This is a genomic window from Pseudomonas vancouverensis, assembly GCF_004348895.1.
GTDB classification, from domain to species: domain Bacteria; phylum Pseudomonadota; class Gammaproteobacteria; order Pseudomonadales; family Pseudomonadaceae; genus Aquipseudomonas; species Aquipseudomonas vancouverensis.
In genome coordinates this window covers 626,015-680,509 of record NZ_RRZK01000007.1, presented here as the reverse complement: position 1 = coordinate 680,509, position 54,495 = coordinate 626,015, and the positions used below count along the sequence as shown (strand labels likewise).

60 protein-coding genes (2 of these 60 only partly in view) are annotated in these 54,495 nt (G+C 59.3%); 25 read left to right on the top strand and 35 right to left on the bottom strand.

The annotated features are described in order from the left end of the window. Positions 1-674 carry the 3' portion of a DUF7844 domain-containing protein gene (locus EIY72_RS07625; protein ID WP_093228032.1) on the top strand. Its footprint begins 1,288 nt before the window's first position, so only the last 674 of its 1,962 coding nucleotides appear in the window; its start codon lies off the left edge, out of view; its stop codon occupies positions 672-674. Between the two features lie 47 nt (positions 675-721). On the opposite strand, the gene EIY72_RS07620 is transcribed toward EIY72_RS07625, so the two are convergent. The 3 genes from EIY72_RS07620 to trpB form a co-directional block, all read right to left on the bottom strand. After that, on the bottom strand, positions 722-1,177 hold the full coding sequence (locus EIY72_RS07620) for an anti-virulence regulator CigR family protein (RefSeq protein ID WP_093228035.1): 456 nt from the start codon (positions 1,175-1,177) through the stop codon (positions 722-724). 122 nt (positions 1,178-1,299) lie between these two features. After that, a complete protein-coding gene (gene trpA, locus EIY72_RS07615) occupies positions 1,300-2,112 on the bottom strand; it encodes a tryptophan synthase subunit alpha (RefSeq protein ID WP_093228038.1) in 813 nt (270 codons plus the stop codon). Further along, positions 2,112-3,332 carry a tryptophan synthase subunit beta gene (gene trpB, locus EIY72_RS07610; RefSeq protein ID WP_093228041.1) on the bottom strand — a complete coding sequence of 407 codons (1,221 nt, stop codon included), beginning with the start codon at positions 3,330-3,332 and terminating at the stop codon, positions 2,112-2,114. The genes trpA and trpB overlap by 1 nt, the downstream gene beginning before the upstream one ends. A 123-nt stretch (positions 3,333-3,455) precedes the next feature. Here trpB and EIY72_RS07605 point away from each other — a divergent pair, with 123 nt between their 5' ends. Continuing rightward, positions 3,456-4,349 (top strand): LysR family transcriptional regulator, encoded by an 894-nt coding sequence (locus tag EIY72_RS07605; protein ID WP_093228044.1) that lies wholly within the window; start codon positions 3,456-3,458, stop codon positions 4,347-4,349. Here the strand turns inward: EIY72_RS07605 and EIY72_RS07600 are convergent. Beyond that, a complete protein-coding gene (locus EIY72_RS07600; protein WP_093228047.1) occupies positions 4,346-4,669 on the bottom strand; it encodes an ElaB/YgaM/YqjD family protein in 324 nt (107 codons plus the stop codon). The genes EIY72_RS07605 and EIY72_RS07600 overlap by 4 nt on opposite strands. Positions 4,670-4,826: 157 nt before the next feature. On the opposite strand from EIY72_RS07600, the gene EIY72_RS07595 reads away from it, so the two are divergent. Next, positions 4,827-5,042: a dodecin gene (locus tag EIY72_RS07595; protein WP_093228050.1), complete on the top strand. Its 216-nt coding sequence runs from the start codon at positions 4,827-4,829 to the stop codon at positions 5,040-5,042. 122 nt (positions 5,043-5,164) lie between these two features. Next, positions 5,165-5,386, top strand: a complete 222-nt coding sequence (locus EIY72_RS07590; protein WP_093228053.1) for a DUF1161 domain-containing protein — start codon at positions 5,165-5,167, stop codon at positions 5,384-5,386. Positions 5,387-5,455: 69 nt separating this feature from the next. Here EIY72_RS07590 and EIY72_RS07585 read toward each other — a convergent pair whose 3' ends face one another. Further along, positions 5,456-6,457 (bottom strand): LLM class flavin-dependent oxidoreductase, encoded by a 1,002-nt coding sequence (locus tag EIY72_RS07585; protein WP_093228056.1) that lies wholly within the window; start codon positions 6,455-6,457, stop codon positions 5,456-5,458. 239 nt (positions 6,458-6,696) lie between these two features. Between EIY72_RS07585 and EIY72_RS07580 the strand changes: the two genes are divergently transcribed. Both EIY72_RS07580 and EIY72_RS07575 read left to right on the top strand, forming a co-directional pair. Next, positions 6,697-7,128: an OsmC family protein gene (locus EIY72_RS07580; RefSeq protein ID WP_093228059.1), complete on the top strand. Its 432-nt coding sequence runs from the start codon at positions 6,697-6,699 to the stop codon at positions 7,126-7,128. 134 nt (positions 7,129-7,262) lie between these two features. Then, a complete protein-coding gene (locus EIY72_RS07575) occupies positions 7,263-7,496 on the top strand; it encodes a DUF1161 domain-containing protein (RefSeq protein WP_093228062.1) in 234 nt (77 codons plus the stop codon). A gap of 4 nt (positions 7,497-7,500) precedes the next feature. Here EIY72_RS07575 and EIY72_RS07570 read toward each other — a convergent pair whose 3' ends face one another. Both EIY72_RS07570 and EIY72_RS07565 read right to left on the bottom strand, forming a co-directional pair. Then, entirely contained in the window at positions 7,501-7,926 is a 426-nt protein-coding gene (locus tag EIY72_RS07570; protein WP_093228065.1) for a PA0061/PA0062 family lipoprotein, read from the bottom strand. A 41-nt stretch (positions 7,927-7,967) separates the two neighbouring features. Beyond that, on the bottom strand, positions 7,968-8,387 hold the full coding sequence (locus EIY72_RS07565) for a PA0061/PA0062 family lipoprotein (protein WP_093228068.1): 420 nt from the start codon (positions 8,385-8,387) through the stop codon (positions 7,968-7,970). Positions 8,388-8,445: 58 nt separating this feature from the next. Here EIY72_RS07565 and EIY72_RS07560 point away from each other — a divergent pair, with 58 nt between their 5' ends. Next, on the top strand, positions 8,446-9,555 hold the full coding sequence (locus tag EIY72_RS07560) for an aminopeptidase (protein ID WP_093228071.1): 1,110 nt from the start codon (positions 8,446-8,448) through the stop codon (positions 9,553-9,555). On the opposite strand, the gene EIY72_RS07555 is transcribed toward EIY72_RS07560, so the two are convergent. From EIY72_RS07555 to EIY72_RS07530, 5 genes are all read right to left on the bottom strand, one after another. Beyond that, positions 9,537-10,766 carry a nucleoside recognition domain-containing protein gene (locus tag EIY72_RS07555; RefSeq protein ID WP_093228073.1) on the bottom strand — a complete coding sequence of 410 codons (1,230 nt, stop codon included), beginning with the start codon at positions 10,764-10,766 and terminating at the stop codon, positions 9,537-9,539. The two genes, EIY72_RS07560 and EIY72_RS07555, sit on opposite strands and share 19 nt — an antisense overlap. A gap of 124 nt (positions 10,767-10,890) precedes the next feature. Next, positions 10,891-12,222: a glutamate/aspartate:proton symporter GltP gene (gltP, locus tag EIY72_RS07550; protein WP_093228076.1), complete on the bottom strand. Its 1,332-nt coding sequence runs from the start codon at positions 12,220-12,222 to the stop codon at positions 10,891-10,893. Between the two features lie 713 nt (positions 12,223-12,935). Next, positions 12,936-13,400 carry an inhibitor of vertebrate lysozyme family protein gene (locus EIY72_RS07540; RefSeq protein ID WP_093228082.1) on the bottom strand — a complete coding sequence of 155 codons (465 nt, stop codon included), beginning with the start codon at positions 13,398-13,400 and terminating at the stop codon, positions 12,936-12,938. A 1-nt stretch (position 13,401) separates the two neighbouring features. Further along, the gene (locus EIY72_RS07535; RefSeq protein ID WP_093228085.1) at positions 13,402-13,566 is read right to left on the bottom strand and encodes a DUF1328 domain-containing protein; all 165 of its coding nucleotides are present in this window, start codon (positions 13,564-13,566) and stop codon (positions 13,402-13,404) included. 73 nt (positions 13,567-13,639) lie between these two features. Next, positions 13,640-13,927: a hypothetical protein gene (locus EIY72_RS07530; RefSeq protein ID WP_093228091.1), complete on the bottom strand. Its 288-nt coding sequence runs from the start codon at positions 13,925-13,927 to the stop codon at positions 13,640-13,642. A gap of 439 nt (positions 13,928-14,366) precedes the next feature. On the opposite strand from EIY72_RS07530, the gene algB reads away from it, so the two are divergent. Then, entirely contained in the window at positions 14,367-15,713 is a 1,347-nt protein-coding gene (gene algB, locus EIY72_RS07525; RefSeq protein ID WP_093228095.1) for a sigma-54-dependent response regulator transcription factor AlgB, read from the top strand. Positions 15,714-15,723: 10 nt separating this feature from the next. Then, the gene (locus EIY72_RS07520) at positions 15,724-17,514 is read left to right on the top strand and encodes an ATP-binding protein (protein WP_093228098.1); all 1,791 of its coding nucleotides are present in this window, start codon (positions 15,724-15,726) and stop codon (positions 17,512-17,514) included. Positions 17,515-17,520: 6 nt separating this feature from the next. Here EIY72_RS07520 and EIY72_RS07515 read toward each other — a convergent pair whose 3' ends face one another. The 7 genes from EIY72_RS07515 to EIY72_RS07485 all read right to left on the bottom strand — a co-directional run bounded on the left by EIY72_RS07515 (position 17,521) and on the right by EIY72_RS07485 (position 24,859). Continuing rightward, positions 17,521-19,134, bottom strand: coding sequence for an EAL domain-containing protein (locus tag EIY72_RS07515; protein WP_093228101.1), 1,614 nt, complete (start codon positions 19,132-19,134; stop codon positions 17,521-17,523). 75 nt (positions 19,135-19,209) lie between these two features. Next, positions 19,210-19,989 (bottom strand): N-acetylmuramoyl-L-alanine amidase, encoded by a 780-nt coding sequence (locus EIY72_RS07510; RefSeq protein WP_093228104.1) that lies wholly within the window; start codon positions 19,987-19,989, stop codon positions 19,210-19,212. 103 nt (positions 19,990-20,092) lie between these two features. Then, the gene (locus EIY72_RS07505) at positions 20,093-22,162 is read right to left on the bottom strand and encodes a GGDEF domain-containing protein (protein ID WP_093228107.1); all 2,070 of its coding nucleotides are present in this window, start codon (positions 22,160-22,162) and stop codon (positions 20,093-20,095) included. Then, positions 22,159-23,037 carry an endonuclease/exonuclease/phosphatase family protein gene (locus tag EIY72_RS07500; RefSeq protein ID WP_093228110.1) on the bottom strand — a complete coding sequence of 293 codons (879 nt, stop codon included), beginning with the start codon at positions 23,035-23,037 and terminating at the stop codon, positions 22,159-22,161. The genes EIY72_RS07505 and EIY72_RS07500 overlap by 4 nt, the downstream gene beginning before the upstream one ends. A gap of 14 nt (positions 23,038-23,051) precedes the next feature. Then, on the bottom strand, positions 23,052-23,693 hold the full coding sequence (locus tag EIY72_RS07495; RefSeq protein WP_093228113.1) for a thiol:disulfide interchange protein DsbA/DsbL: 642 nt from the start codon (positions 23,691-23,693) through the stop codon (positions 23,052-23,054). A gap of 200 nt (positions 23,694-23,893) precedes the next feature. Continuing rightward, complete coding sequence (locus tag EIY72_RS07490; RefSeq protein ID WP_093228116.1) at positions 23,894-24,523, bottom strand: c-type cytochrome; 630 nt, start codon at positions 24,521-24,523, stop codon at positions 23,894-23,896. Between the two features lie 45 nt (positions 24,524-24,568). Continuing rightward, complete coding sequence (locus tag EIY72_RS07485; protein ID WP_093228119.1) at positions 24,569-24,859, bottom strand: c-type cytochrome; 291 nt, start codon at positions 24,857-24,859, stop codon at positions 24,569-24,571. Between the two features lie 191 nt (positions 24,860-25,050). Here EIY72_RS07485 and yihA point away from each other — a divergent pair, with 191 nt between their 5' ends. Next, entirely contained in the window at positions 25,051-25,695 is a 645-nt protein-coding gene (gene yihA / locus EIY72_RS07480) for a ribosome biogenesis GTP-binding protein YihA/YsxC (RefSeq protein WP_093228122.1), read from the top strand. A gap of 405 nt (positions 25,696-26,100) precedes the next feature. Here the strand turns inward: yihA and polA are convergent, their stop codons facing one another. Continuing rightward, a complete protein-coding gene (gene polA / locus EIY72_RS07475) occupies positions 26,101-28,905 on the bottom strand; it encodes a DNA polymerase I (protein ID WP_093228125.1) in 2,805 nt (934 codons plus the stop codon). 74 nt (positions 28,906-28,979) lie between these two features. Here polA and EIY72_RS07470 point away from each other — a divergent pair, with 74 nt between their 5' ends. Together EIY72_RS07470 and EIY72_RS07465 are read left to right on the top strand one after the other, a co-directional pair. Further along, positions 28,980-29,270 carry a DUF2782 domain-containing protein gene (locus EIY72_RS07470; protein WP_093228128.1) on the top strand — a complete coding sequence of 97 codons (291 nt, stop codon included), beginning with the start codon at positions 28,980-28,982 and terminating at the stop codon, positions 29,268-29,270. A gap of 56 nt (positions 29,271-29,326) precedes the next feature. Next, positions 29,327-30,277 (top strand): homoserine kinase, encoded by a 951-nt coding sequence (locus tag EIY72_RS07465; RefSeq protein ID WP_093228131.1) that lies wholly within the window; start codon positions 29,327-29,329, stop codon positions 30,275-30,277. 112 nt (positions 30,278-30,389) lie between these two features. Here EIY72_RS07465 and znuA read toward each other — a convergent pair whose 3' ends face one another. Then, on the bottom strand, positions 30,390-31,310 hold the full coding sequence (znuA, locus tag EIY72_RS07460) for a zinc ABC transporter substrate-binding protein ZnuA (RefSeq protein ID WP_197678807.1): 921 nt from the start codon (positions 31,308-31,310) through the stop codon (positions 30,390-30,392). Between the two features lie 66 nt (positions 31,311-31,376). Here znuA and zur point away from each other — a divergent pair, with 66 nt between their 5' ends. From zur to EIY72_RS07440, 4 genes are read left to right on the top strand one after another with little or no spacing between them, the layout of a single operon-like run. Continuing rightward, the gene (zur, locus tag EIY72_RS07455) at positions 31,377-31,859 is read left to right on the top strand and encodes a zinc uptake transcriptional repressor Zur (RefSeq protein WP_093228137.1); all 483 of its coding nucleotides are present in this window, start codon (positions 31,377-31,379) and stop codon (positions 31,857-31,859) included. Next, positions 31,859-32,644 (top strand): zinc ABC transporter ATP-binding protein ZnuC, encoded by a 786-nt coding sequence (gene znuC, locus EIY72_RS07450; RefSeq protein WP_093228140.1) that lies wholly within the window; start codon positions 31,859-31,861, stop codon positions 32,642-32,644. Before zur ends, znuC begins: the two co-directional genes overlap by 1 nt. After that, a complete protein-coding gene (gene znuB / locus EIY72_RS07445) occupies positions 32,637-33,425 on the top strand; it encodes a zinc ABC transporter permease subunit ZnuB (RefSeq protein WP_093228144.1) in 789 nt (262 codons plus the stop codon). The genes znuC and znuB overlap by 8 nt, the downstream gene beginning before the upstream one ends. A gap of 37 nt (positions 33,426-33,462) precedes the next feature. After that, complete coding sequence (locus EIY72_RS07440; protein WP_093228147.1) at positions 33,463-34,179, top strand: PA5502 family lipoprotein; 717 nt, start codon at positions 33,463-33,465, stop codon at positions 34,177-34,179. A gap of 70 nt (positions 34,180-34,249) precedes the next feature. On the opposite strand, the gene katE is transcribed toward EIY72_RS07440, so the two are convergent. Continuing rightward, positions 34,250-36,388 carry a catalase HPII gene (gene katE, locus EIY72_RS07435; RefSeq protein WP_093228150.1) on the bottom strand — a complete coding sequence of 713 codons (2,139 nt, stop codon included), beginning with the start codon at positions 36,386-36,388 and terminating at the stop codon, positions 34,250-34,252. Between the two features lie 210 nt (positions 36,389-36,598). Between katE and EIY72_RS07430 the strand changes: the two genes are divergently transcribed. From EIY72_RS07430 to EIY72_RS07415, 4 genes are all read left to right on the top strand, one after another. Next, positions 36,599-37,606: a methionine ABC transporter ATP-binding protein gene (locus tag EIY72_RS07430; protein ID WP_093228153.1), complete on the top strand. Its 1,008-nt coding sequence runs from the start codon at positions 36,599-36,601 to the stop codon at positions 37,604-37,606. Beyond that, a complete protein-coding gene (locus EIY72_RS07425) occupies positions 37,606-38,280 on the top strand; it encodes a methionine ABC transporter permease (protein WP_093228156.1) in 675 nt (224 codons plus the stop codon). The genes EIY72_RS07430 and EIY72_RS07425 overlap by 1 nt, the downstream gene beginning before the upstream one ends. 72 nt (positions 38,281-38,352) lie before the next feature. Further along, entirely contained in the window at positions 38,353-39,123 is a 771-nt protein-coding gene (locus EIY72_RS07420; RefSeq protein WP_093228160.1) for a MetQ/NlpA family ABC transporter substrate-binding protein, read from the top strand. 170 nt (positions 39,124-39,293) lie between these two features. Beyond that, positions 39,294-40,064: an RHS repeat-associated core domain-containing protein gene (locus EIY72_RS07415; RefSeq protein ID WP_093228163.1), complete on the top strand. Its 771-nt coding sequence runs from the start codon at positions 39,294-39,296 to the stop codon at positions 40,062-40,064. 339 nt (positions 40,065-40,403) lie between these two features. On the opposite strand, the gene EIY72_RS07410 is transcribed toward EIY72_RS07415, so the two are convergent. From EIY72_RS07410 to EIY72_RS07390, 5 genes are read right to left on the bottom strand one after another with little or no spacing between them, the layout of a single operon-like run. Further along, positions 40,404-41,039, bottom strand: a complete 636-nt coding sequence (locus EIY72_RS07410) for an SCO family protein (RefSeq protein ID WP_093228165.1) — start codon at positions 41,037-41,039, stop codon at positions 40,404-40,406. After that, positions 41,036-41,935: a heme o synthase gene (cyoE, locus tag EIY72_RS07405; RefSeq protein WP_093228168.1), complete on the bottom strand. Its 900-nt coding sequence runs from the start codon at positions 41,933-41,935 to the stop codon at positions 41,036-41,038. Before cyoE ends, EIY72_RS07410 begins: the two co-directional genes overlap by 4 nt. Next, entirely contained in the window at positions 41,923-42,996 is a 1,074-nt protein-coding gene (locus EIY72_RS07400; RefSeq protein ID WP_093228171.1) for a COX15/CtaA family protein, read from the bottom strand. Before EIY72_RS07400 ends, cyoE begins: the two co-directional genes overlap by 13 nt. A 10-nt stretch (positions 42,997-43,006) precedes the next feature. Beyond that, a complete protein-coding gene (locus tag EIY72_RS07395; RefSeq protein WP_093228173.1) occupies positions 43,007-43,600 on the bottom strand; it encodes a hypothetical protein in 594 nt (197 codons plus the stop codon). Then, positions 43,566-44,306: an SURF1 family protein gene (locus EIY72_RS07390; protein WP_093228176.1), complete on the bottom strand. Its 741-nt coding sequence runs from the start codon at positions 44,304-44,306 to the stop codon at positions 43,566-43,568. The genes EIY72_RS07395 and EIY72_RS07390 overlap by 35 nt, the downstream gene beginning before the upstream one ends. A gap of 70 nt (positions 44,307-44,376) precedes the next feature. Here EIY72_RS07390 and EIY72_RS07385 point away from each other — a divergent pair, with 70 nt between their 5' ends. Next, positions 44,377-44,580 carry a twin transmembrane helix small protein gene (locus tag EIY72_RS07385; protein WP_093228179.1) on the top strand — a complete coding sequence of 68 codons (204 nt, stop codon included), beginning with the start codon at positions 44,377-44,379 and terminating at the stop codon, positions 44,578-44,580. Between the two features lie 50 nt (positions 44,581-44,630). Here EIY72_RS07385 and EIY72_RS07380 read toward each other — a convergent pair whose 3' ends face one another. The 4 genes from EIY72_RS07380 to coxB form a co-directional block, all read right to left on the bottom strand. Beyond that, the gene (locus EIY72_RS07380) at positions 44,631-45,518 is read right to left on the bottom strand and encodes a cytochrome c oxidase subunit 3 (protein ID WP_093228182.1); all 888 of its coding nucleotides are present in this window, start codon (positions 45,516-45,518) and stop codon (positions 44,631-44,633) included. Positions 45,519-45,543: 25 nt separating this feature from the next. Next, entirely contained in the window at positions 45,544-46,095 is a 552-nt protein-coding gene (locus tag EIY72_RS07375) for a cytochrome c oxidase assembly protein (RefSeq protein ID WP_093228185.1), read from the bottom strand. A 165-nt stretch (positions 46,096-46,260) separates the two neighbouring features. Beyond that, the gene (gene ctaD, locus EIY72_RS07370) at positions 46,261-47,847 is read right to left on the bottom strand and encodes a cytochrome c oxidase subunit I (protein WP_093228188.1); all 1,587 of its coding nucleotides are present in this window, start codon (positions 47,845-47,847) and stop codon (positions 46,261-46,263) included. Between the two features lie 82 nt (positions 47,848-47,929). Next, positions 47,930-49,057 carry a cytochrome c oxidase subunit II gene (gene coxB, locus EIY72_RS07365; RefSeq protein WP_093228191.1) on the bottom strand — a complete coding sequence of 376 codons (1,128 nt, stop codon included), beginning with the start codon at positions 49,055-49,057 and terminating at the stop codon, positions 47,930-47,932. 371 nt (positions 49,058-49,428) lie between these two features. Here coxB and EIY72_RS07360 point away from each other — a divergent pair, with 371 nt between their 5' ends. Continuing rightward, on the top strand, positions 49,429-50,079 hold the full coding sequence (locus tag EIY72_RS07360; protein ID WP_093228194.1) for a hypothetical protein: 651 nt from the start codon (positions 49,429-49,431) through the stop codon (positions 50,077-50,079). 55 nt (positions 50,080-50,134) lie between these two features. On the opposite strand, the gene EIY72_RS07355 is transcribed toward EIY72_RS07360, so the two are convergent. Together EIY72_RS07355 and EIY72_RS07350 are read right to left on the bottom strand one after the other, a co-directional pair. Further along, entirely contained in the window at positions 50,135-50,866 is a 732-nt protein-coding gene (locus EIY72_RS07355) for a carbonic anhydrase (RefSeq protein WP_093228196.1), read from the bottom strand. A gap of 87 nt (positions 50,867-50,953) precedes the next feature. Further along, positions 50,954-52,012 carry a PA0069 family radical SAM protein gene (locus tag EIY72_RS07350; RefSeq protein WP_093228200.1) on the bottom strand — a complete coding sequence of 353 codons (1,059 nt, stop codon included), beginning with the start codon at positions 52,010-52,012 and terminating at the stop codon, positions 50,954-50,956. A gap of 229 nt (positions 52,013-52,241) precedes the next feature. Here EIY72_RS07350 and EIY72_RS07345 point away from each other — a divergent pair, with 229 nt between their 5' ends. The 3 genes from EIY72_RS07345 to EIY72_RS07335 all read left to right on the top strand — a co-directional run bounded on the left by EIY72_RS07345 (position 52,242) and on the right by EIY72_RS07335 (position 53,932). Continuing rightward, the gene (locus EIY72_RS07345; RefSeq protein ID WP_231985511.1) at positions 52,242-52,547 is read left to right on the top strand and encodes a hypothetical protein; all 306 of its coding nucleotides are present in this window, start codon (positions 52,242-52,244) and stop codon (positions 52,545-52,547) included. A gap of 228 nt (positions 52,548-52,775) precedes the next feature. Continuing rightward, positions 52,776-53,081, top strand: coding sequence for a hypothetical protein (locus EIY72_RS07340; RefSeq protein ID WP_093228203.1), 306 nt, complete (start codon positions 52,776-52,778; stop codon positions 53,079-53,081). Positions 53,082-53,287: 206 nt separating this feature from the next. After that, positions 53,288-53,932, top strand: a complete 645-nt coding sequence (locus EIY72_RS07335; protein ID WP_093228206.1) for a phosphatase domain-containing protein — start codon at positions 53,288-53,290, stop codon at positions 53,930-53,932. A gap of 45 nt (positions 53,933-53,977) precedes the next feature. On the opposite strand, the gene EIY72_RS07330 is transcribed toward EIY72_RS07335, so the two are convergent. Both EIY72_RS07330 and prlC read right to left on the bottom strand, forming a co-directional pair. Further along, complete coding sequence (locus EIY72_RS07330) at positions 53,978-54,256, bottom strand: YheV family putative zinc ribbon protein (protein ID WP_093228208.1); 279 nt, start codon at positions 54,254-54,256, stop codon at positions 53,978-53,980. Beyond that, positions 54,253-54,495, bottom strand: partial view of an oligopeptidase A gene (gene prlC / locus EIY72_RS07325; RefSeq protein WP_197678808.1) — the 3' portion only. Its footprint extends 1,842 nt past the window's final position; only the last 243 of its 2,085 coding nucleotides appear in the window; its start codon lies beyond the right edge, outside the window; it ends in the stop codon at positions 54,253-54,255. The genes EIY72_RS07330 and prlC overlap by 4 nt, the downstream gene beginning before the upstream one ends.

The window sequence follows — 54,495 nt, the reverse complement described above, 5'->3', positions numbered from 1 at the left end:
CCCTCGACAACATCATGCCCAACGGCTTGCTGGAAGTGCTCAAAGGCCGAGGGATGGCCGACACCAGCGTGCTGGACAATCCCAAGGAAGCGTTGCGCCTGGGCTACCGTTTCGACTCCTTCCGCGACCGTTATCAGGCCATGTTCGAGGTGCTTAAAAAGCACTTGCCGATCAAACAGGAAACGGTCGAGGACTGGCTGGATCTGAAGGCCGAAGAGCGTCGCCCGTGGTTCCAGCAGGCTGACTTGCGCACCAGCGCAGCTTTGCTCCTGCTGGAGCAGGCGAGCTTCCGTCGGCAGTTGCTTCTGGCCCAGGATGAAGTGAAGCAGCGCTATCTGGGCGCTCGCGAACTGAAGAATGGCGGCATGGACCAGGCCAACGCGACACTCAAGGAAATTCTCGCCAACAGCGGCTTCCTCAGTCGCCCGGCAGAACTGCTGGGTACCAACGGTTACGGGCTGCCACAACCGAGCGAATCAGAACATCTTGAGGCGGAAAGCGCCCAACGGCAGAAACAGCTACTGGCGCTGTCCGGTGACCTGGACAAGGAAGTACGCGCGTTGCTTGAACCAAGCCGGGCCGCCGAGATGGCGGCCAACGAGGAGAACGTGAAACAGATCGGCGAGCACCTGCGCAAACTGCACAAGGCCGCGGGCGGGTTGGAGTTGCCTTGAATCTGAGCCTGTAGGAGCGAACAGGTTCGCTCCTACAGGCAGAATCGTCAGTACAGAACGCCCTGCAACACCTCATACACAATCCCGGTACCTGCCGCGATCAGCACGATGTCGGGACCCGCACGACGCCATTCATATCCCGGGTAGTACGGCAGATGGCTGAGTGCACGGTTATCCAGGCGCTCGCCGTAGTAACCGTGGGGCAGCGGACGGCCACGCACGACGATCACGCCCGGAGGCGGTGGCGCGCCGCGCACGAAGTAGACGTGATTGTCGTGGATGATCTGGCGCACGGGTGCAAAGTCCCGCGGAGGTGGCCCGCCGCGATGATTGTCCTGCGGGCCTCGATGATCGTTGCCGTGGTAGTCACCATGATTGTCATAGTGGTTATCACCGTGGTTGTCATAATGGCCGTGATCGTCATGTTGATCAGCATTGGCATGCAGCGTTGCGCCAAGCATCAGCACACCCAGGCCGGCAATCAGACGTTTCGACATTTTCATCAGGTCTTTCCTCACAACACTTACAGCAAAAAGGGCCTCAGAACGCAGTCCTGAAGCCCTCGGTCTTGCTTGATTAGTCTGTGTCGCGAGGCGCTAATTCCTCTGTATCAGGAACTTTACCTTCAGCTGACGCGGGCCTTACGCACGCCATCAGCCAGGGCCGAGCAAAGACTCAGCACGCCATCAACAGCCTGCTCTGGCGTTGCCGCATTGGCGATCTGGTCGATCAATGCCGAACCCACCACCACACCATCAGCCAGACGTGCGATGCCCGCTGCCTGCTCCGGCGTACGGATGCCGAAACCGATGCTGATCGGCAGGTCGGTGTGACGACGCAGGCGCGCAACGGCTTCTTCGACGTGTTCGACCGTGGCGGCAGCGGCACCGGTCACGCCGGCAACCGACACGTAGTAGACGAAGCCCGAGCTGCCGTTGAGCACGGTCGGCAAACGCACATCGTCTGTGGTCGGCGTGGTCAGGCGGATGAAGTCCAGGCCGGCGGCCTGTGCCGGGTCGCACAGCTCACTGTTGTGCTCTGGCGGCAGGTCGACAACGATCAAGCCATCAACCCCGGCTTCCTTGGCTTCAGCGATGAAGCGCGGCACGCCGTACATGTGGATCGGGTTGAAGTAACCCATCAGCACCAGCGGCGTCTCGGCATTGCCGGCACGGAACTCGCGAACCATTTGCAGGGTTTTCGCCAGGTTCTGTTTAGCCGCCAGGGCGCGGATGTTGGCCAGTTGAATTGCCGGGCCATCGGCCATCGGATCGGTGAAGGGCATGCCCAGTTCGATCACGTCAGCGCCAGCGGCTGGCAAGCCCTTGAGGATCGCCAGGGACGTGTCGTAGCTCGGGTCGCCGGCCGTGACGAAGGTCACCAGGGCGGCGCGGTTCTGTTGCTTGAGTTCGGCAAAACGCGTTTGCAGGCGGCTCATCAGTGTTTCTCCTGCTTGGACTGTTCCATATGGTGCATCACGGTCTGCATGTCTTTGTCGCCACGGCCGGACAGGTTGACCACCATCAGGTGATCCTTCGGCAGGTTCGGTGCGCGCTTGAACACTTCAGCCAGGGCATGAGCGCTTTCCAGCGCCGGAATGATGCCTTCCAGGCGGCAGCACTGGTGGAAGGCGGCGAGGGCTTCGTCGTCGGTCACCGAGGTGTACTGAACGCGGCCAATGTCGTGCAACCAGGCGTGTTCAGGGCCGATGCCCGGATAGTCGAGACCGGCGGAAATCGAGTGGGCGTCGATGATCTGGCCATCGTCGTCCTGCAGCAGGAAGGTGCGGTTGCCGTGCAGCACACCTGGCACACCGCCGTTCAGGCTCGCCGCATGCTTGCCGGTCTCGATGCCATAACCGGCCGCTTCAACGCCGATGATCTCGACACTCTTGTCGTCGAGGAACGGGTGGAACAGGCCCATGGCGTTGGAACCACCGCCGATGCACGCCACCAGGCTGTCCGGCAGACGGCCTTCCTGGGCTTGCAGCTGCTCGCGGGTTTCCTTGCCGATGACGGCCTGGAAATCGCGAACCATCGCAGGGTAGGGGTGCGGACCGGCGACGGTGCCGATCAGGTAGAAGGTGCTGTCGACGTTGGTCACCCAGTCGCGCAGCGCTTCGTTCATCGCATCTTTCAGCGTACCGGTACCGGCGACGACCGGAATTACCTCGGCGCCCAGCAACTTCATGCGGAACACGTTGGCCTGCTGGCGCTCAATGTCGGTGGTGCCCATGTAGATCACGCAATCCAGACCGAAACGTGCGGCCACAGTGGCGGTTGCCACGCCGTGCATGCCGGCGCCGGTCTCGGCGATGATGCGTTTTTTACCCATGCGCCGCGCCAGCAGGATCTGGCCGATGCAGTTGTTGATCTTGTGCGCGCCGGTGTGGTTCAGCTCTTCGCGCTTGAGGTAGATCTTGGCGCCACCGCAGAATTCGGTCAGACGCTCGGCGAAGTACAGCGGGCTTGGACGACCGACATAATCGCGCTGGAAATAGGCCAGCTCTTCTTTGAAAGCCGGATCTTCCTTGGCCAGTTCGTATTCGCGGGCCAGATCGAGGATCAACGGCATCAGGGTTTCGGCGACGTAGCGGCCGCCGAACGCGCCGAACAGGCCGTTGGCATCAGGGCCGTTGCGCAGATTGGTCTGGGTCATGGGGCGCTCCAGTTGAAGGCAGGATGTGATGCATAAGAAGACAATGGCCTAACTCTACCCCTGACGCCGCAGGCTGAAAACCGATAAGATCGCCGTAACCTGTCAGGAAAACTCACAGATATCATGAGCCACGACCTTCCTCCGCTGAACGCCTTGCGCGCCTTCGAAGCGACCGCCCGCTTGAACAGTGTCAGCCAGGCCGCTGAACAACTGCACGTCACCCACGGCGCCGTCAGCCGGCAGTTGAAGGTGCTGGAGGAGCACCTCGGCGTCAGTCTGTTCGTCAAGGATGGTCGCGGCCTGAAACTCACAGATGCCGGCCTGCGCTTACGTGATGCCAGCGCAGAGGCCTTCGAGCGCTTGCGCACGGTCTGCGCCGAACTTACCCAAAGCACCGCCGATGCTCCCTTTGTCCTTGGCTGCTCGGGAAGTCTGCTGGCGCGTTGGTTCATCCCGCGCCTGGGGCGGCTGAATGCCGATCTGCCGGACTTGCGGCTGCACCTGTCCGCCGGGGAGGGCGATCTCGATCCACGCCGGCCAGGGCTGGATGCCTTGCTGGTGTTTGCCGAGCCGCCCTGGCCAACAGACATGCAGGTCTTCGAGCTGGCCAGCGAGCGCATCGGCCCGGTCCTGAGCCCGCGTTTTGCCGGTTATGACCGGCTCAAGGCCGCCCCGGCTACGGCATTGCTGAACGAGCCCTTGCTGCACACCACCTCACGCCCACAAGCCTGGCCGAGTTGGGCGCAACAGCGAGGGCTGGAAGCCAAGGCCTTGAAGTACGGTCAGGGCTTCGAACATTTGTATTATCTGTTGGAGGCCGCTGTCGCCGGATTGGGCGTGGCGATTGCCCCCGAGCCTTTGGTGGCTGAGGACTTGAAGGCGGGGCGCCTGGTTGCGCCGTGGGGTTTTAGTGAAACCCCGGCGCAACTGGCCTTGTGGCTACCCAAGCGCGCCGCAGACGGGCGCGCCCGGCAATTGGCGCAGTGGCTCAAAAATGAACTGAGCCGCCAGGTCTAGTCACGTTTGCACAGCAGATAAGCCGCCAGCAGACCCAGCGCGCCCACGGCAACACCAGCCGTCGTCCATGGGTGATCCTGGGCGTAGTCACGGGTAGCGATCCCGGTTTCGCGGGTCTTCACCTTGACCTCTTCATAGGCGTCGGCCAACAGGTGACGCGAGTGTTTCAGTGCATTCTCGGCATTGCTTTTCAGGGTTTTGAGCGTTCTACGCGACTCGTCCGAGGCGTCGTCCTTCAGGCTTTCCAACGACTTGAGCAGACTCTCGATCTCGGCTTCCATGCTTTGCAACGAGGCTTTGCGTAACGAGGTGTTGGCCATGGTGGCTCTCCTGCATTGTTGATGAGTAGCGTGTGTTGGTTGGGACTTCAGGGGTTCGAGAAAGTGCAGTAAATCTGAACTTCAACGTCGGATTGGCCGACAGAAGTAATAGGAAAAATCACTGCTAGGCTGTAATTCACACGCCGAGGAGAACGCCATGTCTGACCATCACACCTACAAGAAAGTCGAGCTGGTCGGCTCGTCCACCAGCAGCATCGAAGATGCCATCAACAACGCTTTGGCCGAGGCCAGCAAAAGCCTCAAGCATATGGAGTGGTTTGAGGTGACCGAGACCCGAGGGCACATCAAGGACGGCAAGGCCGCGCACTTTCAGGTCACCCTCAAGGTTGGCTTCCGGATTGCCAGCAGCTGACTTTGAGCTAGTCTTCTGAACTTGCGCGCTGGCCGAATGCCATAGGGAATGGCAAAGCGCTACATGAGTGAGTCCGGCTGAAGGCTGGATACCCCTTTTGATCCGACCAGGGAATGCAACCGATGAAGAAGTTTATGTTGGCGGTAGGTTTGTTGAGCCTTGCGGGGACCGCATTCGCAGGTGGCAAGCCATGTGAAGAACTGAAGGCCGAGATCGCAGCGAAACTCGATGCCAAAGGCGTTTCCGGTTATTCGCTGGACATCGTCGATAAAGGCGCTGCTGCCGGTGGGAAAATAGTCGGCAAATGCGAAGCGGGCGCCAAAGTGATCGTCTACAAGAAGTAAGCTGATTTCGGGCTCCAACGAAAAAGCCGACGCGCTGGCGTCGGCTTTTTTTCGCCCGGTGATTGCGCCTCAGCCCTTCATGACCTGCGACAGCAATTCGTAGGAATGCACGCGGTGTGCATGCTCATACAGGTCGCAGGTGAAAATCAGCTCGTCAGCCTGGGTTTGCTCGATCAGCACCTCAAGCTTGGCACGGATTTTCTGTGGGCTGCCGACCATGGCCAGGCCGAGGAAATCACGCACCGCATCCCGCTCATGGGGCAGCCACAAGCCGTCCATGGTATCCACCGGCGGGCGTTGCACCAGGCTCTGGCCACGCATCAGGGCGAGAATGCGCTGGTAGACCGAGGTCGCCAGATAGTCCGCCTGCTCGTCGGTATCGGCCGCCACCAGCGGAACGCCGAGCATGACGTAAGGCTTGTCCAGCACCGCCGACGGCTTGAAGTGATTGCGATAGACGCGAATCGCCTCGTGCATGTAGCGCGGCGCGAAATGCGAGGCGAAGGCGTAAGGCAAACCGCGTTCACCCGCCAATTGCGCACTGAACAGACTCGAGCCCAAGAGCCAGACCGGCACATTGGTCCCGGTACCCGGCATGGCGATAATGCGCTGATCAGGTGTACGTGGGCCCAGGTAGCGAACCAGCTCGGCCACATCCTCCGGGAAGTCGTCCGCGCTGCCGGAACGCTCACGGCGCAGGGCCCGTGCGGTCATCTGGTCGGAACCGGGGGCACGGCCAAGACCCAGATCGATCCGGCCTGGGTAAAGGCTTTCAAGGGTGCCGAACTGCTCGGCGATCACCAACGGGGCATGGTTGGGCAACATGACACCACCGGAGCCGACACGAATAGTCGACGTCCCGCCCGCCAGATAGCCCAGCAACACCGAAGTCGCGGAGCTGGCAATGCCATCCATGTTGTGGTGCTCGGCCACCCAGAAGCGGGTGTAGCCGAACTTCTCGACGTGTTGTGCCAGGTCCAGCGAGTTGCGCAGCGACTGGGCCGCGCTGCCATTTTCACGAACCGGCACCAGATCGAGGGTCGAGAACTTGATATCGGACAGACGTTTCATAAACCTGCATCTCCAATTGAGGGCGCAGGTTTTTTCTTGCGAACGAAAACCTGCCGAATCCAAAGGCTTGCTTCATGCAATGTGGGCATATACCCGAGTTTCAATAGGCGAAGCAAAAAACCCTCGAAAAAAGCCGATTGTGCAATGCGGGTGAACTTTGCATCACCGTCTATCCTCACAACCCTGGCAACCGTAAACCACGAAGGCGCGACCCTCGCGCCGACCTTGAGGAGACTGGCATGGCTATCATCAAGAAAGCATCGGCTCATTGGGAAGGTGATCTGAAAACCGGCATCGGTTCGATCTCCACGGAAACCGGCGTCCTGCGCGAAGCACCTTACGGCTTCAAGGCGCGTTTCGAAGGCGGCAAGGGGACCAACCCGGAAGAGCTCATCGGTGCGGCGCACGCAGGCTGCTTCTCCATGGCCTTTTCGATGATTCTCGAAGGTGCGGGCCTCAAGGCCGACAGCATCGATACCAATGCCGAGGTCACCCTGGATCAAGTCGACGGTGGTTTTGCCATCACCGCGGTGAAACTGATCCTCAAGGCGAAAATCCCCGGTGCGACCCAGGCGCAGTTCACAGAACTGAGCAACAAGGCCAAAGAGGGTTGCCCGGTGTCCAAAGTGCTTAACGCGAAGATCAGCCTGGAAGCGACGCTGGTCAGCTGATTGAGCAGGGCACGACAAGCGATCGCAGCCTCCGGGCTGCGATCTTTTTGCCGTGGAACAAAACCTGACAGGCAAATCTGTGGTCGAATAAGTGACAGCAGGCGCGCGCGCGCTGCTTCAAAGGAGCTTCAACCATGAAACGTTTTGTCCTGGCGGTTATCTGTAGCGCATTGGCCACCTCGGCCCTGGCGGCACCTAAACCCTGCGAAGAGCTCAAGGCCGAGATCGAAGCCAAGATCCAGGCCAAAGGTGTAACGTCCTACACCCTGGAAATCGTTAGCAATGAGGAAGTGCACGATCAGAACATGGTCGTGGGCTCATGCGAAAACAACACCAAGAAAATCATCTACCAGAAAAACGACCGCTGACCTATTACATCAAGCAATAGGAATCCTGGTCTTCGGCGACGATTTCGCGCTTGGCGTTATACAGCCGGGCGCCTGGAGTGAAGGCGATCGAGCGGCCTTCGAGCACGTAACGCTGTCCGGCCTCAAAATGATCGTATTTGATGGTCAGGTAGCATATTCGCTCTGACGGCCCGCCCATCATGTCACCCAGGCCACCGCCACCGGGTACTTCGAAATCAAACCGGGCCAGCAGTTCGTGCGCACCGGGCGTGACTTCGAAAAAGCGCCCGTCCCTCAGCCGCTGCTTGTCCAGCCGTTCGGCCATCAACAGTTTGTCGTTGGGGAAGGGCGTGGAGAATTCGACCCAGGCCATTTTCGGATTGGGCTCCGGCATCGGGGTCTGGCAGCCGGCAACGACACCGGCCACGAGCAACAAGATCAACCTGCGCATGATGAATGTCCCAAGCAGTTATGCCTTCAGCATAACGCCGATCAGCTGTGTTGGCAGCCCGCCGGTACGCCTTGGCCAATCACTTTTCGCTGTTGATCGTAAAGTTTTGCCCAAGGCCTGAAGCCGATGTTGCCCGCTTGCAGTTGATAGCGCTCCCCGGCGTTGAACTCCTTGAATTTCACGTTCATCTGGCAGTCCCGCCACAAGGGTTCGGCACCCGGACCGATATTGGTCGGCTGCACTGCAAACTGGTAGCGCACGGTCAATTCATGGCTGCCTGGCTCCACTTCGAAATAGCGTTTGTCGTGGGTCGCCTTGTCATCCACCTCCACTGCCTGCAGCGTATCTTCCTGCTGCGTGTGCAGGTCGATCCAGGCCTGGGACGGGTCCTGGCTGGGGATGCCGAAACCGGCACAGCCGGCCAGCGTCATCAGGCTGGCGGACAAAATCAACATGCGCATAGCGGAGCTCCTATTGGCGGGATAGTCTTGCGGACAATCTTTCCAGGGATGTCTTATTGTGATCAGGCCGTTGCCAAGCCTTGGGTTACTTGATCGCGTTTTGCGCGTTTTGTTTCCGGGTGTGATGATTTTGTTGCTCAACGGTTGCTCCAGCGTCAGCTATTACAGCCAGCTGGCCAGCGGTCAATGGCAGCTGCTGCGGGCGAGGGAACCGGTAGCAGAGGTGATTGCCGACCCCAGTCGCGATCAGACATTGCGCGCGCACCTGGCCCAGTCACAAAAGGCCCGGGCGTTCGCCAGCGAGCACCTGCACCTGCCAGACAACCAGAGTTATCGCCTGTACGCCGACATTGGCAGGCCCTACGTCGTGTGGAATGTGTTCGCCACCCCGGAGTTTTCCCTGACTCCGGTCAGCCATTGCTTTCCCATCGCCGGTTGCGTGGCCTATCGCGGTTACTACAGCCAGAGCGGCGCACGCGGCGAAGCGGCCCTGCAACGTTTGCAGGGGCTGGACGTGTCGATGGGTGGCGTTGAGGCCTATTCGACGCTTGGCTGGTTCAATGACCCGATCATCAGCTCGATGATGGGCTGGGGCGATGAGCGCCTGGCCACGCTGATCTTTCACGAGCTGGCCCATCAGCGCTGCTATGTGAAGGACGACACCGAATTCAACGAGTCATACGCCACTTTCGTTGAGCAGGAGGGTACTCGCCAATGGCGTGCCTTCCGTCACTTGCCAGCGGAGAGCGACGCGCAGGCGCGTCAGCGAGATCAGTTCACCGAATTGGTCCTCGATACCCGTGTCCGACTTGAAAAGCTCTACGCCTTGCCGCTGCCGGTCGAGCAGATGCGCCAGCGCAAGGCCGCAGAATTCGAACGCCTGCGCGATGAATACCGAAGCATGCGCGACAAGCAGTGGGCGGGGGACAAGCGCTACGACGCCTGGATCAATGCGCCGATGAACAACGCCAAGTTGTTGCCATTTGGCTTGTACGACCAATGGGTGCCGGCGTTTGCCGCACTATTTCGCCAAGTCGACGGCGATTGGCTGAAATTCTTTCCGGCTGTCGAAAAGCTGGGCGGGTTGCCGACAGCTGAACGCAAGGCGGCACTCCAGGCGCTGGCGGGTTCGGAGTACGCCGGGGCCAATCAACCGAAGAACCAGTAGCAAACCCCAATAGCTCCCAGTACTCCGGCCAGTTCCGCCAGCAATGCACAGCCAACGGCGTGTCGCGCGCGCTGAATGCCCACGGCACCGAAGTACACCGCCAGCACGTAGAAGGTGGTTTCGGTGCTGCCCTGAACCGTCGCTGCCACCAGCGCGGGGAAGCTGTCGACACCGGAGGTCTTCATGGTTTCGATCAGCATGGCCCGGGCTGCGCTGCCAGAGAAGGGCTTGACCATCGCCGTCGGCAGCGCATCGACAAACCGCGTGTCCCATCCGACCCAAGCCACCAGATGACGAATGCCTTCGAGAGCAAAGTCCAGCGCGCCGGACGCACGCAAAACACCCACCGCACAGAGCATGGCGACCAGATACGGCAACAGGTTTTTCGCGACGTCGAAACCTTCCTTGGCGCCTTCGACGAACGCCTCGTAGACCTTCACCTTGCGTAGCGCGCCGATCAACAGGAACACCATGATCAGGCCGAACAGCGTCAGGTTGCCGAGAATCGACGACAGCCCCGCCAATGCTGTCGCCGACAAAGTGGCCAGCACGGCCATGAAGCCGCCGAGGATGAGCGCGCCTGGCACCAGGTACGCCAGCACCACCGGGTCCCAGATGCGCAGCCGCTGCATGAACGCCACCGACAGGAAGCCGACGATGGTCGAGCAGCTGGTGGCCAGCAGGATGGGTAGAAACACCAGGGTCGGATCGGGCGCACCTTGCTGCGCGCGATACATGAAAATCGTCACCGGCAGCAACGTCAGGGAAGAGGCGTTCAGCACCAGGAACAGGATCTGCGCATTGCTCGCGACCGTGGCGCTGGGGTTCAGCTCTTGCAGGGCCTTCATGGCCTTCAGGCCGATAGGCGTGGCGGCGTTGTCCAGGCCCAGGCCGTTGGCGGCAAAGTTGAGCGTGATCAGGCCCAGCGCCGGGTGACCCGGTGGCACCTCCGGCATCAGGCGCAGGAACAGCGGCCCCAGTACCTTGGCCAACCATTCAACGATGCCGGCCTTTTCGGCAATGCGCAAGAAGCCCAACCAGAGGGTGAGGGTGCCGAACAGCAGCACCATGACTTCGACCGACAGCTTGGCCATGGCGAATATGCTCTCCACCATCGCCGCAAAAATCCCGGCGTTGCCACCGATCAGCCACTGCGCCAGCGCCGACACGGCTGCCACAATAAAGAAGCCAAGCCACAGGCCATTCAGCATCAGTCAAATCCCCCGGAAGATGCGGCGAATGATAGCGGGGTCGCCAGAAACGACAAACCCCGGATTTCTCCGGGGTTTGTCGGCAAGGCTGGCTCCACAAAAAAGCCAGCACAGCGTGCGTCTATTAGTTGCTGGTGGTTTCGCCAGCCGGCAGCTTGTCCTTGCTGCGCCAGTGCGGCAGGGAATTCCAGTAGCGCTGACCTTTCGCGTCGTCGTACATGCCTTCCCAACGCGCGATAACCAGTACGGCCAGGGCGTTGCCGATCACGTTCAGGGCGGTACGGGCCATGTCCATCACACGGTCGACACCGGCGATGAATGCCAGGCCTTCCAGCGGAATACCGACGCTGCCCAGAGTGGCCAGCAGGACCACGAAGGACACGCCCGGTACACCGGCGATGCCTTTGGAGGTGACCATCAGGGTCAGTACCAGCAACAGTTGCTGGCCGATCGACAGGTCGATGCCATACAGCTGGGCAATGAAGATCGCCGCGATGCTCTGGTACAGGGTCGAACCGTCGAGGTTGAACGAGTAGCCGGTCGGGACCACGAAGCTGCAAATAGCTTTCGGCGCGCCGTAGGCTTCCATCTTCTCGATCACGCGCGGCAGCACGGTTTCGGAGGAGGCGGTGGAGTAGGCCAGCACCAGCTCATCCTTGAAGATGCGCATCAGCTTGATCACCGAGAAACCGAACAGGCGAGCGATCAGGCCCAACACCACGAAGGCGAAGAAGGCGATGGCGAAGTAAACCAGGATCACCAGCTTGGCCAGCGGCAGCAGCGAGGCAAAACCGAAGTTGGCGACCGTTACCGCGATCAGGGCGAAAACGCCGATCGGGGCGTAGTTCATGATCATGTGAGTGACCTTGAACATGCTTTCCGAAACACCCTGGAACATGGTTACCAGAGGCTCACGCAATTCCGGTTTCAGACTCGACAAGCCGAGGCCGAACAACACCGAGAAGAAGATGATCGGCAGCATTTCGCCACGAGCCATGGCGGCGAAGATGTTCGACGGGATCAGGTTGAGGATGGTCTCGATGAACGCGTGTTCATGCTGGACCTCAGCCGCAGTTGCCTGGTACTTGGAAATATCCACAGTGCCCAGGGTGCTCATGTCGATGCCGGCACCCGGGTGGAACAGGTTCGCCAGCAACAGGCCCACCACAATGGCGATGGTGGTCACGACTTCGAAGTAAATGATGGTCTTGAGACCGATGCGCCCCAGCTTCTTGGCATCACCGACGCCGGCGATACCGACGATCAGCGACGAGATGACGATCGGGATCACGATCATCTTGATCAGACGGATAAAGATATCGCCCGCTGGTTGCAGGACGTTACTGATCCACCAGGCTTTTTCGGCACTGAAATGGTTGAGCAGCGCACCGATTGCAATCCCCAATACCAGACCGATGAGGATCTGCCAGGCGAGGCTAAGCTTTGCCTTCTTCATATCTTTACCCTTACTTGCGTTTGACTCAGAGCGATGCGCGAGCTGGAGCGCTTGTGGCGCAAAAGTCGCTTGCATCAGCCCCCGTATAAGGAGCCCCAGGAGCGCGGTTTACGGCTCTCTGGCAGGCGAAAAAAGGCGCAACTATTCCGATGCAAGGAAGCGCCGTCTAATGCCGTAAACGCCTACCCTATGCCGAATCGGCATGAGGTTTTTTTACTAAAAGCGACGTCGCAACCGGTTCGAATGTGACATTTCGGCACACAAAAGTGCCGTGAACCGGCCATCACAGAGCAGATTGGTTGTTTTTTGAGCAGTTGTCGGACAAGCTTTTTTTCGCAAAATTTCACGCACATGAGTGAAAAATGACAGAAAAAGAAAGACGATTTTTCTCGATATACGGTCGCGGCGAAACACCGGGAAAAGAATTTTCAGGCATGACGATCACGTCGAGAAGCAAAGCGGGGAAATTCGAGAAAATGGATCCAATTCAAATAATTACGTGAGCAAGCTCTTCGCAAGTCCGTCGATCCTGATTCGACCGGCGAACTTGCGTCGCAGCTTTTCCTGACCCGGTCCTTGCGCAGGCACTCCCTGTACCCGTAGGTCACTCCGCCCCTGCAACAGGCAGAACGTCCCGACCCCTTGGTCATGCGCCTGCCTTCCTCAGGTGGCGCAAATGGAACAAGGCGCTTTGGCCTTGCTCCCGCACGAACTCAGTACCAGTTCGGGTCTTTCTTCAGCTGTTCCATCAACAGATCCTGCATGCCCTGGTCTGGCTTGCCGAGAAACCGGTAACTGGCATGTCGCGTCGGCGATTTGTCAGCCGGTAATCCCGCCGGCACGTCGACCAGCATGGCGTAGGCATCCTTTTTGTCGAAGCTGACGGCGACGATCAAGCGTTGCTTGGCGCACGTTGCCTGAGATTCACACAGCGGGCCCACCAGATACTTGTCGCCATCCTCTTCAACGGCATTCATTTGTTCGGCATCGCCGGACAGGTTCATCACCCATTCCGGCAGGCGTTGTTCTTTCTTGACGACGCCTTGCCAGGTTTCACGGTAGTGCGGATCAGTGTTCAACAGTTCGTTGGCCCGCATCTGGCCGTCATTGGCCGCCAGCGCCATGGCACTACCGCCCAACAGCAGGGCGGCTGCCAATGTCTTGTACAAGATACTCATGTCAGCTTCGACCACGACGGCCAAAGAAGAACGAAGCGATGAACATCACCAGGAACACGACAAAGAGAATCTTGGCGATGCCCGTGGCGGTGCCCGCGATACCACCGAAGCCCAGAACAGCGGCAATAATGGCAATGATCAGGAAGGTAATTGCCCAGCTCAACATGATGATTCTCCTTACGCTTCTATTTATTTAGAGACTGCATGGCCCGACGCATCGCGTGCGGCGGATGTATTGCCTAGAACACCCAACGCTCCTGATGACGTATCTCACCCACAGGACTGGCCTGATCGACGTCCATCATGCGCATCGGTGTGCTGTCCGCCTGACGGCTGCTGACAGCGCTGAAATGGCTTTGAACCGGTTTTTCAAAGTTCAGGGTTGGCGCGTCCTGCTGCTGACTCTGCTCCCAGCGTTGAAATTGCTGGACGCCGATCAAGGTGATCAGCAACGCCAATACAGCAAACAGACCTTGCTGGATGTGCAATGGCGAAATGTGCAGTTGAGCGGCACGTTGACGGTTCATCCTGAGGCTCCTCCCAACAGGGTCGGGATCTGGTAACGGGCGCTTGTTCTTGAATGCCCTGAATAACCAGACAATTGCAGCCCGCATGCCAGTTTTTTGATCGATTTATTTCCTTATAAATCAACAAGTTACAAATTCATTAAAAATCATTTCGGGCGCATCCTGCACGATGCACCCCACCTGCTCGTGCGAAATGCACGATCAGCTCATAGGAATCAGGAATTTTTTTGGAATTGCGAGATGCCCGCGAGTGTCAGAAATGGACACAGGTCATTGTTGCCGTCCGGTCTTGCCTTTAAAGAGCCGAAAAATCAGGCATCTGACCGATAGGTGAGATGAGCGCTACCCTGCCATGGCAGTAATGGCTCAGAATCAATCATGCAACTTGCCCGATTTTTCCGGGACTAAATCAAGATCATTCATTAAGGAGCGTAGGAACATGGAATCAGCCACTGAGCATCAAGGCCGCATTCTGCTGGTGGACGACGAATCCGCCATCCTGCGTACTTTCCGTTACTGCCTCGAAGATGAAGGCTACAGTGTCGCCACCGCCACCAGCGCCGCGCAGGCAGAAACGCTGCTGCAACGCCAGGTGTTCGACCTGTGCTTCCTCGATCTGCGCCTGGGTGAAGACAACGGCCTGGATGTGCTGGCGCAAATGCGCATACAGGCACCGTGGATGCGGGTGGTGATCGTCACTGCACACTCGGCCGTCGACACGGCCGTGGATGCCATACAGGCCGGTGCCGCCGACTACCTGGTCAAACCCTGCAGCCCCGATCAATTGCGCCTGGCTACCGCCAAGCAACTGGAAGTACGCCAACTGTCGGCACGACTCGAGGCGCTGGAAGGCGAAGTGCGCAAGCCCAAGGACGGCCTGGACTCTCACAGCCCGGCGATGAAAGTGGTGCTGGAAACCGCCCGCCAGGTCGCTTCCACCGATGCGAATATCCTGATCCTCGGTGAGTCTGGCACCGGCAAGGGCGAGCTGTCCCAGGCTATTCATAGCTGGAGCAAACGCGCGAAGAAGTCCTGCGTCACCATCAACTGTCCGTCCTTGACCGCCGAACTCATGGAAAGCGAACTCTTCGGCCACAGCCGCGGCGCATTCACCGGAGCCAGCGAAAGCACCTTGGGTCGAGTCAACCAGGCCGACGGCGGTACGCTGTTTCTCGACGAAATTGGTGATTTCCCTCTGACATTGCAGCCCAAGTTGCTGCGTTTCATTCAGGACAAGGAATACGAGCGCGTCGGCGATCCGGTGACTCGCCGCGCCGATGTGCGCATCCTCGCCGCCACCAACCTCAACCTTGAAGACATGGTGCGTGACGGACGCTTCCGTGAAGACCTGTTGTATCGCCTCAACGTCATTACCTTGCACCTGCCGCCGCTGCGTGAACGCCGCGAGGACATTCTCAACCTTGCCGATCGCTTTCTGGCCCGCTTCGTCAAGGAATACGCCCGCCCCGCACGCGCCTTCAGTGATGAGGCACGCGAAGCCCTGCTGAGCTATCGCTGGCCCGGCAACATCCGTGAACTGCGCAACGTGATCGAACGGGCCAGCATCATCTGCCCGCAGGAGCGTGTCGAAATCAGCCACCTGGGCATGGCCGAAACCCCGGTCAACAACGCACCACGCATTGGCGCTGCGCTGAGCCTGGATGAATTGGAGAAAGCCCACATCGGCGCCGTTCTGGCCACTGCCGGTACACTGGATCAGGCGGCCAAGACCCTGGGCATCGACGCCTCGACGCTGTATCGCAAACGCAAGCAGTACAATTTGTGAGCCGCCGCCAATGAAATGGGCGATGAAGTTGCGGACCCGGCTCTTCCTGAGCATCTCCGCGCTGATCACCGTGGCCTTGCTCGGCCTGTTGCTCGGGCTGGTCAGCGTGATGCAGATGGCCGGCAGCCAGGAAGCGCTGATACGCAGCAACTTCATCACCCTGGATCTGGGCCTCAAGCTGCGCCAGACCCTGGGTGACCAGTTGATCATCATGCTCAGCGAAAAACCGGATACCGCCGCGTTCGATGCCTCCAAACAACATTATTTCCAGCTGCTCGAAGAAGGTATCGCCCAAGAACCGGCGGAAAATGGCAATGACTACGGTTTCAGAAAGGCCAAGGCCGATTACCAGAGTTTTATCGAGGCCTATGAGCGGTCGCCGGACACAACCAACGTGCTCAGCAGTCACGATGAGCTCACGGATAAATTCAATGCGTTGCGCAATGGCTTGATTGCCGAACACAAGCGCGCCCTGGACAACATCAACGATACCGAACGCCGGGCCCGGGAGCGGGCGTTGCTGGTCGCCGGGTTGCTGGGACTGGTGGGGCTGGCCGTTCTTGTCATCGGGTTTATCACCGCCCACGCCATCTCGCGCCGCTTTGGCGCGCCCATCGAGGCGCTGGCCCAGGCAGCGGACAACATTGGTCAGGGAAATTTCGACGTGACACTGCCGATCTCCTCGGCGGTTGAACTCAACCAGTTGACCCGCCGATTCGGGATCATGGCCGAGGCTCTGCGTGAACATCAGGCCACCAACGTCGACGAGCTGCTGGCTGGTCAGCAGCGTTTGCAGGCTGTGCTGGACGGTATCGATGATGGCTTGCTGATGATTGACCGCCAGGGACAGCTGGAGCATCTCAACCCCGTCGCACAGCGCCAACTGGGTTGGGACTCGGACCGTTTCGGTCAAGGCCTGGGCACGGCACTCGAGCGCCCGGAGCTAGATGAGCAACTGCAATTGGTCCTGCGCGGCGGCACCCTGGAGCGCGCGCCGGAAGACCTGAGTATCGAAGTGGATGGTGAATCGCGCCTGCTGACCTACAGCCTGACGCCGGTGATCCATACCCAGGGCCATATTCTCGGCGCCGTGATGGTGCTGCACGACGTGACAGAGCAGCGTGCCTTCGAGCGGGTTCGTAGCGAATTCGTCTTGCGCGCCTCCCATGAATTGCGAACGCCGGTAACCGGCATGCACATGGCCTTCGGCCTGTTCCGTGAACGCGCGCACTTTGCCGCAGACTCACGGGAAGCCGATCTGTTGGACACCGTGAACGAAGAAATGCAGCGTTTGATGCAATTGATCAACGACCTGCTGAATTTCTCCCGTTACCAGAACGGCTTGCAAAAGCTCAGCCTGGCACCTTGTTCCATCGAGGATTTGTTGGAGCAGGCCCAGGCGCGCTTCGCCGAGTCGGCCAGTGCGCAACAGATCGATCTTTTGGTGGAAATGCAGGGCCCGTTACCACGCTTGCAGGCCGATCAGGCACAACTGGATCGAGTCCTCGACAACCTGATCGACAACGCCCTGCGCCACACCGGTTCCGGTGGCCGTATACGCTTGCAGGCCCGGCGTCACGGCGACCGGGTGATCATCAGTGTCGAGGACAACGGTGAAGGCATTGCCTACGGCCAGCAAGGACGGATCTTCGAACCCTTTGTTCAGGTCGGACGCAAGAAAGGCGGGGCAGGGCTCGGCCTGGCACTGTGCAAGGAAATCGTGCAGCTGCATGGCGGGCGCATGGGCGTGTATTCGCGGCCGGGGCAGGGTACCCAGTTCTACATGGCACTGGCCGTCTAGAGCACTTTACGCCTCGTCATCCAGACGTCGTCCTTGGCGTCTGCGGCCCCGGGTGATCAACTCGATGAACTGCACGGCGCTCAAGGCATGGGCGAACAACCAGCCCTGACCGAACTTCACGCCTTCGCTGCTGAGGAACTCGGCCTGGGCCTCATGCTCGATGCCTTCGGCAATCACCTTCAAGTGCAGCGATTGCGCCATGTGAATGATGTGCGGGGCCACACCACTGCTCGCGGCATCATGACCCAGGGCATCGATAAACGCCTTGTCGATTTTCAAGCAGTCCACTGGCAAGGTTTGCAGGTAGGCGAGGCTGCAATAGCCGGTGCCGAAGTCGTCGATCAACACCTGATGGCCGACATCGCGCAAGGCCTGCAGGTTTTCCCGGGCGACCACCACATCGATCAATCCGCGCTCGGTGACTTCAAAGGCAATCTGCCGGGCTGCCACCCGATGCAACGTCAGCAGGCGCTCCATCACCTGGCCGATGCGTGGAACCATCACGTCACAGGCTGCAAGGTTCACCGAGATATACAGCTGAGGGTTGGCGCGCAGCAGCTGGCCGAGCTGTTCCAGTAACCGCTGCAGGACAAAATCGGTCATCTGCCGTATCTGCCCGGTGTTCTCCGCCATCGGGATGAAAAGATCAGGACTGGTCAGCGTGCCGTCCGGCCTGCGCCAACGTAACAGCGCCTCAGCCCCGACACAGTTACGGCTGTCGAGGTCGAAAATGGGTTGATACAGCACTTGCAATTCGCCGCGGCGAATCGCGCCGGTGAGCTCGGCATCCAGCGACTGACGCTGACGCACCAGCAGAAACACCAGGAACCCCACGCACACGCCCAATGCCAGGCTGGCCGGCAGCAACCACCACCAGACCGGCGGGATGTGCATGCCGGTACGCGGGCTGATCAGCACCAGTTGATACTCGGGGTTATCGGTGGGCATGCGGTAAATCAACCGCGTCTGGGTGATCTGCAGGGCATCGCGGTTTTTCGGTGGCCAGGCCTCGGTCGGGGGCCAGACCTGCGACACACCCAACACCGGAATGGCGCGAGTGCCATGGTCGAGCACCACCAACAGGCTACTGCCGGGAGACAGGTCGACCATGTCGGTCAAATGCCCACGTGAGGTCGCGACCCGAAAATTGCCGCGCCCGAGCATCAACGCCGCCCGGTTCTCATCGGGTTCGGTGGTGGTGTTGAGCCAATAGCTGTAGGTCGGTCCCTTGATGTCCGGCGGGCGAATCAGCGACAACCCTTCCTGGCGCGGTCGGTTGGAGCAGATTCGGGTGGCATCCATATAGGCCGCTTCGTAGACGAAGCGGTAATTGAAACTGACCTGCTGCAAGGTCGCGATCATCTCATCATCGCAACTGCGCAGCGGCTGGGCTTCAAGGTCGTCGAGGCTTTCACGCAATTGCCCGAACAGTTGCTCGAGGCGCGCGAGGAAACGCTCGCCCTGGGCATTCATTTCTTCGCTTTCGTTTTGCTCGACCTGATGCATGGCGACAAACAGGCTGCCGGCCATCAGCAGCGTTGCGCTCAAGACAGCCGCCAGCAGCCCCAAAAACCAGGGGCGATAGAACCAGCTGCGGAAAGTCTCTCGAGCAACAGCCATCTATGGATATCCGAAGAATTACCAATGAGTTATAGCTGCTGATTGGCAAAACGCCCGGACCGTCGGGCGGCGTCATTATTTTGTCTGGTTCAGCACCATCAGCAGCGCAGCCGTTTGGGCATCCGGAGTGCCGTCAAAACGGGACGGGCGGAAATGCATCTGGAAGGCGGCGATCACGTGACGGGTCGCCACATCCAGTTCACCGGTCTGAGGCGTCGCATAGCCGGCACTCGCCAATTGCGCCTGGAACCAGCCGATGCTTGGCAGTTGCTCGGCGAACCGCAGCTGCTGACGCGCAACCTGCTGCTCGTTCGGCCAGACGCCCAGGCCTTCGGCTGCCAGACGCTTCCACGGAAACAACGGCCCCGGGTCGAGCTTGCGCAAGGGTGCGATGTCGCTGTGACCAATGATGTCTCGCGGATTGATACCCTGACGTTTGCTGATGTCCTTGAGCAATAAGATCAGGGACTGAACCTGAGCTTCGCTGTAGGGATACCAGAGACGCCCGGTAGGGGTTTCCTTGAAACCCGGATTGACGATCTCGATACCGATGGAGCTGGAATTGAGCCAGGTGCGCCCCCTCCATTCACTGTCCCCGGCGTGCCAGGCGCGCTGATTCTCGTCCATCAGTTTGTAGATTGTCGCGCCCTTGTCGTCACCAATCAGGTAATGGCTACTGACTTCGCCATGGGTCAGCAATTGCAGCGAACGTTCCAGCGAGGCATTGGTGTAATGCACCACCACGAACTGGATGCGGCTGTCGTAATTGGCCGAGGGATGGCTGGTGTCATAGCGCGGACCGCTGGCACATCCGGCCAGCAGAATCAGCGAGACGATAAGGGCAAAATATTTCATGGCGTAGGGCAGTACACAGGTGACGATAATGCAACAGTGTAACGTACTGCCCGGCGCGAGGACGTCCATCTCGCTGAATTAAACATCAAGGAACAATTGCCGGTCAGCCCGCCTCAACTCGATTGCGCCCGGCATTTTTTGCGCGATACAGCGCCTGATCGGCTCTTTTGAGCACCTGATCGCCGTGCTCTCCCGCACGAAACGCTGTCATGCCGATGGAAACGGTGATGGTCACCGGCTCACCCTTGAAGTGAAAAGGACAGGCCTCGATCGCTGCACGCAGACTCTCCATGAGTTTCAGGCCGTTGGCCTGCGCGGTAGCGGGCATCAACAAGACGAACTCTTCACCACCGAAGCGGGCAATGAAATCCGTCCCGCGCAGACGCTTGCGCAACACAGTGGCAATGATTTTCAGCACTTTGTCGCCGGCCAGATGCCCGTAGTTGTCGTTGATGCGCTTGAAGTGATCGAGATCGAGCATGGCCAGCAACAGCGTATTGCCGTGCTGCTGCCATTGTTTGACTTCCTGATCCAGCCGTTCGCTCCAGGCAGCACGGTTCGGCAAGCCGGTCAGCGGATCAACCAGCGCTTTCTGCCGCTGTTCTTCAAGGTGTTCGCGGTAGCCCTGGGCTTCCTCCTCCATATGGGCAACGCGCTCGGCCAGGCTGTGCAGGCGAGCCGCGACTTCCTGCTCGCGCTCGTCGCGTTGCTTCTGATGCTGGTCCATGGTGCCGAGCAAGCCTTCAAGATGGTTTTCCAGGACGAGTTTGAGATCGTCCAGGTCCGCCGCTTCCTTCATGCTGCTCTGCAAGCCGTCGACTTGTTCACGGATCTGCGTGTCCATTTCCCGTGCCGCTGAGCGGTTGTCGGCATGGCCAGCGGTGGCCGCCTGCAGGTTGCTCTGGAACGATTCGAGGCGCTCGTTGAGCCGTTGCAGATACGCTTCGAACTCATGTTGGCCACTGTCGGTGATTGCCAGCATCAAGGTCGCGAAATCGTCGAGGATCGGCAGCAACTCGTACCAGTTCAAACCGTTTTTCAGACGATCGCGCATCGACTCGGCTTGCGGGCGGTGGCGTTCAGGTAAAGTCAGGTCGTCGAGCAGCCCGAGCAAAGTCTCTTCGATATGACTGGCCACCGAGCTGTAGGACGGCTCGGGAGTATCAGGCAGCGCGTAGTGGGCATCCTGTTCGGAGAGCTCCGCATCGATACCCGAAACTGTTTCAGCCGGGGCAGGGAGCTCTGGCGCGTCGTCAGGCAGCACTTGCGCGGTCAGTTCGTCCGGATTGTTCGACAGCTCGGGGTCAGGCGCCGAATGCTGTTGAACCGAAGGGGGCTGCACTTGAACCCTATGGTCATCCGTTACGTCTGCACTATCTGTAGCTGTCGGCTGAGGCAGCACGACCGGGGGCACAAAAGCCACGATTTCCGCTGCGCTCGACTCTTCTGCCATAGGCTCGGCGGTTGCGCTCTCTGGCTCTACTGGGTCGGCAACGAGCGGTTCGGTTTTCACCGGCTCAATGACGACCGTTGCAGGCTCAACCCTCGCCACCGGCGCGTCAACGATCAGCTCGGGCGCGGCCTCAACGGGTGATTGGACGGCATGCTGGATCGGCGCAGGGATGTCCGCTGCGCTCGCCCCTTCGGCCTCGGTTTTGCCAAACAAGCGCTGCAACAACCCCGGGCGTTCTGGTTCTGCAGGTGTTTCCAGCTGGCTCAAGGCCTTGCCTTGCAAGCCGCTGAGTTCGCTGAGCAACAAAGGGATCTCGCGCGCCTGACTGACCCGCGCATCCAGTTGCTTGGCGAAACTCTTGAGTGGGCGGCTCACGTCCCTTGGAAGCGGTAGTGTCTGAAGTTGCGTGACCAAAGCATTCAGCGCGGCACTGGTCTGGTTGACCCGGGTTTCCCGGCGCTGCTCGGAATCGAGCACGGCCTTTTCCAGACGCGGAATCAGGGCGGCCAGCCTTGCGTCCATGTCATCGGTGCGCACGACTTCACGCATTTCCTTCATGCATTGGTCAACGGCACGGTCGGTGCCTTCCGCCGCCAGGGTGCTGCGCACCAGCCCGCGACGCAGCAAGTCGAGCCGTGCGTCCCAGCGACGCTCGAGCTTTTCCTGTTGTTCAATGCTTTTGAGGTACTTCTCTTTCCAGCGCTGTGCTTCGTCGCTCATTCATGGGTTCCGCGAGGGGCAGGACTCAACGCGGGCAATGCATCGGCCGTGAGCGAACCCGGCAGACGAATCTCTACCGCGACCGGCAGGTGATCGGAAATGGGATGGGCCAGAACTTCGACCTTTTCCAGGGTCAGGCTCGGGCTCAACAGGATATGGTCCAGGCAACGCTGCGGGCGCCAGCTGGGGAATGTCGCTTCCAGTTGCGGCGCGAGCAAGCCCAGGTCACGCAACGGAGAATGTTGCAGCAGATCGCTGGCATGGGTGTTCATGTCGCCCATCAGCACCTGGTGTTTGTAATCGCCGATCAGCTCGCGGATGTAGGCCAGTTGCAGGCTCCGCGCACGCGCGCCAAGCGCCAGGTGCATCATCACGACGATCAGGGCCTCAGGGCCCTCACCGAAGCGCACCAGGATCGCCCCACGGCCTTTTGGGCCGGGCAACGGATGGTCTTCGATCGCCCATGGGCGCATTCGACTCAGCACACCATTGCTGTGCTGGGCGAGTCGGCCAAGATTGCGATTGAGTTGTTGATACCAGTAAGGAAAGGCCCCGAGTTGGGCCAGATGCTCGACTTGATTGACGTAGCCGGAACGCAGGCTTCCGCCGTCGGCTTCCTGCAGGGCGACCAGATCGAAGTCGCCAAGCAGGTTGCCGATTTTCTGCAGATTGTCGGCACGCCCGGTGTGCGGCAGCAGATGCTGCCAGCCTCGGGTCAGGTAATGCCGATACCGCTCGGTACTGATACCCACTTGGATATTGAAGCTGAGCAAGCGCAGACGACTGTCTGCGGGCAGGCCCGTGGACTCCAGATGATGTTCGTTGACCCGCGGATCATGCAGGCCAACGACGCGTTCAGTACCCCAGCGGCGCATGGCGGGTTTTGCCCTTAGTTGGCGGCAGCCTTGTTAGCCGCCCGCTCTTGATCAACCAGTTTATCGGCCAGTTGCAGCGCTTGTTCAGCGCCGCCGGCAGAACCGACGTCAAAACGATACTTGCCGTTGACGATCATGGTTGGAACACCGGTGATTTCGTACTTCTTGGCCAGTTCACGGGCCTTGACGATCTGACCCTTGATGGCGAAAGAGTCGAAGGTGGCCAGGAACTTGTCCTTGTCGACACCCTGAGTGGCCAGGAAGTCGGCCATGTCGTTCTTGTCGGTCAGTTTCTTGTGTTCTTTCTGGATCGCGTTGAACACGGCGGCGTGCACGTTATGCTCGACACCCATGGCTTCCAGGGTCAGGAACATTTGGCCATGAGCGTCCCACGGGCCGCCGAACATGGCAGGGATACGCACGAAGTTGACGTCGGATGGCAGCTTCTCGACCCACGGATTGATCACCGGCTCGAAGGCGTAGCAGTGCGGGCAGCCATACCAGAACAGCTCCACCACTTCGATCTTGCCAGGCACGGCGACCGGCACCGGATTGGCCAGCTCCACGTAAGGTGCGGCTGGGGCTTCGGCAGCCTGGGCAGTCATGCCGAACAGGCTGGCAGCGGCAAAAACGGCGCTGATGATCAGATTACGCATGCTTCACTCCTGGACAATTTTTATCGCCTCGCGCGACTCGTCTTCAGACAGGTCGTGGCGGGTTTGAGTTCTGTAGTGTAACGGCAGCGGCCACAAAAAAGGGCGGCCAAAGCCACCCTTTTTATACTGGTTGCAACGGATTAATCGAGCGTTAACGTTGCTGGCGATAAGCACCCCGCGCAACGCCCGATGGGCCGTTCTTAATGCAAGCCTTGAATGTAGCTGGAGACGGCGGCGATGTCTTCGTCGCTCAGGCGCTTGGCGATGGTCTGCATGGTCTTGGCATCGCCATCGTTGGTACGGCCGCCTTCTTCCTTGCGGAAATCGGTCAGTTGCTTGGCGACGTATTGCGCGTGCTGGCCACCCAGGTGCGGGAAGCCGGCGGCGGCGTTGCCCGCGCCATTAGGCGAGTGGCAGCCGGTGCAGGCTGGCAGGCCCTTGTTCAGGTCACCGCCACGGAACAGTGCTTCACCGCGAGCGACGATCTTCGGATCGGCGGCACCGACGCTGCCTTTCTGGCTGGCGAAGTAGGCGGCGATATCTGCCAGGTCCTGATCGCTCAGGTTGGTCAGCAGGCCGGTCATTTCCAGAACCGTGCGTTTGCCCGACTTGATGTCGTGCAGCTGCTTGGTCAGGTAACGCTCACCCTGGCCGGCCAGTTTTGGAAAGTTGGGGGCCATGCTGTTGCCATCCGGGCCGTGGCAAGCGCCACAGACGGCGGCTTTGGCCTGGCCGGCTTTTGCATCACCCGGTTGTACTGGCTCACCTGCAGCCTGGGCCATGCCGGAGATTCCCACGGTCAACAGCAGACTCACGATCAAATTCTTCATCAGCTAATCCAACTACGGCTAAGGGTTAAGAGTTATGGACCGGGCTTACTCGCTCATCCAAAGGATGATGGCTTGGTAATCCTCGGCACTGCAGTCCATGCACAAACCACGCGGCGGCATCGCCTTGAAACCCTGGGTCACGTGTTGCACCAGCGTCTCCATACCTTTCGCCAACCTCGGCGTCCAAGCTTCCTGATCGCCCTTTTGCGGCGCCATGGGTAGTTGGCCGGAATGACAGGCACCACAAACACGGTTGTACACAGCTTCCGGTTCCTGTGTAGCCTGCGCGCTGTAAAGCGGCATCAAGAGTCCGGCAGCCAGCAGCCATTTCGTCATAAAACGACCTTTTCAGGGTTGAGAGCGTGCTGCGTTCTAGTGCGCAATCAAGGTCTGTCGCTCTCGTGAACTTCATCCTACGCTGGGACAAAGCGCACACAAAATCTGCGGCATTATATACTGGCGTCACTGAAACGGAAGCGACACTGCTTGCCGCGCCCATTCCTGGCGCCGCCCACATCGGAAATCCCATGCAACTCAAGAATCCCATCCTCGGTCTGTGCCAACAGTCCACCTTCATGCTCAGCGCCGCCAAAGTCGACCAATGTCCGGATGACGAGGGCTTTGAAGTCGCCTTCGCCGGTCGTTCCAACGCCGGCAAGTCAAGTGCGTTGAACACCCTGACCCACGCCAGCCTCGCGCGCACCTCGAAAACCCCGGGTCGCACGCAACTGTTGAATTTCTTCAAGCTAGACGATGAACGCCGTCTGGTCGACCTGCCGGGCTACGGTTATGCAAAAGTACCGATTCCGCTCAAGCAACATTGGCAGCGTCACCTCGAGGCTTACCTGGGTGGCCGCGAGAGTTTGAAAGGGTTGATCCTGATGATGGACATCCGCCATCCAATGACCGATTTCGACTTGCTGATGCTTGATTGGGCCGTGGCCGCGGGCATGCCGATGCACATTCTGCTGACCAAGGCGGACAAGCTGACCTATGGCGCGGCGAAAAACACGCTGCTCAAGGTTCAGTCGGAAATTCGCAAGGGCTGGGGCGACAGCGTGTCGATCCAGCTGTTCTCGGCACCCAAGCGCATGGGCCTGGAAGAGGCGTACACGGTGCTGGCAGGCTGGATGGAATTGGCTGACAAGGGCGCAGGAGCGCAAGCCGAGTAAGACGCAAAACTGCCTGGGGAAAACCCCAGGCAGTTTTCGCCAGGCAAAAAAAACCCCGGACTTCATATGGGGAGGGAGAAGTTCCGGGGTTCAAGTTCTAGACCGCTAGGGCGGGGTCCAGATATCTGCCAACACTTAACACAACATAGGAGCATCGAAGGGCTTCACCAGCCATTCAGTAACTCTGAGTGGTGCATCGCAAGATTAGTTCAGATTTTTTTCCTATGTGTTTGGAATAATCGTAATCAGTTTCTGATCTAAGCAGTGTTTACGGCCCTTCCGCGGTATTTTGCCGCAGCAGGGCACGTCAATTTTCTATGTAAAAAGCCTGCTCGCGATGGAATTTCAGACGAAATCGATGTTTCTGACGCCCCAAAGCGACCAAGTTCACCCCCGCATGATGGTTCAGTGCGCCTCGTCCCAGTTGTTTCCGACACCGACTTCCACCAGCAACGGCACATCCAGCTTCGCCGCCTCGCTCATGTGCAGGCGAATTTCATCACGCACCTGATCGACCAGGTCTTCACGCACCTCGAGTACCAGTTCGTCGTGCACCTGCAGGATCACTTTGGCATCGAGGCCTGAGGTCGCCAGCCAGTTATCCACCGCCACCATGGCCTTCTTGATGATGTCCGCCGCCGTGCCCTGCATCGGCGCGTTGATCGCCGTGCGCTCGGCCGCGGCGCGCTCCTGGGGCTTGTTGGAATTGATGTCCGGCAGGTACAAGCGACGGCCGAAGAAGGTTTCGACGTAGCCCTGCTCCGCCGCCTGGGTGCGGGTGCGGTCCATGTACTGGCGAACGCCTGGATAACGAGCGAAATAAGTATCGATGTAGGCCTTGGCGGTCTTGGTGTCGACACCGATGTCCTTGCCGAGTTTCTGCGCGCCCATGCCGTAGATCAGGCCGAAGTTGATGGCCTTGGCACTGCGACGCTGATTCGACGTCACCTCAGACAGCTCGACCTTGAACACCTCAGCCGCGGTCGCGGTGTGCACGTCCAGATTGTGCCGGAACGCGTTCATCAGCCCTTCGTCCCGGGACAGATGGGCCATGATCCGCAGTTCGATCTGCGAATAGTCCGCCGCCAGCAGTTTGTAGCCAGCCGGAGCAACAAACGCCTGGCGAATGCGCCGGCCTTCAGCGGTGCGCACCGGAATGTTCTGCAGGTTCGGATCACTGGAAGACAAACGCCCGGTGGACGCCACCGCCTGGTGATACGAGGTGTGGATTCGCCCGGTGCGCGGGTTGATCTGCTCCGGCAAACGGTCGGTGTAGGTGCTTTTCAGCTTGCTCATGGAACGGTGTTCCATCAGCACTTTTGGCAAGCGGTGGTCGTCCTCGGCCAGCTTGGCCAACACTTCTTCAGCGGTAGACGGCTGGCCCTTGGCGGTTTTTTTCAGGACCGGCAGGCCGAGTTTTTCATAGAGGATCACCCCGAGCTGCTTGGGCGAGCCCAGGTTGAACTCTTCGCCGGCGATCTCGAACGCCTCACGCTCAAGTGCGACCATCTTGTCGCCCAGCTCGATGCTCTGCACGCCCAGCAACGCGGCATCAACGTAGGCACCCTGGCGCTCGATGCGCGCCAGCACCGGCACCAGCGGCATTTCGATGTCGGTCAGCACGCTGGCCAGGCTCGGGATGGCCGACAGCTTTTCGAACAGCGTCTGATGCAAACGCAAGGTGATGTCCGCGTCTTCGGCAGCATAGGGTCCGGCCTGTTCCAGTGCGATCTGGTCAAAGGTCAGTTGCTTCACGCCTTTGCCGGCAATGTCCTGGAAGCTCACCGTGGTGTGATCCAGGTACTTCTGCGCCAGGCTGTCCATGTCGTGACGGGTGGCCGTGGAGTTGAGCACGTAGGATTCGAGCATGGTGTCGAAGGCAATGCCGCGCACGGTGATGCCGTTGTCCTGATCGCCGCCGATGGCGCAGTTGGCGAGGATGTTCATGTCGAACTTGGCGTGCTGGCCGACCTTGAGCTTGTCCGGGTCTTCCAGGATCGGCTTGAGCGCACGCAGCACGGTGTCACGGTCCAGCTGCTGTGGCACACCGATGTAGGAGTGGGTCAGCGGAATGTACGCCGCCTCGTTGGCCTGCACGGCGAACGACAGGCCGACCAACTGTGCTTGCTGGGCGTCGATGCCAGTGGTTTCAGTATCGAAGGCGAACAGTTTGGCGTTGTTCAGTTTTTCCAGCCAGGCGTCGAAACGTGCCTGATCGAGGATGGTTTCGTACTGTGCCTCAGTCGCCACCGCCGGTACCTCGGCCTCGGGTGCGCTGAACAGATCGGCAGCCGGCGCAGGCTCGGCTGCAGCGCTCAGTTCCAGGCGCTTGGCGTCACGATCGAGGTCGTTCAGCCAGCTTTTGAATTCCAGCAGGTTGTACAACTCGTAAAGTTTGCCCGGGTTTTCCGGACGCATTTGCAGGTCATCGAGACCGACATCCAGTGGCACGTCGACCTTGATGGTTGCCAGTCGATAGGAGAGGAACGCCATCTCCTTGTGCTCTTCGAGCTTGGCCGGCAAGGTCTTGGCGCCACGAATCGGCAAGGTCGGCACGATGTCGAGCTGTGCATAAAGCTCGGTCAGGCCGCCATTGACGCCCACCAGCAAGCCGGAAGCGGTTTTCGGACCAATGCCCGGTACGCCCGGAATGTTGTCGGAGGAGTCGCCCATCAGCGCCAGATAATCGATGATCTGCTCGGGAGCGACGCCGAATTTCTCCTTCACGCCCTCCACGTCCATGCTGCTACCGGTCATGGTGTTGACCAAGGTAATGTGGCCGTCGACCAGCTGCGCCATGTCCTTGTCGCCGGTGGAAATGATGACCGGACGGTTGGCTGCGGCGCTGCTGCGAGCCAGTGTACCGATCACGTCATCGGCCTCGACGCCTTCGACGCATAGCAGCGGGAAGCCGAGGGCGATCACGCTCTGGTGCAGGGGCTCGATCTGCACGCGCATGTCGTCGGGCATACTCGGGCGATTGGCCTTGTATTCGGCAAACATTTCATCGCGGAATGTCCCGCCCTTGGCGTCGAACACCACGGCGAAGGGACTGTCCGGATACTGCTTGCGCAGGCTCTTGAGCATGTTCAACACGCCCTTGACCGCGCCGGTCGGCAGGCCTTTGGAAGTGGTCAAAGGTGGCAGCGCGTGGAAGGCGCGGTACAGGTAAGACGAACCGTCCACCAGGACGAGGGGGGCTTGGCTCATGAGCAGGATCAACCTTTTCGGCGGGTCCGGCGCTAGAATAGCGGGACCGTTGACGACAAAGGGACAAGGTTATCATGCGCACACTAAATCGCCTGTTGCTGGCTGGCTTGTTTGCAATCGCACCGCTGGCCGTCATGGCGGCGGACGACGCACCGAGCCCGGAGCCTGAAGTCACGATCCACACGGAAGGGGACAAGGTCATCCAGGAATACCGCCAAAACGGCTTCCTGTATGCGATCAAGGTCACGCCCAAGGGCGGCAAACCGTATTTTCTGGTCCGTGCAGACGGTACCGATGCAAACTTCATTCGCTCGGATCAGCCGGATATGCTGATTCCGTCGTGGAAAATCTTCGAGTGGAAGTAGTTTTTAATTTCAACCGGCGCCGCCCCACGAGCGGCGCCCGTACTGGCAGTTAAAACATGTCTGTGTTCACCCCCCTGGCTCGGCCCGAGCTGGAAGCTTTTCTCGCCCCTTATGGCCTCGGCCGCCTGCTTGATTTCCAGGGGATTGCCGCCGGTAGCGAAAACACCAATTTCTTCATCAGCCTGGAACAGGGCGAGTTTGTCCTGACCCTGGTCGAACGCGGACCGGTTCAGGAAATGCCGTTCTTCATCGAACTGCTCGACGTGCTGCACGCCGCCGACCTGCCGGTGCCTTACGCTTTGCGCACCACCGATGGCGTGGCCTTGCGTGAACTGGCCGGCAAACCGGCGCTGCTGCAGCCACGCCTGGCCGGCAAGCACATCAAAGTGGCGAATGCGCAGCATTGCGCCCAAGTGGGCGAATTGCTCGGCCATCTGCACCTGGCGACCCAGGCCAACATGATCAAGCGCAAGACTGACCGTGGCCTGGACTGGATGCTGGAAGAGGGCACGCAGTTCCTCTCCCACGTCGACGCGGAGCAGAAAGAGCTGCTGCAACGGGCACTGGAAGAAATCGCACAGCAGAAAGAGAAAATCCTGGCCCTGCCGCGCGCCAACATCCACGCCGACCTGTTCCGCGACAATGCGATGTTCGAAGGCACGCACCTGACCGGACTGATCGACTTCTACAACGCCTGCTCGGGGCCGATGCTCTACGACGTGGCGATTGCCTTGAATGACTGGTGTTCGGACGAGGAAGGATTGATCGACGGGCCGCGCGCACGGGCCTTGCTGGGCGCCTATGCCGCCTTGCGCCCGTTCACCGCGGCGGAAGCCGAGCTGTGGCCGACCATGCTGCGGGTGGCCTGTGTACGGTTCTGGCTGTCACGCCTGATTGCGGCAGAATCGTTTGCTGGGCAGGACGTGCTGATTCACGATCCGATGGAGTTCCAGTTGCGTTTGGCGCAGCGGCAAACCGTTAATACGCCGCTGCCTTTCGCCCTTTAAGGTTCGCGCGCCAAGGCACAATGAACCTGTGGGAGCGAGCTTGCTGGCGAAGGCGGCCGGTCAATGTGATGCCTCCATCGCGAGCAAGCTCGCTCCCACAGGGTTTGGTCGGTTACAACGACTCCAGACAGCCCGCCAGATCATTGCCCAGCTTCTCCAGCACCTGCTCATAGCCCTGAGCAGTCGCTGGCGTATAGCCGCCCAGCGCATCCAGTTCCGCCAGCTTCACCGGCAAGCCTGCCACCAGTGTTTCCGCCAGGCGTGGTCGCAGCGGCGGCTCACTGAACACACAGGTCTTGCCAACTTCCTGCAAGCGCGCGCGCATCGCTGCAACATGCTGGGCGCCGGGTTGCACCTCCGCCGCCACGCTGAATACGCCGGTGTGTTTCAAGCCATAGGCGTCTTCGAAATAGTCAAACGCTTCGTGGAACACGAAATAAGGCTTGCCCTGCACATCGGCCATGCGCTTCTTCAAGCGCAGATCCAGCGCATCCAGGCGCTCATCGAAGGCTTTGAGATTGCTCTGATAACGCGCGGCGTTGGCCGGATCAGCGGCGCTCAAGTCAGCCGCCATCTTCGTCGCAATGACACGGGCATTCACCGGCGACAGCCACAGGTGCGCGTCCAGCGTTCCCGGGCGATGATCGTGATCATGTTCGTCAGCATCTTCGGCGTGGGAGTGGCTATCTTCGGCGAAGCGTCGCAATTTCATACCCGGCAAATCCTGCACGGCAACACTTGGCAGGGTACGGCCATTGAGCACCCGGGGCAGGAAGCCTTCCATGTCCGGCCCGATCCAGTACACCAGATCCACCGACTGCACCTTGCGCACATCGGAAGGGCGCAGGGCATAGTTGTGCGGCGAAGCACCCGGCGGCAGCAGCACTTCCGGAATCGCCACGCCATCCTGTACCGCCGCCGCGATCAATTGCAGTGGCTTGATGCTGGTCAGGACCTTGACCTCGGCCTGTGCCGAACCGATCAGCAGAAAACTTGCGAAAAATGAGACAAAAACTGAAAAAAGTCGGGACACGATGACCACTCGAAGAGGCGAGAACAGGTAACATAATAACGTCTCTCACAGAACTCGTCGCCGCTCATGCCTAAAACACCGATTGCCAGCCGCCCCCACGACCACTCTCATTGCGTGCACAGCGCTTTGTCCGAGGCCGATGCCCTGTGCGCACGTCAGGGTTTGCGCCTGACCGCTTTGCGCCGGCGGGTACTGGAACTGGTATGGCAGAGCCACAAACCACTGGGTGCCTACGACATCCTCGCGGTACTCAGCGAGCAGGACGGCCGCCGGGCCGCACCACCGACGGTGTACCGCGCGCTGGATTTCCTACTGGACAACGGCCTCGTGCACCGTATTTCCTCGCTCAACGCCTTCGTCGGCTGCAACCATCCGGAGCACGCCCATCAGGGCCAGTTCCTGATCTGCCGCGAATGCCATGCCGCCATCGAGCTAGAGCAGAAGTCCATCAGCGACGCGATCATCGCCAGCGCCGCCGACGTCGGCTTTGTCGTCGAAGGCCAGACCGTCGAAGTGGTCGGTCTCTGCTCGGGTTGCCAGGGGGCTTGATGAGCAACGCGCTGATTCGCCTTGAACAGGTCGCGGTCACTTTTGCCGGGCAGTCGGTGCTCGATAACATCGAACTGAGCGTCGAGCCGGGGCAGATCGTCACCCTGATCGGCCCCAACGGTGCCGGCAAGACTACCTTGGTACGCGCCGTACTTGGGCTGCTGAAACCGGACAGCGGCAGTGTCTGGCGCAAGCCGAAGCTGCGTGTCGGATACATGCCGCAAAAACTTCACGTCGACCCAACCCTGCCGCTGTCCGTGTTGCGCTTCCTGCGTCTGGTGCCGGGTGTTGACCGCGCCATGGCCCTGGCGGCACTCAAGGAAGTCGGCGCCGAGCAGGTCATCGACAGCCCGGTACAGAGCGTGTCCGGCGGTGAGATGCAGCGTGTGTTGCTGGCTCGCGCCCTGTTGCGCGAGCCGGAACTGCTGGTGCTCGACGAACCGGTTCAGGGTGTCGACGTGGCTGGTCAGGCCGAGCTCTACAGCCTGATCACCCGTCTGCGCGATCGCCACGGCTGCGGCGTATTGATGGTTTCCCACGACTTGCACCTGGTGATGAGCACCACCGATCAGGTGGTCTGCCTGAACCGTCACGTCTGCTGCTCCGGCCACCCCGAGCAGGTCAGCGGCGATCCGGCGTTCGTCGAGCTGTTCGGCAAGAACGCGCAAAGCCTGGCGATCTATCACCACCATCACGACCACGCCCACGATTTGCACGGCTCGGTGGTCAGCGCGGCGCCGACAGCCCACACCCATGTACACGGAGACAACTGCAAGCATGGCTGATTTTCTGCTTTACGCCCTGCTTGCAGGTCTGGCCCTGGCGGTCGTCGCAGGCCCGCTGGGATCATTCGTGGTCTGGCGGCGCATGGCCTACTTTGGCGACACGCTGTCCCACGCGGCCTTGCTCGGCGTAGCCTTGGGCTTTCTGCTGGATGTCAGCCCGACCGTTGCCGTCACCGTCGGCTGCCTGCTGCTGGCGGTGCTGCTGGTGACCCTGCAACAGCGCCAGCCCCTGGCCTCCGACACGCTGCTGGGAATTCTCGCCCCCAGCACGCTCTCTCTGGGCCTGGTGGTACTAAGCTTCATGCACGAGGTGCGGATTGACCTGATGGCGTACCTGTTCGGCGACCTGCTGGCGATCAGCCCGACCGATCTGGCCTGGATTCTCGGCGGCAGCGCAGCCGTACTGGCGTTGTTGATTGCGCTGTGGCGGCCCTTGCTGGCGATCACCGTGCACGAGGAGCTGGCCAGGGTTGAAGGCTTGCCGGTCGCCGGACTGCGCATGGCCTTGATGCTGTTGATCGCCGTGGTCATTGCCGTGGCGATGAAAATTGTCGGCGTGCTGCTGATCACTTCGCTGCTGATCATCCCCGCGGCTGCGGCACAACGTCACGCCCGCTCGCCGGAGCAGATGGCACTGGGCGCGAGCCTGCTGGGCATACTCGCCGTGTGCGGCGGGCTGGCGCTGTCCTGGTTCAAGGACACCCCGGCCGGCCCCTCGATTGTGGTCACAGCGGCCGCGCTGTTTCTGCTGAGTTTTGTTCTGCCCCGTCGAGGGGTGTAGACTTGCTCGTTTTTTGCGCAAATAGAGAGTCGCAGGAATGAAGTCGTCCGCTTCCCGTTATCTGCTCCTGGTCGCATTTTCCTTGCTGCTGGGCGCCTGCCAAAGCACGCCGCCGGCAGCCACCGAAACCCCCGATGCGCGGGCGACGGCACTTGCACAGCTGGAACAAAACATCGCCAGCGATGAACTGGCCACCGCCGAAGACGAGTTGGCCGCGCTGCAAACCGAGTCGCCCAACGATCCGGCCCTTGAGCCCTACCAGCGACAATTGGCCGAGGCTTACCTGCGCCGCAGCCAGATCGTCCTGCAAAAGGGAGATGTGAATGCTGCTGCGACTGCACTGAGTCGTGCTCGCGCCTTGATGCCCAAAGCTCCGGCCCTGACTGGCGGCGTCAACGGCGGCATTGCCCAGGCGCGTAAAGCCGAGTTGGAAAAAGCCGAAGCCGCACTCAAGGCCGCTGAAGCCAGGCCGAAAGCCAAGGTCATCGATCCGACCGCCGAAAGCACCACGATTGCGTTGAACATCGCCGATATGGGCAAGCTGCGTCGCCAACTGGATGCCATCGCCGCCGATGTGGTGAACTACCAGTGTGATGTGAGCATCCAGGCGCCACGAACCAATGACTACCCATGGTTGGCGACCCTGTTGACCAAGCGCGTGAAAAAACTCGACCCGCAATACGATCTGAAGCTGGAGCGGCAGATTCTGCGCACAGTACCGGCGCAGATGGTTTTGACGCCGCGTAAACCTTAAAAAAAGCTTCGCCGGATCGCCGCCATCGCGAGCAAGCTCGCGATGGCTTCAGATCAGTCCATGCACTACCTCAGGCCGGAATGCCCTTGGCCTTCGCCTCCCTATCCCACACCCGATGCTGCCCGATCGCGGCAATAAACGCCTTGCTCAGCTTGGCATCCGTCCCCACGATCAATCCCGCATCCACTTCCAGTTTCAACACATCCAGCAGTTGTTTGGCCTCGCCCTGCAGTGCGATCGCCTTCAGATGCTTGTAGGCCTCGAGCAGGTAATGCAACGCCACGCCATCGGTGCTTAACGCCTTTATCGATGCCGCGCCACCGGGCACGAACACCGCATCGAAGGCCACCGACGGCGAGCCCTCCATCGACGCATCCACCGGCAGGCTTTTGCCATCAGCCGCCTTCACTGGCGCCGAGGTCGGTCCGAGCAGTTTGCCGTGGGCACCTTCAGCCTTAAGCGCTTTTTTCATCCCATCGATGGCTGCACTATCGACACCATTGGCCACCAGGATCGCGACTTTCCGCGTTTTGATGTTCTCCGGCAGCAAATTCACCTGGCTCAACGCAGGGGAATGATTCGACGAAGTCTTGCGCTGCTCTACGGTGCCCTTGGTCGGCGCTGGCAATCCAAGGTTCTGCGCCACCCGAGCGGCCAGTTTCAGGTCGATATTGGCGAGGATTTCATTGACTTCACGTGCGCGGATGTTCTCCCTTTCGACTTTGCCCAACTCAAAGCTGTAGGCCGCAATGATGTGTTCCTGCTCGTGCTCGCTCATGCTGTGGAAAAACAGCCGTGCCTGGGAGAAATGGTCCCCGAAGGATTCACTGCGCTGACGGATCTTGTTGGCATCGATGCGCTCCGGGTAACTCTCGAAACCACCATCCTGGTCAGCAGATGGCGTTTCCTTTGGCCAGCCACCGTCGATGGAGTTCGGCTCGTAGGAAGCGCGACCCTTGTCGATGGTGCTGCGGTGCTGGGCGTCACGTTGCCCGTTATGGAAGGGTGCGACGGGCCGATTGATGGGAATCTCGTGAAAATTCGGCCCACCGAGTCGGCTGATTTGCGTATCGGTGTAGGAAAACAACCGGCCCTGCAGCAGCGGGTCATTGGAAAAATCGATCCCCGGCACGATATGCCCAGGGCAAAACGCAACCTGCTCGGTTTCGGCGAAGAAGTTGTCCGGGTTGCGGTTCAACGTCATCTTGCCCAGCGGCGTAATGGGCACCAACTCTTCGGGGATGAGCTTGGTCGGGTCGAGAATATCGAAATCGAAGGCGTGCTCGTTTTCTTCCTCGATGACCTGCACGCCCAGTTCCCACTCCGGATAGTCGCCGGTCTCGATGGACTCCCAGAGATCTCGACGATGGTAATCGGCGTCTTTGCCCGCCAGCTTCTGAGCTTCGTCCCACACCAGCGAGCAGGTGCCCGCCGTAGGACGCCAGTGGAATTTGACGAACCGCGATTTACCCTCGGCGTTGATCAGGCGAAAGGTGTGCACGCCGAAACCCTGCATGCTGCGCAGGCTTTTCGGGATCGCCCGATCAGACATTGCCCACATCACCATGTGCGCCGACTCAGGCACCAGCGAGACAAAATCCCAGAAGGTGTCGTGGGCCGAGCCACCGGTAGGCATTTCGTTGTGCGGCTCCGGTTTCACCGCGTGGACGAAGTCGGGGAATTTGATCGCGTCCTGGATGAAGAACACCGGCATGTTGTTACCCACCAGGTCGAAGTTGCCCTCGTCGGTGAAGAACTTCACGGCGAATCCTCGGACGTCCCGCACGGTATCGCCTGACCCGCGCGGTCCCTGCACCGTGGAAAAACGCACGAACACCGGGGTTTTCTTCGACGCATCCTGCAGGAAACCGGCCTTGGTCAGGGTCGAATGATTTTCATAGCTTTGAAAGTAACCATGGGCACCTGTCCCGCGCGCATGCACGATGCGCTCAGGAATGCGCTCATGGTCAAAATGCGTGATCTTTTCACGCATGATGAAATCTTCCAGCAACGAAGGCCCGCGTGGCCCGGCCTTTAGGGTGTTCTGGTTGTCCGCCACTTTCACGCCCTGATTGGTACGCAGGGCCTGGCCGGTGGCGTCGGAACGGAAGGTTTCCAGGCTGTCGAGCTTGGCGTTGGTATTGCTGCGGTCCGGGGTATCGGTCCCGGCCAGTGCGCTCTTGGTGGCGGCAGGCTTCTTGGTACTCATCAGGCTTGAACTCCTTGGGCGTCATTCAATGGCCTAAGTAGTGACTGGCGAGCTTCTTCCACCGTTCCTTTTTTCTGACCTTTGATCGCGTTATTGCCAAAAGACAGGACAAATGCGAAATAAATGCTAAGAACCTCTATACGGACAGGCTAAAATGCGCGCCCGGCTAACCGCTGATCCTTTTTCAACGCGCCCCACAAGGTTCGCTACGTGATCGAGTTTCAAAACGTCCACAAAACCTACCGCGTCGCCGGTAGGGAAATCCCCGCCCTGCATCCGACCAGTCTGACGATTGAGAACGGTGAGGTTTTCGGCTTGATCGGTCATTCCGGCGCAGGAAAAAGTACCCTGCTGCGTCTGATCAATCGCCTGGAAAACACCAGCGGCGGCACAATCACCGTCGACGGTGAAGAAATCACCGCACTCGATGCCAACGGCCTGCGCCGTTTCCGTCAGCAGGTCGGGATGATTTTCCAGCACTTCAACCTGCTGGCGTCCAAGACTGTCGCAGACAACGTCGCGCTGCCACTGACCCTGGCCGGTGAACTGTCGCGCAGCGAAATCGATGCACGCGTCGCCGAGTTGCTGGCCCGGGTCGGTCTGTCCGACCACGCGAAAAAGTACCCGGCACAATTGTCCGGCGGCCAAAAGCAGCGCGTTGGCATCGCCCGCGCACTGGCAACCAAGCCGAAGATCCTGCTGTGCGATGAAGCCACCAGCGCCCTGGACCCGCAAACCACGGCGTCGGTCCTGCAATTGCTGGCCGAGATCAATCGCGAGCTGAAACTGACCATCGTCCTGATCACCCACGAGATGGACGTGATCCGCCGTGTCTGCGATCGCGTTGCGGTGATGGATGCGGGCGTGATCGTCGAGCAAGGCACGGTGGCCGAGGTGTTCCTGCACCCGAAACACCCGACCACCAAACGCTTCGTCCAGGAAGACGAGCAGATCGACGAAGGCGAGCAACGCGACGATTTCGCTCATGTGCCGGGGCGCATCGTGCGTCTGACGTTCCAGGGCGAAGCGACCTACGCGCCGTTGCTGGGCACCGTCGCACGCGAAACAGGTGTGGACTACAGCATCCTTGCCGGTCGCATCGACCGCATCAAAGACATCCCTTACGGGCAACTGACCCTGGCCGTGACCGGCGGTGACATGGACGCAGCTTTCGCCCGCTTCACTGCCGCGGACGTCCACATGGAGGTGCTGCGCTAATGGAAGCCCTGACAAGTTTCTTCGCCAATATCGACTGGTTCGAAATCTGGCTGGCCACCGGCGACACCATGCTGATGCTCGGTGGTTCGCTGCTGTTCACCGTGCTGCTCGGCCTGCCGCTCGGTGTCTTGCTGTTCCTCTGCAGCCCGCGCCAGTTGCTGGAAGCCAAAGGTGTCTACGCCCTGCTGTCGCTGGTGGTGAACATCCTGCGCTCGCTGCCGTTCATCATCCTGCTGATTGTGATGATTCCGTTCACGGTGCTGATCACCGGCACTTCCCTCGGTGTCGCCGGTGCCATCCCGCCGCTGGTGGTGGGCGCCACGCCGTTCTTCGCGCGCCTGGTGGAAACCGCCCTGCGTGAAGTGGATCGCGGCATCATCGAAGCCACCCAGGCCATGGGAGCGACCACGCGGCAGATCATCGTCAACGCCTTGCTGCCGGAGGCCCGCCCGGGCATCTTCGCGGCAATTACAGTCACAGCGATTACACTGGTGTCCTACACGGCGATGGCCGGCGTTGTCGGCGCCGGTGGCCTGGGCGACCTGGCGATCCGCTTCGGCTACCAGCGTTTCCAGACCGATGTGATGATCGTCACCGTGGTGTTGCTGCTGGTCCTGGTGCAAGTGCTGCAAACCGTTGGCGACAAATTGGTTGTCCATTTTTCCCGCAAGTAAGACATGATCCGGCCAGTCGCTTGCGGTGCCAAACGGGCACTGCAGGCGGGCACCTCACATGGAGTTAGCTGAATGAAAAAACTACTCGTGGCCTTCGCGGCCGTTGCCGCGTTCTCCGCTCACGCAGAAACCCTGACGGTTGCGGCCACGCCGGTTCCGCACGCCGAGATCCTCGAATTCGTCAAGCCAGCCCTGGCCAAGGAAGGCGTGGACCTGAAGGTCAAGGTCTTCACCGACTACGTGCAGCCGAACGTGCAAGTCGCGGAAAAGCGCCTGGATGCCAACTTCTTCCAGCACCAGCCGTACCTGGATGAGTTCAACAAGGCCAAGGGCACCAACCTGGTATCGGTTGCCGGTGTACACCTGGAGCCGCTGGGCGCTTACTCCAGCAAGTACAAGACCCTCGCCGAGCTGCCAGGCGGCGCCAACGTGGTGATCCCGAACGACGCCACCAACGGCGGCCGTGCACTGCTGCTGATGGCCAAGGCCGGTCTGATCAAGCTGAAGGATTCGAACAACATCCTGTCGACCGTCAAGGACATCACCGAAAACACCAAGGACCTGAAAATCCGCGAACTGGAAGCTGCGACCATCCCGCGTGTGCTGACTCAGGTCGACCTGGCGCTGATCAACACCAACTACGCGCTGGAAGCCAAGCTCGACCCGTCCAAGGACGCGCTGTACATCGAAGGCAGCGACTCGCCCTACGTGAACATCCTGGTCGCTCGTCCGGACGACAAGGACAGCGACGCGATGAAGAAGCTGGTTGCTGCCCTGCACAGCCCGGAAGTGAAGGCGTTCATCATCGAGAAGTACAAAGGCGCGGTAGTGCCGGCGTTCTGATCTGCGAACGTAACGAAAAAAGGGGACGCCATGAGCGTCCCCTTTTTTGTGCTTGAAATACCGCCCAGTTCCGTTGTGACCTCCACCCTATCAGTTCTGCTAGTAGACACTTTCGCATCGAAAGCCAAAGCTGAATCAGGCGAATCAAAAAACCTTCGGGAGTTCAGATCATGCTTGCCAATGCTCAATACGTGCTATGTCGTTATTACTATGATCCATTGGACCGACTGATCGGTACCAACCCAACAAACAATGACAGGCTTCAGCGCTTCTACTGCAGAAGCCGTTTGGTCACGGAAATTCAAGGCCGTGTGCAGCATTCAATTTTTCAACAAGGTGATCAACTGCTCACTCAAAAAAGCAGGCAGGATGATTCAGATGAATCTTCGATATTGGCGACAGATCAAATGCGCTCAGTATTGCAGGTGGTCAAAGCCAGCGGGATCAATCCCATTGTCTATGCGCCTTATGGATATCGTTCTACCGATGGGAGTTTGTTGAGTTTATTGGGATTCAATGGTGAGCAGGCGGACTCATTCACAGGGTTTTACTTATTGGGTAACGGTTATCGAGCGTTTAATCCGGTTTTAAAACGTTTCAACAGCCCGGATAACATGAGTCCGTTTGGGGCTGGAGGCATAAACTCGTATGCTTATTGCTCTGGAGATCCTGTCAACCGATATGACGATAACGGACATTGGCCAAAATTTCTAAAGTCTTTGTTCAATGCATTCAAGAAATCTCCCTCAACGTCTCCTAGCCCAGTATCTTCGCCAAACATTACTAGAAAATTCACACTGTACGAGAATTTCTACGCTAGAGCAGGTGACGAAAAAATGAATGTACTTGCTTTCAAAAGCTATAGGAAGAACCCAAAACACGTTAACCGTCGTTTTAAGCTCCCGCCGAAAGAAATAAAATCTCCTAAAGATCTTGAGTGAATCCCATATTCCAATGAACTAACACAACATGCACGGAGAATGGATGGTGAATACAATGTGAATTTTATTTTTAACGAGCGTGAAGAGTTGATTGTAGGAAGCCTGAAACATGAAAGATTAAGCACTTTTACAAACAGTCGTAGACTTATCAGTGCCGGTTATATTGAGCGGGTTGGTGGAAACTCCTTTGAGATTTCGAATAGCTCCGGGCATTTTAGGCCCGCATTTCACTCACTTGCCCCAGTGGAGGATTACCTGAAAAATCTCGGGGCAAGTGTGAAATCTATACGTTTTCCGCGGCAGTAGTCTTGTCTCCACCGATCAAGAAAATTGTTGAGATCAATTATTTTTAACCATCACCGGCAACTGCGCCACCAGCTTCGCATTGTTCAACGGCGCCCGGATAAACCCGCGCTGGGTGCCATCCGGGCCGATCACCGCCAGGTTACCGCTGTGATCCACCGTGTAGTTGGGCTTGCTGGTGTCCGCCGGGATAAACGGAATGCTCACCGCATTGGCGACCTTTTGCAGCTCATCGGTCGACTTCGGCGTCAGGCCGACAAACTGCGGGTCGAAGTAACCCAGGTACTGCTTGAGCTGCTTGGGTGTATCGCGGTTGGGGTCGACGCTGACCAGCACAATCTGCAATTTATCCACAGCCTCAGGCGGCAGCTCGCTCTTGATCTGGCGCAGCTGGGCGAGGGTGGTCGGGCAGATGTCCGGGCAGAAGGTATAGCCGAAGAACAGCAGGCTCCACTTGCCTTTCAACTCGTTGATGGTGACCGGTTGGCCGTCCTGGTTGGTCATGGTCACGTCCGGCAGGCTGCGACTTTGCGGCAGCAGAATGATGCCGGCGTCGATCAGCGCCGTCGGGTCGCCCTGGTTTTTCCCGGACAACACCTTGTTGACGGTCAGGCCCAGGATCAGCGCGATCAGGGCGACGAGGATGAAGACGGTTTTCTGGGTTCGAGTCATAGGTTCAACAGTAAGTAGTGGTCTACGAGCAGGGCGATGAACAGCAGGAACAAGTAATAAATAGAGTACTTGAACGTGTTGATCGCCGCGTGCGGCCGAGTGCCACGGTACAGCACCACGGCCCATTGCAGAAATCGTGCGCCCAGCGCGAGGGCGCATACCAGGTACAGCGTACCGCTCATGTGAATGACATAGGGCATCAGGCTGACCGCCAGCAAGGCGAAGGTGTACAGCAGGATATGAATCTTGGTGTAGTGCTCGCCGTGGGTGACCGGCAGCATCGGGATGTCGGCCTTGGCGTATTCTTCCTTGCGATGGATGGCCAGCGCCCAGAAGTGCGGCGGGGTCCAGGCGAAGATGATCAGCACCAGCAACAGTGGCTCGGCGCTGACGTGGCCGGTAGCGGCGGTCCAGCCCAGCAGCGGCGGTGCGGCACCGGCCAGACCGCCGATGACGATGTTCTGTGGCGTCGCACGCTTGAGAAACCCGGTGTAGATCACCGCGTAACCCAGCAGGGACGCGAGGGTCAGCCACGCGGTCAGCGGGTTGGTGAAGGCCAGCAGCAACGCCTGGCCCAGCGCCGCCAGCAGCAGGGCAAAGGTCAGTGCCGCTGTCGGCGAGACCCGACCTTCCGCTAACGGCCGTTTGTGCGTCCGCGCCATGATCGCGTCGATGCGCCGGTCCACCACATGGTTGACCGCCGCCGCGCCCCCGGCACACAAAGCGATGCCCAGGTTGCCGAAAATCAGCACCGTCCACGGCACGCCGGCACGGGTCGCGAGGAACATCCCCACCAGCGAGGTGATGAGCATCAGCACCACTACCTTCGGCTTGGTCAGCTCCAGGTAGTCACGCCAAAGCGCCTGACTGGGACGCTCTCCGATCAGAATCGCCATGGCATCTCTCCTTTTATTGTTATGGGCCCGGCCGAGTGTTTACGCGGGCTGAAGCGCCAGCGCGCTGGCTGCTTGACCCGAACCAGGCTGGTTCGGGCGTGGTAATTGACCAGCACCATGGTCAGCAACAACGCCGCGCCACCGGCGTTGTGTGCGACGGCCACGGGCAGTGGCAGGTGGAACAGCACGTTGCTGATACCCAGGGTGATCTGTGTGCCGAGGGCGACCAGTACCAGTCCGGCCAGGCGTGTCATGCCGACCGCTCGCAGCTGCCAGGCCAGCCCCAGCAACACCAGGGTCACCAGCAAGGCGCCAATGCGGTGGGTCAGGTGAATGGCCGTGCGGGCGTCGCTGTCCAGCTGGCCGCCGAGGTAGTTCGGGCCGATGTGTTGGGTCAGGTGAAAGCCGTTGGCGAAATCCGCCGGCGGCAGCCATTGGCCGTGACAGGTCGGGAAATCGATGCAGGCCACGGCGGCGTAGTTGGAGCTGACCCAGCCACCGAGGGCGATCTGCCCTATCACCAGCAACAGCCCCGCCGTCGCCCAGTGCTGCAGGCGGCGCGGCACGGTCAGCGCCGGGACCATGCCCGACAGGCGCAACGTCAGCAGAAACAACAGGCTCAAGGTGGCGAAGCCGCCGAGCAGATGCCCGGTGACCACCTGCGGCCAAAGCTTGAGGGTCACCGTCCACATGCCGAACGCGGCCTGACCGAACACCACCGCGAGCAGGAACAGCGGCAGCTTCAACGGCTGCCCCGCATGCCGGCGCAGGACCCAGGCGCGCCCGGCCAGCACCGCGATCAACATCCCCAGGGTGCCGGCGAAGTAACGGTGAATCATTTCGTTCCAGCCTTTGTGGGCCTCCACCGGGTGATCCGGAAAATTCAGTTCGGCATGGGCCAGTTGGGCTTCGCTTTTGGGCACGCTGATAAACCCGTAGCAGCCTGGCCAGTCCGGGCAGCCGAGGCCGGCGTGGGTCAGGCGGGTATAGGCGCCGAGTAACACCACAATCAGTGCCAGCAGGGTGGCAAACAGTGCGAGGCGAAATCCAGGTTTGGCCATGACGATGCCCTTATCCGATGTTCGACAGTTTCAACAGGTGACGCAGGTCGTTGAGCAGGTCCTTGCCCTTCACCGTCGGGTCGTAGCGCAGCACCAGGTTGCCGTGGGGGTCGATGATCCACAGTTGCGGTGCGGTCGTATCACGGGTGGCGCGGCTGAAGGTGGTCAGGTCCAGTGGATAGCGTTGCAGCTGTGGGTATTCGCGCTTGAGCTTGGCGTCGTACTCGCTGTTCAGGGGTTGCGCAGCGGCCAGGGCATGGCTGGCGCGGGATGCATCGCGCCCCAGGCCGATCTGGATTTGCCGCGCCAGGTACACCAGTTGCTGACAGTCAACTGAGCAATCCTTGGGCGCCGTCACCAGCATCTGCCAGCGATCTTCCTCGGCCTGCACGCCAATGTCGGCGCGGGTCTGGCCGTTGCCGATCAATTCGCCGTGATAACTGCGGCCCTCGGGCACCCAGAAATTCAGTTTGTACATGCCGGTGGCGAGGATCATCGGACCGATCACCCCCAACAGAATCAGCAACAACTGCAAACGGCCCTTGCGTCGAGTGGACGACGGTTTCGCCTCAGACATGCTGGGTGGATTCATGGCCGCTCCCATGGTGTTTCTCCTTTGCGTTATGCCAGCCGAGATACAGATAAAGACCGAACAGGGCGATCGCCATGGCGAACCACTGCACGGCATAAGCGATGTGTTTTTCCGGGCCCATGGCGACTACCGGCCAATCGGCCAGATAAGTCGCGGGGCCAGTTTCGGCGCGCAGTTCATAGGCAAAGCCTTCGCGATCCAGGCCGACCCAGAGCTTCGCCGGGTCGACGGCAGTGATCAGCTTCGGCCAGGTCGTGGTCACCGGATCTGCGTGCAACTGGAAGGTCGCGCCAGGGGCGACGTAGACCCAGGCGTCAAGGCTGACCGCTTCTGTGGGTGTCTTGAATTGTGGAGGAGTGCGGCGCTCCGGCCATGGCAGCCAGCCGCGATTGACCAGCAGCCAAAGCCCGCTGGCCTGATCATGAAAGGGTTGCAGCAACTCGATACCGACATGTCCGTTACGCTGGCTGTTATCCAGCAGCAGGCTGTGCTCGGCATCGAACTGGCCACGCAGGCGCACGCGACGAAACGCCGGGTCTACAGTATGTTGTAGTTCGGTGCTGGCCATCGGCTCGGCAGCCCGGCGTTCGGCATAGTTTTGCAGCAACGCACTTTTTTCTGCGCCCCGGCTCAACTGCCAGAACCCCAAGGACACCAGCAGCGGCAGCAACAGCGCCACCACCAGTGTCGGTACGATACCCGGCCGAAAACGCTTCATGGCGTCGCCAGAAAGTCGGTCGGTGCGATAGCTATACTCAAATGCATCGCTTGTCCCCCGGAGTCCCACCATGCTCAAAGCAGCCATCGTCCTGATGCTGATTGCCACGGTTGTCAGCCTGTTCAGCGGCCTGTTTTTTCTGGTCAAGGACGACAGCAGCTCGAACCGCCTCGTCATTGCCTTGAGTGTCCGTGTTGCCCTGGCCGCCGTGACCCTCGGTCTGATCACCTGGGGGTTTTTCAGCGGCCAGTTGGTGTCGCATGCGCCGTGGTAGGGCGCTTCGCTTCAAACTTGAGGCTTGCAGCTTGAAGCTAGTAGCTGCTCTTAAAGTACGTAGACGAAAACGAACAGCCCGATCCACACCACGTCCACGAAGTGCCAGTACCAGCTCGCCGCTTCGAAACCGAACTGGTGCTCGTTATCGAAGTGACCGCGCATGATCCGCATCAACATCACGAACAGGATGATGGTGCCGATCGTCACGTGAGCGCCGTGGAACCCGGTGAGCATGAAGAACGTCGCGCCGTAGATGCCCGAACCGAGAGTCAGCCCCAGTTCGTGATAGGCATGCATGTACTCCTCGGCCTGGAAGGTGAGGAACGCGCAACCCAGTAGCACAGTGATCGCCAGCCACAGTTTCAGCGCGCCACGATGGCCCTTTTTCAAGGCGTGGTGAGCGATGGTCACGGTCACGCTGGAGCTCACCAGCAGCACGGTATTGAGCAGCGGCAGGCCCCAGGGGCTGATGACTTCCTTGGGTGGCGGGAACAGTTTCGAATCCGGGTTTTCCAGCAGCGGCCAGGTCCACTGGAAACTGGGCCACAGCATGTGCGCGATGCCCTTGGTGCCTTCACCGCCCAAGGCCGGACCGGACACGTGGCGGACATAGAACAGCGCGCCGAAAAAGGCGATGAAAAACATCACCTCGGAAAAGATGAACCAGCTCATGCCCCAGCGGAACGAGCGATCCATCTGCGGGCTGTACAAACCGGCGCGGCTTTCCTTGATCACGGTGCCGAACCAGCCGAACAGCATGTAGGCCAGCAGCAGGCCGCCGATGAAAAAGATCAGCGGGCCGTGGGATTCGGGATGCCCGGCTTTCAGATCGTTGAACCAGGTGCCCAGGCCATACACGGTCGTGACCATGCCGATCGTGGCAATGATCGGCCACTTGCTCTGGGCCGGTACGTAATAGTGCTCATGAGTTGCCATTTATTGTTCTCCTTATCGGGCACGCTCAACCGCCAGTATTTACTGCCACCGGTGGATGTCGGGCGGTGATATCGAACAGCGTGTAGGACAGCGTCAGGTGCTTCACGTCCTTGGGCATGTCGCGGTCAACGATGAAACGTACCGGCATCTCGATCCGCTGACCGGGCTGCAGCACTTGCTGGGTAAAGCAGAAACATTCGGTCTTGTGGAAATACGCCGCCGCCTCGCTCGGGGCGATGCTCGGCACGGCCTGGGCACTCATCGGCTTGTCGGTGGGGTTGTGTGCGACGAAGATCATCTCGTTCACCGCCCCCGGGTGGGCCACCAGATCGTCGCCCTTGGGGTAGAACTCCCACGGCATGTCGGCGTTGTTCATCGACAGGAACTGCACACGCACCTGCCGGGAGTTATCCACAACCTGTTCGCCTTCATACTGCCCGGCGGTCTTGCCGTTGATCCCGAAGGCTTTGCACATCACGTCGTAGATCGGCACCAGCGCAAACCCGAACACAAACATCGCTACCACCACCAGTAACAGGCGCGTGACCAGTTTTTTCAGGGAAATTGAATCAGCCATGATTCCAAGCCTCCACGCTGAACCCTGTAGGAACGGGCTTTTGTGGCGAGGGAGCTTGCTCCCGTTCGGCTGCGAAGCAGACGCAATGCGCTTGGGGCCGCTTCGCGACCCAACGGGAGCAAGCTCCCTCGCCACAAAAGCTTTCTCCTACAGAGGGCCGAGTGTTCATTTCACTTCCGGCGGCGTGGTGAAGGTGTGATACGGCGCCGGTGACGGAATGCTCCACTCCAGGCCTTCCGCCCCATCCCAGGGTTTGGCCGGTGCTGGCGGACCGCCGCGAATGGTCTTGATCACGATGAACAGGAAGAAGATCTGCGTGGCACCGAACATGAATGCGCCGATCGACGAGACCATGTTGAAGTCGGCGAATTGCAGGTTGTAGTCCGGGATCCGCCGCGGCATGCCCGCCAGCCCGACGAAGTGCATCGGGAAGAAGGCCATGTTCATGCCGATGAACGACAGCCAGAAATGCAGCTTGCCGAGGGTTTCGTCGTACATGTGGCCGGTCCATTTCGGCATCCAGTAATAGGCCGACGCGAAGATCCCGAAGATTGCTCCCGGCACCAGCACATAGTGGAAGTGCGCGACCACGAAGTAGGTGTCCTGGTACTGGAAGTCCGCCGGGGCGATGGCCAGCATCAGCCCGGAGAAACCGCCAATGGAGAACAGGATCACGAAGGCCACCGCGAACAGCATCGGCGTCTCGAAGGTCAGCGAGCCCTGCCACATGGTGCTGGCCCAGTTGAACACTTTCACCCCGGTCGGCACCGCGATCAGCAGCGTGGCGTACATGAAGAACAACTCGCCCACCAGCGGAATGCCGACCACGAACATGTGGTGCGCCCAGACGATGAACGACAGGAACGCGATGCTCGCCGTGGCGTAGACCATCGAGGTGTAGCCGAACAGCGGTTTGCGCGAGAAGGTCGGGATGATCGAGCTGACGGCGCCGAACGCCGGCAGGATCATGATGTACACCTCGGGGTGACCGAAGAACCAGAACACGTGCTGGAACAGCACCGGGTCACCGCCGCCGGCGGCACTGAAGAAACTGGTGCCGAAGTGGATGTCCATCAGCATCATCGTCACGCACCCGGCCAGTACCGGCATTACCGCGATCAGCAGGAATGCGGTGATCAACCAGGTCCAGACGAACAGCGGCATTTTCATCAAGGTCATGCCGGGGGCACGCAGGTTGAGGATGGTGGCGATCACGTTGATCGCGCCCATGATCGAACTGATCCCCATCAAGTGGATGGCGAAAATGAAGTAGGTCACGCTGGCCGGTGCATAGGTCGTCGACAGCGGCGCATAGAAGGTCCAGCCGAAGTTCGGCCCGCCACCAGGGGTGAACAGGGTCGATACCAGCAACAGGAACGCCGCCGGCAATAGCCAGAAGCTGAAGTTGTTCATCCGTGGCAGGGCCATGTCCGGCGCGCCGATCATCAACGGGATCATCCAGTTGGCGAGTCCGACGAAGGCCGGCATCACCGCACCGAAGACCATCACCAGGCCATGCATGGTGGTCATCTGGTTGAAGAACGCCGGTTCGACGATCTGCAGCCCCGGCTGGAACAGCTCGGCGCGAATCACCATCGCGAACGAACCGCCCAACAGGAACATGGAGAACGCAAACCACAGGTACAAGGTACCGATGTCCTTGTGGTTGGTGGTCAGCACCCAACGCATCAGGCCTTTGGCGGGGCCGTGGGCGTGGTCGGCATGACCATGGTCATCGATGACAACGCTCATGGTTTGTCTCCTGCAAGCAGATGGACTGGGCGGATCGGGGCGCGTTGACCCGACCGGTTGCTTGAGTACGCGATAGACCGGGTCATTTGCTTTCCGCCTGTTTCAGCTCCAGCACTTCTTTAGGAGTGACCATGTCGCCCTTGTTGTTGCCCCAGGCGTTACGTTCATAGGTCACGACCGCCGCGATATCGACTTCCGACAGCTGTTTGCCGAACGCCGCCATCGCGGTGCCTGGCTTGCCGAAATACACACGGTGCAGGTGATCGGCTTTAGGCCCGGTTGCAATCGGCGAACCCTTGAGCGCCGGGAACATCGGCGGCAGCCCTTGGCCTTCAGCCTGGTGACAGGCCACGCAGGTGGTGTGATAGACCTTGTCGCCGCGCTCCTTGAGTTCGTCGAGGGTCCATTCCTTGCTGGTCAGCTCCTTGAGCTGCGCAGCTTCAGCCTTGCGGTCAGCCAGCCACTTTTCGTAATCGGGTTTTTCCATGACCTCGACCACCGTCGGCATGAAGCCGTGGTCCTTGCCGCACAACTCTGCACACTGGCCACGGTAGATGCCCGGCTTGTCGATACGGGTCCAGGCTTCGTTGACGAACCCGGGGATCGCATCACGCTTGACCGCAAAGGCCGGCACCCACCAGGAATGGATGACATCGGCAGAGGTCACCAGGAAGCGGATCTTGGCGCCAACCGGTAGCACCAACGGCTTGTCGACCTCGAGCAAATAGTGATCGCCCTTGGCTTCCTTGTTGTGGATCTGATCCTGAGGCGTGGCCAGGTTGCTGAAGAACTCGACGTCCTGACCCAGGTATTTGTAGTGCCACTTCCACTGGTAACCGGTGATCTGGATATCGATCTCCGGCTCACTGGTGTCATACATCTTGATCAGGGTCGCGGTCGCGGGAATGGCCATCGCCACCAGGATCAGGAAGGGCACGATGGTCCAGAGGATTTCGACGGTGGTGCTTTCATGAAATTTGGCGGCCACCTGCCCGGTCGAGCGACGGTGGAGAATCATCGACCAGAACATGGCACCAAAGACGATGATGCCGATCACCACACAGATCCAGAAAATGGTCATGTGCAGGTCGAATACTGCGTGACTGATTTCAGTCGCTCCAGGCGCCATATTCACAGTCCAGGCCGCTTGCGCCTGACTGAAAATCGACCACAACAGGAGGCCCATCCAGACATGTGGATGTCGCATCATTGCGGGTTCCCCTTATCGTTCTTGTTATCCCGCCGGCTTTCACCTGCGGCAAGGGAGCGGCTGCATCAGACTACGAACTTGAATCGCCGGGCCTTGCTGCATATGCAGTCGGGCGTCATCAGCTAACTCCATTCCAACCCGAGTATAGACAGCGACTGCGACCCCGCAATGCGATGGCGTAAATCATCTGAAACAGCTTGGACTTGCGCTCAAGGGCACGAATGGAGAAGGATGCAGACGAGTGGTGGCAAATCGATATAACGGCAGCGTCTCAAGGATGAAATAATTATGACAAATGCGTCTTAGCATTTTTCATAAGCAAGCTAAGTTATGTCTTCCCTATTACATTGCCTTCGTTTCCTGGAGTTTTCATGAACACCGCCGCATTGCGCGAGCAGATCCAAAAAGCCCAACAACATGAAGCCGAAACCGGCCTGCTGACGCGTCAGCTGGAAAGCAAACTGCCTCATTTACACCCGGCGATTCAGTTGCCGGAAGCGGACACCCATGGTGTGTTGACGCGATTTGTCGCCGCCTACATCGAAGAAGTGCCCGATCTGCTGGATGCAGCCAATGAAGTTGCCAGGGAAGCGGGCATCGAGTCGCAAATCAAGCCGGTGCTGAAGATCGCCGAACAGTATTTCCTCCAGCCGCCTGCGATCATGGCCGGTCATGTCGGCCTCGACGGTCTGCTGGACGAAGCCTACCTGGCGCACCGGTTTGTCGAAGAGGTCAACGACCTGTACATCAAGCATTTCGGCCAGCCACTGATCCCCTTGGACATGACTGTCGCCAACCTGATTGCTCACCAATTGATCGGTGAGTCGTTCGCCAACCAACTGGATGAGGTCGTGCACCACGCCCTCGACGAGATGCTCAACGAAGAAAGCTTCGCCACCGAATCGGTCGAAGCCTATCGCGAACAACTCAGCAGCCCGGACACCGGCGCCGCGTGGAAACGCTGGCCGTGCATGTCCCGCCGCCTGGGTGTGGGCCTGGAGCTGGATCAGCCAGCCGCCTGATTCACCATCAACACCATTCCTGCAGGAGCGAGCCCGCTCCTGCAGGGTGTTGAATTCAGAAGCGCGCCTTGGGCGTCGCCACCGGAATCGGATGACTGCCATCGAGGGGCAGGAAGCAGCCCTGATCGGCGTCATAGGCTTTGATCTGGCTGGTTTCGATGTTGTAGACCCAACCGTGAATAAACAACTGACCGTTGGCCATCCGCGACGCCACCGAAGGGTGAGTGCGCAGGTGTTGCAACTGAGCGATGACATTCTCCTCGGTGAGGATGTGCATGCTTTCGCTTTCGTTGGAGCAGTTGCAGTTGTCCTGCACCATGGTCTTGGCCACTTCGGCATGCCGCAGCCAGGCTTTGACCGTGGGCATCTTTTCCAGGCTGTCGGGGTTCAGCACCGCGCGCATGGCGCCGCAATCGGAGTGCCCGCAAATGATGATGTGGTGCACGCCAAGCGCCAGCACGGCGTACTCGATGGCCGTGGAAACACCACCGTTCATTTGCCCGTAGGGTGGCACCACGTTCCCGACGTTACGGGTCACGAACAGATCGCCGGGGGAACTCTGGGTGATCAGCTCAGGGACAATGCGTGAATCGGCACAGGCGATGAACATCGCGCGTGGCCGTTGGGCGGTGGCGAGTTTCTTGAAGAGTTCTTCCTGCTCGGGGAAGACCTCATGATGGAAACGCAGGAAGCCGTCAACGATATGCTTGAGCGCTGCATCGGCGGTTTCCACCCCGGGCTCGGGCGAAGCCGGTGCAGCCAGCGGCTGTTTATCCTTGTCACTCATGATTCATCCTCTTTTGGGAGTCAGGGAATCATCCCGTGTTGTCAGGTTTGAAGCCAGTGCCTGTTTCAAACATCAAGAGCCATTATCTCAAATCAACGACATCTGGCGACCGGGAGGGCAGAAAGCTTCACAGTCGAGGTTGAAACCTTCTCGGCGATTAAGCCCCAGACGCTTGATCGCCTTGGCGAAGCGTTGCGCCAGCAGATCGGCGAACGGGCCTTCACCACGCATCCGTGCGCCAAAGCGGCTGTCGTACAGCTCACCACCGCGGCTCTGGCGAATCAGGCTCAGCACATGGGCCGCCCGTTGCGGGTAATGAGCAGCCAGCCACTCCTCGAACAGCGGCGCCACTTCCAGCGGCAGACGCAGCATCATGTAGGCAGCACTTTGTGCGCCGGCTGCATAGGCCTCGCTGAGAAGATTTTCCAGTTCGCTGTCGTTGATCATCGGGATCATCGGCGAGCACAGCACGCCCACCGGGATGCTCGCTTCACGCATGACGCGGATGGCCCGTAATCGAGCCTTGGGCGCTGCTGCGCGAGGCTCGAGAATGCGTTTGAGCTCGTCGTCCAGCGTGGTCAGGCTGATCATCACCGCCACCAGTCGGTGGCTGGCCAATTCAGCCAGCAGGTCGAGGTCACGCAGAATCAGTGAGCCCTTGGTGACGATGGTCACCGGGTGCCGGTAGCGCAGCAGCACTTCGAGAGTTTGCCGAGTGATCTTGTGTTCACGCTCGATGGGTTGATACGGGTCGGTATTGGAACCCAGGTTGATCGGCGCACACTGGTAGCCACGCTTTGAGAGCTGCTCCTCAAGTACCTGTGCTGCATTGGTCTTGGCAATCAGTTTTGTTTCAAAGTCCAATCCTGGCGACATGTCCCAGTAAGCATGGCTCGGTCGGGCGTAGCAATAGATGCAGCCGTGCTCGCAGCCGCGATAAGGATTGATCGTGCGATCGAACGGCAGATCCGGCGAGTTGTTGCGGGTAATGATGGTTTTCGCCTTTTCAATCCGCACCTCGGTGCCTTGGGTGACCGGCGCTTCCTGATACCAGCCATCGTCCTCGACCACCGAACGGCTGGGGGCGAAGCGGTTGTGCGGATTGGTGGCGGTTCCGCGGCCACGGGGCGGTAAGGGAGCGCTCATCAAGCAATGCCTCATGACTGTATGGGCATACAGTACGAAAGGTTGCGCGAAACCGCCAGTGCCATTCGGCACTTTGCCCTCAACACCAGGAGTCCGTGTGGTTGGTTTTTGATTGCTCATAACTTTGCAAAGTCGAGACATATATAAGTCATGGACTCTAGATAAAAATCTCCAGCATTATCTTTGTGCACGCACTGTTCGTGCATAAATCATTAAAAGGAATTAATAAATGTTTGATATTTACAAGCATGGTGTATTGTTGAGTCGGGAACCATGGAATATTTCCTGGTCCCCCAATGAAGTACGAGTTTCGATGCAACTTATCCGTAAAGATACGGCTTGGGATGCGGAAAATGGAATAAAGACTCATAAATTGGTAGACGATCTTATTTATGTAGAAGCCGCATCCCTTGACAATGGAGAGACCTTCCACATTAGTGCTATTCGCCGTGACGTCGACAATTATGTTGATCGCAATGTACAGACAAAATTGATAGCGCTGGCCAAAACTTATATCAGTGTCATGAACGTCTGATGTTTCCGCCAAACCTGTATGAAACTCACTCGAGGTTTGGCGGATCTCTCCTTGAACCTCGCGGGGTTGCGCTATCGCATTAGCACTTCGAAGCTCAACCGGGGAGGTTTTGTATTCCTGCTCTATCGGTCGGCAAGGACCGGCTGGAGCCCAGGTTGATAGATGCAAATTGTCGTTATTGTCAGTCTCGCAACGCCTAAACCATTTATCAAATAAGAGAATCTTATTATGTCGTTTTTCAATCGACGCGGTATATTTTTGCAGAAGCTTGGACCTACCATCGTCAACCCGAAAGAAATTATGGTTTCAATGCAGTTTTCCTTGAAAGAAGAAGGCTGGGATCCTGAGAGTGCGCAGGAAACCACCGCATTACTGGACTCCACCACGCTCATTGCATCCTCTTACGATGGCGGGCAATCTTTCAACATCAGGAATATCAACAAAGATATTGATGGTGATGGCGATATCGATGCCGACGACAAGGCGAAACTTCTGGCCTTGGCGAAGGCCTATGCCAGCATTGCCAACCCATAATCAAAGATGAAAAAAAAGATAACCAACTCCAGTTGAGTCGCATTCAACTGGAGTTGTATTGTTCCAGCACTCACTATTAGCCCTGTAGAAACCGCATCAGACCCACAGCTTCACGATTCTTTGACAATCAGCTCACAGGCCTTTGACCGAACAGCACGCATGCTTGCCAGCGTCTTCCCGTCCCTTTTTCGAACGGTCACCCGCACATGCCACTTCCACGCCTTATCCCGGCGATGTTTCTTTCGCTCGTCGCACTTTTCAGCCTGACGCCAGCCTTCGCCGACGACAGCACGCTGACGCGCTCTCCAGAGTGGGCTCAATCCGTCGAGCCGAAATACAATCTGTTCCAGATGTCCCCGACGCTCTATCGCAGTGCCTTGCCCGACAAAAGTGCCGTGCCGCTGCTGGAGAAACTGAAAGTCGGAACAGTGATCACCTTTCTGCCGGAATCAGACGCCAACTGGCTGGCGACACCGGGCATTGATCAGGTGCAGCTGCCTTATCGCACCAACCACGTGGACGACGCCGACGTCTTGAAGGCCTTGCGTGCCATTCAGACCGCCGAAGCCAAAGGCCCGGTCCTGATGCACTGCAAGCACGGTTCCGATCGCACGGGCTTGATGGCAGCCATGTACCGGGTTGTCGTACAGGGCTGGAGCAAGGAAGATGCACTGAATGAAATGACCCAAGGTGGTTTCGGTGATAGCACCCACTTCAAGGACGGCATTCGCTACATGATGAAAGCCGATGTGGACAAGCTGCGCACGGCCCTGGCAAACGGTGATTGCAGCACCAGCCCGTTCGCTGCCTGCTCGATGAAGAGCTGGTTCAAGTCGGCGCATATCGAATAAAAAAAGCCCCCATGCAATGGGGGCTTTTTTGTTACCGCAACATAATCAGTCCGGCTTTTTCTTCAGTTTGGGGTTCGGGAAGAACTGAACCGCCTGAACCTTGGTGTCGGCCACTTTGGGCGCGGTGGTATTGACCCGCGTGCCCAGCTCCTTGGGCACCGACAAGCCTTGTTCATTGAGCGTGTCGGAGTAACCACAGGCCACGCACTCACGGTGCGGGACCTGGTCTTCGTTCCACATCATCAACTTGTCCGGCTCGCTGCATGCCGGGCAGACCGCCCCGGCAATAAAGCGTTTTTTCGTAATCACAGGCCCCTCACTCATGCTGCCGCGTCCTCACTCAGGCCGCTGTGGCGCAAGAGTGCGTCAATCGACGGCTCACGGCCACGGAAGTCGACGAACAGCACCATCGGATCCTGGGAACCGCCGCGCGCCAGGATCGCCTCACGGAATGCTCGGCCGGTCTCGGCGTTGAGCACACCTTCCTCTTCAAACTTCGAAAAGGCGTCGGCCGAGAGCACTTCAGCCCACTTATAGCTGTAGTAACCCGCGGCGTAACCGCC

Coding starts and splice junctions, on each gene's coding strand:
- EIY72_RS07620 (WP_093228035.1), bottom strand. CDS start 1,177: ATGAAAATGTCGAAACGTCTGATTGCCGGCCTGGGTGTGCTGATGCTT.
- trpA (WP_093228038.1), bottom strand. CDS start 2,112: ATGAGCCGCCTGCAAACGCGTTTTGCCGAACTCAAGCAACAGAACCGC.
- trpB (WP_093228041.1), bottom strand. CDS start 3,332: ATGACCCAGACCAATCTGCGCAACGGCCCTGATGCCAACGGCCTGTTC.
- EIY72_RS07605 (WP_093228044.1), top strand. CDS start 3,456: ATGAGCCACGACCTTCCTCCGCTGAACGCCTTGCGCGCCTTCGAAGCG.
- EIY72_RS07600 (WP_093228047.1), bottom strand. CDS start 4,669: ATGGCCAACACCTCGTTACGCAAAGCCTCGTTGCAAAGCATGGAAGCC.
- EIY72_RS07595 (WP_093228050.1), top strand. CDS start 4,827: ATGTCTGACCATCACACCTACAAGAAAGTCGAGCTGGTCGGCTCGTCC.
- EIY72_RS07590 (WP_093228053.1), top strand. CDS start 5,165: ATGAAGAAGTTTATGTTGGCGGTAGGTTTGTTGAGCCTTGCGGGGACC.
- EIY72_RS07585 (WP_093228056.1), bottom strand. CDS start 6,457: ATGAAACGTCTGTCCGATATCAAGTTCTCGACCCTCGATCTGGTGCCG.
- EIY72_RS07580 (WP_093228059.1), top strand. CDS start 6,697: ATGGCTATCATCAAGAAAGCATCGGCTCATTGGGAAGGTGATCTGAAA.
- EIY72_RS07575 (WP_093228062.1), top strand. CDS start 7,263: ATGAAACGTTTTGTCCTGGCGGTTATCTGTAGCGCATTGGCCACCTCG.
- EIY72_RS07570 (WP_093228065.1), bottom strand. CDS start 7,926: ATGCGCAGGTTGATCTTGTTGCTCGTGGCCGGTGTCGTTGCCGGCTGC.
- EIY72_RS07565 (WP_093228068.1), bottom strand. CDS start 8,387: ATGCGCATGTTGATTTTGTCCGCCAGCCTGATGACGCTGGCCGGCTGT.
- EIY72_RS07555 (WP_093228073.1), bottom strand. CDS start 10,766: ATGCTGAATGGCCTGTGGCTTGGCTTCTTTATTGTGGCAGCCGTGTCG.
- gltP (WP_093228076.1), bottom strand. CDS start 12,222: ATGAAGAAGGCAAAGCTTAGCCTCGCCTGGCAGATCCTCATCGGTCTG.
- EIY72_RS07540 (WP_093228082.1), bottom strand. CDS start 13,400: ATGAGTATCTTGTACAAGACATTGGCAGCCGCCCTGCTGTTGGGCGGT.
- EIY72_RS07535 (WP_093228085.1), bottom strand. CDS start 13,566: ATGTTGAGCTGGGCAATTACCTTCCTGATCATTGCCATTATTGCCGCT.
- EIY72_RS07530 (WP_093228091.1), bottom strand. CDS start 13,927: ATGAACCGTCAACGTGCCGCTCAACTGCACATTTCGCCATTGCACATC.
- algB (WP_093228095.1), top strand. CDS start 14,367: ATGGAATCAGCCACTGAGCATCAAGGCCGCATTCTGCTGGTGGACGAC.
- EIY72_RS07520 (WP_093228098.1), top strand. CDS start 15,724: ATGAAATGGGCGATGAAGTTGCGGACCCGGCTCTTCCTGAGCATCTCC.
- EIY72_RS07515 (WP_093228101.1), bottom strand. CDS start 19,134: ATGGCTGTTGCTCGAGAGACTTTCCGCAGCTGGTTCTATCGCCCCTGG.
- EIY72_RS07510 (WP_093228104.1), bottom strand. CDS start 19,989: ATGAAATATTTTGCCCTTATCGTCTCGCTGATTCTGCTGGCCGGATGT.
- EIY72_RS07505 (WP_093228107.1), bottom strand. CDS start 22,162: ATGAGCGACGAAGCACAGCGCTGGAAAGAGAAGTACCTCAAAAGCATT.
- EIY72_RS07500 (WP_093228110.1), bottom strand. CDS start 23,037: ATGCGCCGCTGGGGTACTGAACGCGTCGTTGGCCTGCATGATCCGCGG.
- EIY72_RS07495 (WP_093228113.1), bottom strand. CDS start 23,693: ATGCGTAATCTGATCATCAGCGCCGTTTTTGCCGCTGCCAGCCTGTTC.
- EIY72_RS07490 (WP_093228116.1), bottom strand. CDS start 24,523: ATGAAGAATTTGATCGTGAGTCTGCTGTTGACCGTGGGAATCTCCGGC.
- EIY72_RS07485 (WP_093228119.1), bottom strand. CDS start 24,859: ATGACGAAATGGCTGCTGGCTGCCGGACTCTTGATGCCGCTTTACAGC.
- yihA (WP_093228122.1), top strand. CDS start 25,051: ATGCAACTCAAGAATCCCATCCTCGGTCTGTGCCAACAGTCCACCTTC.
- polA (WP_093228125.1), bottom strand. CDS start 28,905: ATGAGCCAAGCCCCCCTCGTCCTGGTGGACGGTTCGTCTTACCTGTAC.
- EIY72_RS07470 (WP_093228128.1), top strand. CDS start 28,980: ATGCGCACACTAAATCGCCTGTTGCTGGCTGGCTTGTTTGCAATCGCA.
- EIY72_RS07465 (WP_093228131.1), top strand. CDS start 29,327: ATGTCTGTGTTCACCCCCCTGGCTCGGCCCGAGCTGGAAGCTTTTCTC.
- zur (WP_093228137.1), top strand. CDS start 31,377: ATGCCTAAAACACCGATTGCCAGCCGCCCCCACGACCACTCTCATTGC.
- znuC (WP_093228140.1), top strand. CDS start 31,859: ATGAGCAACGCGCTGATTCGCCTTGAACAGGTCGCGGTCACTTTTGCC.
- znuB (WP_093228144.1), top strand. CDS start 32,637: ATGGCTGATTTTCTGCTTTACGCCCTGCTTGCAGGTCTGGCCCTGGCG.
- EIY72_RS07440 (WP_093228147.1), top strand. CDS start 33,463: ATGAAGTCGTCCGCTTCCCGTTATCTGCTCCTGGTCGCATTTTCCTTG.
- katE (WP_093228150.1), bottom strand. CDS start 36,388: ATGAGTACCAAGAAGCCTGCCGCCACCAAGAGCGCACTGGCCGGGACC.
- EIY72_RS07425 (WP_093228156.1), top strand. CDS start 37,606: ATGGAAGCCCTGACAAGTTTCTTCGCCAATATCGACTGGTTCGAAATC.
- EIY72_RS07420 (WP_093228160.1), top strand. CDS start 38,353: ATGAAAAAACTACTCGTGGCCTTCGCGGCCGTTGCCGCGTTCTCCGCT.
- EIY72_RS07415 (WP_093228163.1), top strand. CDS start 39,294: ATGCTTGCCAATGCTCAATACGTGCTATGTCGTTATTACTATGATCCA.
- EIY72_RS07410 (WP_093228165.1), bottom strand. CDS start 41,039: ATGACTCGAACCCAGAAAACCGTCTTCATCCTCGTCGCCCTGATCGCG.
- cyoE (WP_093228168.1), bottom strand. CDS start 41,935: ATGGCGATTCTGATCGGAGAGCGTCCCAGTCAGGCGCTTTGGCGTGAC.
- EIY72_RS07400 (WP_093228171.1), bottom strand. CDS start 42,996: ATGGCCAAACCTGGATTTCGCCTCGCACTGTTTGCCACCCTGCTGGCA.
- EIY72_RS07395 (WP_093228173.1), bottom strand. CDS start 43,600: ATGGGAGCGGCCATGAATCCACCCAGCATGTCTGAGGCGAAACCGTCG.
- EIY72_RS07390 (WP_093228176.1), bottom strand. CDS start 44,306: ATGAAGCGTTTTCGGCCGGGTATCGTACCGACACTGGTGGTGGCGCTG.
- EIY72_RS07385 (WP_093228179.1), top strand. CDS start 44,377: ATGCTCAAAGCAGCCATCGTCCTGATGCTGATTGCCACGGTTGTCAGC.
- EIY72_RS07380 (WP_093228182.1), bottom strand. CDS start 45,518: ATGGCAACTCATGAGCACTATTACGTACCGGCCCAGAGCAAGTGGCCG.
- EIY72_RS07375 (WP_093228185.1), bottom strand. CDS start 46,095: ATGGCTGATTCAATTTCCCTGAAAAAACTGGTCACGCGCCTGTTACTG.
- ctaD (WP_093228188.1), bottom strand. CDS start 47,847: ATGAGCGTTGTCATCGATGACCATGGTCATGCCGACCACGCCCACGGC.
- coxB (WP_093228191.1), bottom strand. CDS start 49,057: ATGATGCGACATCCACATGTCTGGATGGGCCTCCTGTTGTGGTCGATT.
- EIY72_RS07360 (WP_093228194.1), top strand. CDS start 49,429: ATGAACACCGCCGCATTGCGCGAGCAGATCCAAAAAGCCCAACAACAT.
- EIY72_RS07355 (WP_093228196.1), bottom strand. CDS start 50,866: ATGAGTGACAAGGATAAACAGCCGCTGGCTGCACCGGCTTCGCCCGAG.
- EIY72_RS07350 (WP_093228200.1), bottom strand. CDS start 52,012: ATGAGCGCTCCCTTACCGCCCCGTGGCCGCGGAACCGCCACCAATCCG.
- EIY72_RS07345 (WP_231985511.1), top strand. CDS start 52,242: ATGTTTGATATTTACAAGCATGGTGTATTGTTGAGTCGGGAACCATGG.
- EIY72_RS07340 (WP_093228203.1), top strand. CDS start 52,776: ATGTCGTTTTTCAATCGACGCGGTATATTTTTGCAGAAGCTTGGACCT.
- EIY72_RS07335 (WP_093228206.1), top strand. CDS start 53,288: ATGCCACTTCCACGCCTTATCCCGGCGATGTTTCTTTCGCTCGTCGCA.
- EIY72_RS07330 (WP_093228208.1), bottom strand. CDS start 54,256: ATGAGTGAGGGGCCTGTGATTACGAAAAAACGCTTTATTGCCGGGGCG.